Source organism: Pseudomonas sp. LBUM1649, from assembly GCF_059716155.1.
The window spans coordinates 4,505,635-4,560,391 of sequence record NZ_CP166807.1 but is presented as its reverse complement, the minus strand read 5'-3'; the positions used below and the strand labels follow the sequence as shown (position 1 = coordinate 4,560,391).

Below are 54,757 nucleotides of genomic sequence, written 5' to 3'. Positions count from 1 at the left end.
CGCCAAGGTAGGGAGGCACGGGCCAGCATGCGTCGCAGGCTTTTCAACAGCAGTAACAGCAGGGCGCCCAGTACCAGTGCCGCGACTACGCCGCCACCGAGCAGGGCGAAGGTCAATAACAGGTCCAGGCTCAGGCGCCACATGATCAGCCCAAGGGCACCCAATGCGGCGCCGTAGACCATCCAGGTGCTGGAAGGAATCGGCAGCAGGTCCCGCCGCAGCACCCGCAAGGGTGGAACCCGACCCAACGCCGCCAGCGGCGGCAGGGCAAAACCGGCCAAGGCCACCAGTCCGGTGCCGATACCGGCGATGGCCGGGAACAGGCCGCCCGGTGGCACGTCGGTCGGCAGCAAGTCAGACAGCAGGGCAAACAGTCCCAGTTGCGCCAGCCAGCCGATGGCGGCGCCAATGAGGCTGGCGAGCAGGCCGAGCACGGTCAGCTGCAGACTGAACAGCACCATGGTTTCCCGACGGGACAGGCCGAGGCAACGCAACAGCGCGCTGGCATCGAAGCGGCGGGTGGCGAAGCGGGTCGCCGACAACGCCACGGCCACCCCGGCCAGCAGCACCGCCACCAGGCTGGCCATGTTCAGATAGCGCTCGGCCTTGCCCAGCGCGCCGCCGATCTGCCGGTTGCCATCGCGGGCATCCTGGATGCGCTGGTTGGCGGCCAAGCCGGGTTTGATCAGTTGACGATAGGTTTCCAGGGCCGAGGCATCGCCGCGCCAGAGCTCACGGTAGCTGACCCGACTGCCGGGTTGCACCACGCCAGTCGCTTCCAGGTCACTGAGGTTGATCAACACCCGCGGCGTCAGGCTGTAGAAGTTGCCGGCGCGGTCGGGTTCGTAGGTCAGCACCCGTGCCAGCTTCAGGGTTTTCATGCCGACATCGATGCTGTCGCCGATCTTCAAGTCCAGCGCCGTCAGCAACCGAGCTTCGACCCAGGCCTCACCGGGTTTCGGCCCGCCGCCGGGTTCTTCCGGAGCGAAAGGCGCAGGGGCGCTTTTCAGTTCGCCGCGCAGGGGGTAGACGCTATCGGCCGCCTTGATGCTGGACAACTGGATGCCGTTGTCCGTGGCGATGACACTGGAAAACTCCACCACCTGGGCGTGCTCGAGGCCCAGCTCGGTGCCGCTTCTTACTTGCTCCGGGCGCGCTGGCGAGCTGCCTTCGAGCAGCAGGTCGGCACCGAGAAACTCGGTGGCGCGCAACATCATCGCGCCATTCAGGCGCGCACCGAAGTAGCCGATGGCGGTACTGGCGGCCACAGCGACCACGAGGGCAAAAAACAGCACGCGCAGTTCACCGGCGCGGGCATCGCGCAACAGTTGACGGACGGCGAGACTGAACAGGCGCAACAGCGGCAGGCGTGCCATCAAGGCTCCAGGGGGGCGACCAGCAGGCCGGCTTCAAGACGGATCAGGCGCCGGCAGCGGTGTGCCAGGCGTTCATCGTGAGTCACCAGCACCAGGGTCGTGCCGCGTTCCTGGTTGAGTTCGAATAGCAGGTCGCTGATGCGCTCGCCGGTATGGCTGTCGAGGTTGCCGGTGGGCTCGTCGGCGAACAGCACATCGGGTTCGGCGGCAAACGCGCGGGCAATCGCCACGCGCTGCTGTTCACCGCCGGAGAGCTGGCGTGGCGAGTGGGTCAGGCGTTGCCCAAGGCCGACCCGCTGCAACAGCTCGGTGGCACGGCCGCGGGCGTCCTGGCGGCCATCGAGCTCCAGTGGCAGCATGACGTTTTCCAGGGCGTTGAGACTGTCGAGCAGTTGGAATGACTGGAAGACGAAGCCCACATGTTCAGCGCGGATGCGTGCACGCTGGTCTTCGTCGAGATTGCTCAGGCCCTGGCCGGCGAGGGTGACTTCACCGCTGCTCGGCAAGTCGAGGCCGGCGAGCAGGCCCAGCAGGGTGGATTTCCCGGAACCGGAGGCGCCGACGATGGCCAGACTGTCGCCCTTGTTCAGTTCCAGGCTGAGTTCGTGCAGGATGGTCAGTTCACCTTCCGCGCTGGGAACCACTTTGCTAAGGTTCTTCGCGGTGAGAATGCTTGCGCCCATGGAGAATCCGATGCGTGTGTGGTTTTTGAGTGCTGGCCTGGCCTTGATATGCATGGCCCAGAACGCAGCGGCGGGTACAGTCCTGATCGTTGGCGATAGTATCAGCGCCGGTTTCGGACTGGATACCCGGTTGGGGTGGGTGTCGTTGCTCGAGCAGCGGCTCAAGCGTGAAGGTTTCGACGATAAGGTGGTCAATGCGTCTATCAGCGGCGACACCAGTGCCGGAGGCCAGGCACGCCTGCCGGCGCTGCTTGCAGAGCATAAGCCGGAGTTGGTGATCCTAGAGTTGGGGGGCAATGACGGCCTGCGCGGCTTGCTGCCAACACAATTGCAACAAAATCTTGCGTCGATGATTCAGCAGTCGCAGGAGGCGGGCGCCAAAGTGCTGCTGCTGGGCATGCAATTGCCGCCCAATTATGGCGTGCGCTACACCAAGGCTTTCGCCGAGGTCTACACCGACCTGGCCAATGAGAAAAACATCCCGCTGGTACCGTTTTTCCTCGACGGCGTGGGCGGTCATCCGGACTTGATGCAGGCCGATGGCATTCACCCGGCAGCCGGGGCTCAGGACAAGTTGCTGGAAAATGTCTGGCCTACGCTAAAACCGCTGTTATGACACTTTTCTAGGAGCAGGCTTTCGGCTAAGGTGGCGCCCCCGATTTGGAGCCCCCGATGCCGCGTTCTGCCTGGTCACTTTATGCCTATCAACTGATCGAGCCTGACGAACAGCTGGATCTGTTCGCCTGCCAGGAAGTGCGCGTACACCTGGTGACCCGACAACTGGAGCTGGGCGGCTCGGCGGACCGGACCCTGTGCGGCAGTCTGCTGCCGGCTCAGCCACGCTGGTCGAACGTCGATCGCCGGGTGTTCCAGGACCAGCGCCTGTGCTCGTTGTGCCGGGCCATTCTTGAATCGCAAAAGCGTGGCACCTCGCCGATTTGGCCGGAGTTGCGGTTCGAGCTTTGATCATTGCTGCGGAAACGGCGGCTTAGCGAAGGCGGTTAACTGCGAACATATCCATTCCTGCGGTAACGGCCGCTTAAGGTTCCGCCCTTACGGCGGGTGACTTTGAAAAGCGCAAAGTAACCAAACGCTCTTGCCCCACCACTCGGTGCCTCGCTGTGGCTCGGCATGCCCTCACTCCGGCATTGCTCCGTGGGTCGCCGCGATGGGCCATCCCTGGCCCAGCGCGGCTAAACCGGCGTCCTGCCGGTTTACCCACTACGCAATGCCTGCGTTCGGCCATCGTGGTTTAACGGGGCGCCCAAATCCAAAGCCAAAGCGAGGCGGCCTGACAGCCGACCTGACTTTTGGAGATGCCCGTGATTCCCTGTGGGAGCGAGCCTGCTCGCGATGGACGTCAACGATAACGCGCCCTGTCTGGATGAACACGTTGTCCGGACGTTCATCGCGAGCAGGCTCGCTCCCACAATGGGATCGCGGACAGACCTGCAATCAGGCCGGCTATAAGGCCGCCTCGCTTTTGCTGGTGCTTGGCTTTTGATTTTCTTGCCCCATCGAGAGGCCGAGTGGAGGTTCTGCGCAGTGGGTAAACCGGCATGGATGCCGGTTTAGCCGCGCTGGGCCAAGGATGGCCCATCGCGGCGGGCCCACGGAGCAGGACCGGAGCGAGGGCATGCCGAGCCACAGCGAGGCACCGAACGCCAGGGGCAAGAGCCCTTGGTTACTTGGGGCTCTTCCAAGTGACTCGCTGTAAGAGCGAAACCCTAAGTGGCCGTTACCGCAGCAATGGATATGTACTCCGTCAACAAGCAATAGGTCGGCTGTCAGGCCGCCTTGACTGGCAAGCCAGCGCCCACATGAAATGCCTTGCATCGCCTGCAACGCCCGCAACCTCCCCGAAATAACGGTCAGCGGTGTACAATCGCGTTCTTATACCCTCTGTCGATCATGCAAAGGATTTTCCGGATGTTGCCGCGCTTTCCCGCCGTCACCCGCTGCCTGACACTTGCCGCTCTCTGTGTAGCGGGTCCCGTCGCAGCATTGGAGCTACCCCTGCCACCGCCTGGTGAAGACATCGTCGGTCAGGTACAAGTAATCCAGGCCAAGTACGAAGATACCTTCGCCGACTTGGGCACGACCTACGACCTGGGCTATTCGGAAATGGTGGCCGCCAACCCTGGCGTCGATCCATGGCTGCCAGGCGCCGGCACTGAAATCGTGCTGCCGACCCGCTTCATCCTGCCGCCCGGCCCGCGTGAAGGCATCGTCATCAACCTGGCCGAGTACCGCCTCTACTACTTCCCGAAAGGCCGGAATGTGGTGTACACCTTCCCGCTGGGTATCGGCCGTGAAGGCTGGGGCTCGCCGATTGCCCACACCAGCATCACCGCCAAGACGCCTAACCCGACCTGGACGCCTCCTGCGTCGATCAAGGCCGAGCATGCCGCCGATGGTGATCCGCTGCCCAACGTGGTGCCGGCCGGCCCAGACAACCCTCTGGGGCCGTTCAAGTTCACGCTGGGGACTCCGGGCTACCTGATCCACGGCTCGAACAAGAAGTTCGGCATCGGCATGCGCACCAGCCACGGCTGCTTCCGCATGTTCAACAATAACGTGCTGGAAATGGCGGGCATGGTGCCGGTCGGGACGTCGGTGCGGATCATCAACGAGTCCTACAAGTTCGGCGTGAGTGGCGGCAAGGTTTACCTGGAAGCGCACACGCCACTGGACGACAAGGGCAACCCATCGGTGGTCGACAAGCACACTGCTGTGATCAACGCGATGCTCAAGCGTGAAGACATCACCAACAACCTGCGCATGAACTGGGATGTGGTGCGTGATATTGTCGCGGCCGAAGATGGCCTGCCGGTGGAAATCGGCGTGCCGAACACTACCGCGCCGATGGTGACGAGTGCGCCGATCGACCCGTTGCAGTAATGCCTGAAAAAAACCCGCCGACGCAGGCCGCGTCGGCGGGTTTTTTATTGGCTGCAGGAAACAGCAGGCAATAAAAAAGCCGACCCAAAAAATGGGTCGGCTTGATAATAATCCCGAAGGATTATTACTTGCGGCTAGCTTTGTCCAGCATGCGCAGAGCACGCTCGTTAGCTTCGTCAGCAGTCTGTTGTGCTTTTTGAGCAGCAGCCAGAGCTTCATCAGCTTTACGGTAAGCTTCGTCTGCACGAGCTTGGGAGCGAGCTGCTGCGTCTTCAGTAGCGGTCAGACGTGCTTCAGTTTCTTTCGATGCGCTGCTGCAACCGGTAGCCAGAACTGCGGCCAGAGCCAGAGCAGAGAATTTCAGAACGTTGTTCATCGTGTTCCCCTTCAAGGACTTTCTATTAAGTGGCTGTCTCCTCCGAGTGAGGAAATAGCCGGCGTACATACTACCCATTACTTGTCGTAAGTAAACTGACGTGAAGCAAGAAGCAAAAAAAATTGTAGGCGTTGATTCTTTTTCGAGCAACTTTTAACTGCGTTGTATAAAAAATATCCAGCTGCAAGGCCCGAGATGAGCGAGCCGCCAACGAAAAGTTCCCCAAGCTCAAAGCTCTTTTTCCAGTCTTGGCTAAAGTCCGTCTAGATGCATTCGTCTACACTTTTGTTCGGAATTTGCGCGGCGTCTCTCATATCTTTCTCCATGTTCAGGTGACTTTAACGAGGGGTGCTCGTCTTATGTCTCAACATCCGGCAATGTTCAGGCTACCGACCGCTGCAAGACCTTCGGTCGAGCTGTTCCTGCGTCATCCACAGCAGCACCTGCCAACCAGCACGATGACGAGCGAACCTTGAGCATTTCTGCCAATGGCGCCTACTATTTGTACGTGCTCGATTGCGCGAGATCGGTGTGGCTCTTCTCGGTGTCGATTCAGGCACGGGGTGGCGTAGTTGTTCCTTCGCCGGAAAAACATCGGTAAGGTAGGGGTCAGAATTCCAGACCCGCGAGGAGTAGTGATGAGCGAGGCGTTGTCCATCCACCATGACCAGGCTGGTCATCAATTCGAGACCAATGTGGACGGTCATCGTGCCTACCTGACCTATATGGATCTGGGGAAACAGACCCTGGATATCTATCGCACGTTTGTGCCCAATGCATTGCGCGGTCGCGGCATCGCCGCGGCCCTGACCGAACAGGCGCTGCAGTACGCCGAGGAAATGGGCTACACCGTCATTCCCTCGTGCTCCTACGTCGAGCGCTATATGGAGCGTCACCAGCGCCATGCTGCCAAGCTGAGCCAGTGACCCTCAACAAAACCTAAGCATAAAAAAACGCCGGGCTCAGCCCGGCGTTTTTTTTTGTCTGCGACAAACGCTGATCAGGTGCGCTCGCGTTTTGGCAGTACATCCTTGAGCTTGGCATGCATGCTGCGCAAGGTATTTTCGGTGGCAGTCCAGTCGATGCAGGCATCGGTGATCGACACGCCATATTGCAAGTCGGCGAGGTCTTTCGGGATGGCCTGGCAGCCCCAGTTCAGGTGGCTTTCGACCATCAGGCCGATGATCGACTGGTTGCCTTCGAGGATCTGGTTGGCGACGTTCTCCATCACCAGCGGTTGCAGGGCCGGGTCCTTGTTGGAGTTGGCGTGGCTGCAATCGACCATGATGTTGGGCTTGATCTTGGCCTTGTTCAGCGCTTGCTCGCAGAGGGCGACGCTGACCGAATCGTAGTTCGGCTTGCCGTTGCCGCCGCGCAATACGACGTGACCATAGGCATTGCCCTTGGTGGTGACGATCGACACGCCACCTTCCTGGTTGATGCCCAGGAAGCGGTGCGGGCTGGAAACCGATTGCAGGGCGTTGATCGCTACGGTCAGGCCGCCATCGGTACCGTTCTTGAAGCCGACGGCCGAGGACAGGCCGGAGGCCATTTCACGGTGAGTCTGGGATTCGGTGGTGCGCGCGCCGATGGCCGACCAACTGATCAGGTCCTGCAGGTATTGCGGGGAGATCGGGTCGAGCGCCTCGGTAGCGGTTGGCAGGCCCATCTCGGCCAGGTCCAGCAACAGCTGGCGACCGATATGCAGGCCGTCCTGGATCTTGAACGAGTCGTCCAGGTACGGGTCGTTGATCAAGCCTTTCCAGCCAACGGTGGTGCGTGGCTTCTCGAAATACACGCGCATGACCAGATACAGGGTATCGGACACTTCCGCCGCGAGAACCTTCAGGCGCTCGGCGTACTCGTGGGCCGCCTTGATGTCGTGGATCGAGCAGGGCCCGATGACTACGAACAGGCGATGGTCGGTGCCATCCAGAATGTTGCGAATGACTTCGCGGCCCTTGGTGACGGTGCGCAGGGCGGCATCGCTCAGGGGGATATCACGCTTGAGCTGGTCGGGAGTGATCAGCGTCTCGTTGGAGGCGACGTTTAGGTCGTTGATCGGTAAATCAGCCATCGTTTACTCGTCAGGTCACGGGTGCCGGCCGCCAGCGAACCCGCGCGGCGGAGCACAGCAAATTAAGCGCGTCGGGGAGCCGAACCTTAGCGCGTTACACCGTGGCTCGACAATGGGCTGGCCCGGTTTAATCCAGCACTGCCTGTGCAAATGCCTGGTGGACCCTGTCGTGGGAGAACTCGTCGGCATGTTGCTGGACCCATTCAAGGGCCAGGGCCTGGATATCCTGCAGGTCGTTGTGAGCGTCATTCTGGCGGCAATAGCGCTCGATCTGGCACACCTGCTCACCCATCCGGGCACTGAAAAGCATCTGTTCGTCGACGAAGGCAATGCCCACCAGGTAGCCTCGCTTTCGTCGCAGGCACCAGGCCACGTAGCCCAGGAAGCGCATGTCCGGGTTCAGGCTCGGCATGCGTACCTCAAGCGCCGTACCGTGGCGCCAGGCGCGGTGATAATTGCAAGCCATGCCCCCGAGGCTGATAGTGTGCAGCTGTTGCCTTGAAATGCACTCAGGTTTGAGCAACGTCAACTCGACAGGTATATCGTCAGGATGAGGAAGAAAACGTCCCATGAGCTCGGACTCCATGTGTCGGCCATCTGACATTGTTTCCCCCAGTATAGTGGTCGAATTGGAACTGACCGATTTCGACGCCGACCAACGGCTGCTGGCACTGAGCGGCGTATCGCTGGTGATTTTCACCAGTGTCGGTTGCGCCAGTTGCCGTTTTGCCCGCGAGCAGTTGCCTGCGCTCGATCTGGATGTCGATCGACTGTGCTGGATCGATGCCAGCAACAATGGCGGGGTGGTCGAGCGCTATCAGGTCTTTCACTTGCCGGCGCTGTTTGTCGTACGCGACGGCGAATTCTTCGGGGCACTAAAATCGCGCCTGACCGGCGCCGAGCTCAACGCCGCCTTGGGGCGGGCGCTGAGTCGAACAGCAGAGGAGTTGCCATGACGGGTGCAGTTGCCAAACCGACAATCGGAATTATCGGGACCGGTGCAATCGGCGGGTTCTACGGGATGATGCTGGCGCAGGCCGGCTTCGATGTGCATTTTCTGTTGCGCAGCGAGTTTAGCGCGGTGGCCGAGCGCGGGCTGCAACTCCACAGCGCGGTACATGGTGCGCTGACGCTGAATCCGGTGCAGGCCTATTCGGCGGCCGAAGACATGCCACCCTGCGACTGGTTGCTGGTAGGCGCAAAAACCACCAGTAACAGCGATCTCGCACCCGCCATTGTGCAAGCCGCCGCACCGAGTGCCAGGGTGCTGCTGTTGCAAAATGGCCTGGATGTCGAAGACAGCCTGCGTGAACTGCTGCCCGACGCGCTGCATGTGCTGGGCGGGCTCTGCTATATCTGCGTCCATCGCCAGGGCCCCGGTATAGTTACTCATCAGGCGCTGGGGGCGGTGCATGTCGGCTATCACAGTGGGCCGGCGTCCGATGGTCCTGCGCGTGCCGCGATTGTCGAGGAGGGTGTCGGGTTGTTCCGTGCGGCCGGCATCGACGCCCAGGCCATGGCGAACCTGCACCAGGCGCGCTGGCAGAAACTGGTCTGGAATATCCCGTTCAACGGTCTGTCCGTGCTGCTCGGGGCGAGTACCACGCCGCTGATGGCCGATGCCGACAGTCGTGAGCTGATCAGTTCGCTGATGGTCGAAGTGATCCAGGGCGCAAACGCCTGCGGTCACGACGTGCCCGCCGGCTATGCCGAGCAGCTGATGATGGTGACGCAGAGAATGCCCGACTACTGGCCGAGCATGTACCACGATTTTCTGTACAAGCGGCCTCTGGAACTGGAGGCCATTTACGCCCGGCCACTGGCCGCGGCGAAGGCTGCCGGCTGTGAATTGCCACGCATCGAGGCGATGTATCGCAGTTTGAGTTTTATCGATCGACGTAATACCTGAGTCGATCAATCGGAGGGGGAAGGGGATGCCAAAGTCCATAGACGACAAGCTGGTGCTGGCGATTTCTTCGCGAGCGTTGTTCGACCTGAGTGAAAGCCACAAGGTCTATCTGTCGAGTGGTGTCGAGGCCTACCGGCAATATCAGATTGAACACGAAGACGAAATCCTCGAGCCCGGTGACGCCTTCCCGCTGGTGCACAAACTCCTGAGCCTCAATGCCCACCTCGGCCGCGCCCGGGTCGAGGTGATCCTGGTCTCGCGCAACAGCGCCGACACCGGCCTGCGGGTGTTCAACTCCATCCACCACTATGGACTGGCGATTTCCCGTGCGGCGTTTGTCGGCGGGCGCAGTCCGTATCCGTACCTCAAGGCCTTTGGCTGCGATCTGTTTCTTTCGACCCACGCCGAAGACGTGCGCAGCGCGCTGGACGCCGGGTTCGCCGCGGCGACCATTCTGTCCGGTGGCGCCAGCCGTGCCGCCAGCGATGAACTGCGCATTGCCTTTGACGGTGATGCCGTGCTGTTTTCCGACGAGTCCGAACGCGTCTATCAGGCCGGTGGCCTGGAAGCGTTTCAGGCCAGTGAGCGCGAAGCGGCCCGCGAGCCCTTGCGCGGTGGGCCGTTCAAGGGCTTCCTCGCCGCCCTCAATCTGCTGCAGCGCGAATTCCCGGATGACGCTTGTCCGATTCGCACGGCACTGGTCACGGCGCGCTCGGCACCGGCCCACGAGCGGGTGATCCGCACGTTGCGCGAGTGGGATATTCGCCTGGATGAATCGCTGTTCCTCGGTGGCCTGACCAAGTCGGCCTTTCTTGAAGCCTTTGCCGCTGACGTGTTTTTCGACGATCAGGCCGGCCATTGCGAGTTGGCCCGCGAAGTGGTCGCCACCGGCCATGTGCCACATGGCATAAGCAACGAGCAAAAGGTTTAAGCCCGCCGTTCAACGTGTTACGCCGGACGTCGTACTCGCCAAGGCACTGCTAAGCTGAATCAATCTCCGCCATGTTGGCACGCGAGGAGGTCATATGATTCGTTCGATGCTATATGCCACTGACCTCGGGCTGTACGCACCTGTGGTGATGCAGCATGCCTTGGAATTAGCGCGAACATTCAATGCCGACCTGTATGTGGTGCACGCCGTCGAGCCTATGGGGCTGTTTGCCGAATCGGTGCTGCAGAGTTATCTCGACGAGCAGGCGTTGAACGAATTTCACAGCCAGGGTCTTAACACGGTGATTGCCAGCATCGAGCAGCGGGTGCTCGACAATTTTCGCGAAGAGCTGGGTGACGAGGGGGAGCAGGACCTTGAGCGGATCAAGGCGGTACGGGTGCTGCAGGGTGATCCATCGCAGGTGATTCTCGACCAGGCGCAGAAACTCTCGGTGGATTTACTGATCGTAGGTAGTCACAGCCATGGTGCGGGTGCGGAAACGCCTCTGGGCCGGACCGCAGCACGGGTGTTGCAACTGGCCAAGGTACCGGTCTACCTGGTGCCGCTGGTGCAGCGTCGTCGCCAAGGGGATCGCTAGAACACGAATAGTGGCGTTTTGATAAAAAGTTCTAGATTTATTCTTCAAACCATTAATATAGTTATATACCGTCGCTGATGCCCGTGGCGTCTACCTGCTTTGAGGGATTCATATGAAGCTCCAACAATTGCGCTACATCTGGGAAGTGGCGCACCACGACCTCAACGTTTCCGCTACAGCCCAAAGTCTCTACACCTCTCAGCCGGGCATCAGCAAGCAGATCCGTTTGCTGGAAGACGAATTGGGCGTCGAAGTATTCGCCCGCAGCGGCAAGCACCTGACCCGCGTGACCCCGGCCGGTGAGCGCATCATCACCACCGCGGGCGAGATCCTGCGCAAGGTCGAAAGCATCAAGCAGATCGCCCAGGAATTCTCCAACGAGAAGAAAGGCACTCTGTCGATCGCCACCACCCACACCCAGGCGCGCTACGCGTTGCCGCCGGTGATCAGCAATTTCATCAAACAGTATCCGGATGTTGCCCTGCACATGCACCAGGGATCGCCCATGCAGATCGCCGAAATGGCCGCTGATGGCACTGTGGATTTCGCCATTGCCACCGAAGCCCTCGAGCTGTTCGGCGACCTGGTGATGATGCCTTGCTATCGCTGGAATCGCTGTGTGGTGGTGCCCCAGGGACACCCGCTGACCAAGCTCTCGAAGTTGACCCTCGAAGCCCTGGCCGAATACCCGATCGTGACCTATGTGTTCGGTTTCACCGGCCGTTCCAAGCTCGACGAAGCCTTCAGCCACCGCGGCCTCACCCCCAAAGTGGTGTTCACCGCCGCTGATGCCGACGTGATCAAGACCTACGTGCGCCTGGGCCTGGGTGTGGGCATCGTGGCGAAAATGGCGGTCGATACCAAGCTCGACAACGACCTGGTGGTGCTCGATGCCAGCGAATTGTTCGAGTCCAGCGTGACCAAGATCGGTTTCCGTCGCGGCACCTTCCTGCGGGGTTTCATGTGCGACTTCATCGAGAAGTTCGCCCCGCACCTGACCCGCGAAGTCATGGCCAAGGCCATCCAGTGCCACAACAAGCAGGAGCTGGAAGAGCTGTTCGACGGCGTCGAGCTGCCCGTTCACTGATAGAGCGTCCTGCCGCGCAGACAGGACAGCCGGTCAAACCACCTCGGTGACAGCAAACTGTTGCCGAGCGCCCGCCACCAGAATCTCCACCTCGTCACCTGCGAACTTGCCCAGCAGGCTTTTGCCCAGCGGTGAGCGCGGGGTGATGACGGTAATCAGTTGCCCCACCAGGTCCACCTTCAGGCCCGCCGCATCCGGCGCCAGAAACAGCCATTGCTCGCGACCCTTTTCGTCCTCCAGGCCGAGCAGGGCACCTATCTCGATACCCCGTTGCTCGTCATACGGACGCAGCGCCAGGTTCTGGCAAAGCGCCAGTGACTGGCGAATCTCTTCGACCCGCCTGGCCTGCCCGGCGGCCAGGTAAGACGCCTCCAGGCCCAGTGTGTCGTACTTGTTTTCGGCGATGTTTTCTTCGTGGGTCGCGGTTTCGTACGCGGTTTGCGCGGCGCGCTCGGCAATGTCGAGGTCGACCCGCAGCTTGTCTAGAATCAGTTTATGGACGGTATGCTTATTCATGATCAATCGCAGAATTGCAGGACATTGGCGCGGCTTTTTTCACTGGGTGCCGTCTGGTCCTGTTGCAACCAGAACTGGCATCGGGGGTTCGACAGGTTGCGGTTGCTGCCGCGCGCCTGATCGAGTCGTTGCGCCTGCTCGTTCTTGCGCAGGTTTTCTTCATACTGCTCGAACAATGGGCTCTGTGCGGGAATGTCCGGTATTGGTCGTGTCACCACCGGCGGTTTGGCCAGTTGCTCCACCGCTGCTGCGACCGGTGCCAGTTGTTCGCTGAAAAACAGCCGGGACACCAGCCAGCCGGTCAACGCAATGGCGATGAAACCCAGCCACATGCCGAGGGCGATGCTGCCGGTCAGTTGCAAGGCGTTGAGGCGAATCGAAATGGATCGGCGCGGAGTAGGGCGGTAGGGCATGGTTGCCTCCTGGCGAGGGGTCGCGGGCGAGTGACGATTGTCGCACGAAGATTAATCGTCGTCGGCTCTTCTGCGCGGGCTGATTTATGCGGACAATCGGTGCCTTTGCCAACGGGAGCCTGGAATGCCTGATATGAAAACCCGCTGGGATATTTTTTGCACCGTGGTCGACAACTTTGGCGACATCGGCGTGACCTGGCGGCTGTCCCGGCAACTGGTGGCCGAGCATGGGGTGACGGTGCGTTTGTGGGTCGACGATCTGCGTGCCTTCGAGCGCCTGTGTCCGCAGATCGACATTCACGCTGGCCGGCAATGGCAGCAGGGTGTCGAGGTGTGCCAATGGTCGGCCGACTGGCAACCGGTCGAGGCGGCCGATGTGGTGATCGCCGCATTCGCCTGTCAGTTGCCAGGCGCCTACATGGATGCCATGGCCCTGCGGGATAAAACGCCGTTGTGGATGAACCTCGACTACTTGAGCGCCGAGGACTGGGTGATTGGCTGCCACGGCTTGCCGTCGGTAAAATACAAGCACGTGCAGAAGCACTTTTTCTTCCCGGGTTTCAATAAAGGGACGGGCGGCCTGCTGCGTGAAAGCGGATTGCTCGAACGGCGTCGGCAGTTTCAGCAGAGCCCCGAGGCGCAGCGAGCCTTCCTGCAAGGCCTGGGGGTTGATCGCGCGCCCGGTGCGCTACTGATTTCGTTGTTTGCCTACGAAAATGTCGGGTTGGCCAGCTGGCTGGACACATTGGCCAGTGATTCGACGCCCACTCATCTGCTGGTGCCGCAAGGGCGGATCCTGGGCGACGTCGAGCGTTGGCTGGGGGTGCAGGATCTGCAGGCGGGGGCACTGCATGTGCGCGATGCCTTGACCGTGCAGGTACTGCCGTTCGTCAGACAGGACCAGTATGACCAGTTGCTGTGGTGCTGTGATTTCAACGCCGTACGCGGCGAAGATTCCTTTGTCCGCGCGCAATGGGCGGGCCGGCCAATGCTGTGGCACATCTATCAGCAGGAGGAAGATGTCCATCTGGACAAGCTCGAAGCCTTCCTCGCGCTCTACGTCAAAGACCTAACGCCAGCGGCTGGCGAGGCGATCAGCGGTCTCTGGCGGGCCTGGAATGCCGGTGAGACAATGACCGACCACTGGCAATCAACCCGCAAACACTGGCCGCAGCTGCAAAAACACGCCGAGACGTGGTGTCTGGAACAGGCCTTGCAGACCGATCTTGCCGCGGCGCTGGTACAGTTTTATGTAAATTGGATATGATACGCGGCCTAGATTTTTGTAAATCCCATCCAAATTCGGATATTCGTAATGAAAACTGGTAAAGAACTCAAACCCGGTACCGTGATCCGTATCGACAACGATCCTTGGCTGGTTCAGAAAGCTGAATTCACCAAGTCGGGCCGTAACAGCGCGATCATGAAGACCAAGCTGAAAAACCTGCTGACCGGTTACAAGACCGAAACCGTTTACAGCGCCGACGACAAGCTGGACGACGTGATCCTTGACCGCAAAGAAGCGACCCTGTCCTTCATCAGCGGCGACAGCTACACCTTCATGGACACCACCGACTTCACCATGTACGAACTGAACGCCGAAGACATCGAAAGCGTTCTGCCGTTCATCGAAGAAGGCATGACCGACGTTTGCGAAGCCGTGTTCTTCGAAGACCGTCTGGTTTCCGTCGAGCTGCCGACCACCATCGTGCGTCAGGTTGACTACACCGAAGGTTCCGCTCGCGGCGACACTTCCGGCAAGGTGATGAAGCCTGCCAAACTGAAGAACGGTACCGAGCTGTCGGTTGCTGACTTCATCGAAATCGGCGACATGATCGAGATCGATACCCGCGAAGGCGGTTCCTACAAAGGCCGTGCCAAATAAGCACTGCTTGAGGAATGAAAAAGCCCGACCATTGAGTCGGGCTTTTTTGTGGTGCGCCAGGCATGGCGCGTTGCGCGCAAGCGCAACCAGTTTGGCTGTGGTGGTCACGCTGGTGACTTGGAGGTGAAAGTCCTCTACACACCCGGCAAGGGGAAGTGTTAGCCGAAGGCAAGGGTGTCGCAGGCGACTGCGAATCTGAAGGAAGCCCGGGGCAAAATGCTGGCCTGACGAACAGGAAGCGGATTAGGCGGTGCAGCGGGGTAAGGTAGCCATAATTGCCAAAGCCCAATACTTGCACGGAACGCTGTGACGTAGATCCGACAGGCATAAGCAGGAAGGTCGCGCGAATTACCCTGGGAGATCTGCACGTTTGCCACTGTGCTACCGAGCGTCGAGAGGCGACGGGATGAACGTGCAGAAGTCAGCCGAGGCCGTAGTAAGTGGCAAATAACCCTGCCACCAAGGGCCGAACAGGTTATGCCGCCAGTAGGCGTCAGAGTCTCGTCGAATGTCGAAAAGCAGAAATTTCTCCGAGGGAGAACTGTGACCCCTAGTTCCGGACAGAATCCGCGGGCGACGGCTGGCAGTGCGCAGGCATCGGCGACGTCTGTGATGTGGACGAACGCGGAGCCGGACACGCTGATGGCGCGGGTGCTTGCATCGGCCAACCTCAAGCGTGCGTATCACCGCGTGGTCAGCAACGAGGGGGCGCCGGGTGCCGATGGCATGACGGTCGACGAATTGGCGGGCTACGTGGAACAGTATTGGCCAACCCTCAAGGCCAGGTTGCTGGCCGGTGAGTATCACCCGCAAGGTGTACGCGCCGTCGAAATCCCCAAACCCAAAGGCGGGACAAGACAGCTGGGTATCCCCAGCGTCGTGGATCGCCTGATCCAACAGGCACTGCTGCAACAGCTCACGCCGATCTTTGACCCGCTGTTCTCGGACTATAGCTACGGCTTCCGTCCGGGCAGAAGCGCCCACCAAGCCATCGAAACAGCCCGTGCCCATGTGGCGGCGGGCCACCGCTGGTGTGTGGAACTCGATCTGGAGAAGTTCTTCGATCGGGTCAACCACGATGTATTGATGGCCCATGTGCAGCGTCAGGTTGAAGACAAGCGGGTGCTCAGGCTGATCCGTCGTTATCTAGAGGCCGGCGTGATGTCGGGCGGGATCGCCAGCCGACGGCAGGAAGGGACGCCGCAAGGCGGCCCGCTCTCGCCGTTGCTGTCGAACATCCTGCTCAACGAACTCGACCAAGAGCTGACACGGCGGGGCCATCGCTTCGTGCGCTATGCCGACGATGCGAACATTTATGTGCGCAGTCCTCGTGCTGGCGCGCGAGTGATGGCTGGTGTTGAGCGTTTCCTGAATCAGCGTCTGAAACTGACGCTGAATCGGGAAAAGAGCCGAGTAGCCGGGTCGTGGATGTGTGATTACTTGGGCTACGGGATGAGCTGGCATCAACAACCGAGGTTAAGAGTAGCGACGATGAGTCTGGGTCGCTTACGCGACCGACTCAGAAACCTGCTGCGCGGCGCACGGGGCCACAAGATGGCGAACGTCATCGAGCGGATTAACCCCGTACTGCGCGGTTGGGCGGGCTACTTCAAGCTCAGTCAGAGCAAGCGCCCCCTTGAGGAGCTGGACGGGTGGGTGCGGCATAAACTTCGCTGCGTCATCTGGCGCCAATGGAAGCAGCCCTCTACGAGGGCGCGCAACTTGATGCGCTTGGGGCTTAGCGAAGCGCGCGCCTGCAAATCAGCCTTCAATGGTCGCGGACCATGGTGGAACTCGGGGGCGTCACATATGAATCAGGCGTTACCGAAGAAGCTGTGGGATCAGCTAGGGCTGGTCTCGATACTGGATACGATAAACCGGCTTAGCCGCATAACTTGAGCCGCCGTATACGGAACCGTACGTACGGTGGCGTGAGAGGACGGCGGTTGTGAAACCGCCTCCTACTCGATCGTGTCGGATACACACAGGTCCTCTGTAGGAGCGAGCATGCTCGCGATGGTCGTTAACGATAACGCGGGCTATCTGAATACCCGCGTTGTCTGGGCGTCCATCGCGAGCATGCTCGCTCCTACAGGGAGGTGGTGTTATTTCAGGTGTTGCTTGAGCTCTTCAGACGCCTGCAACATCGCCGAACGCACCGCTGGCACCTGGCTCACCACATTGAGCAAACCATAGTCGTGGATCATACCGTTGTAGCGTACCGAGGTCACCGCCACACCAGCTTCGTCGAGTTTGCGGGCGTAGGCCTCACCTTCATCGCGCAGCACGTCGGCACCCGCCGTCTGCACCAGGGCAGGTGGCAGCCCCTTCAGCTGCGTGGTGGTGGCCCGCAGCGGCGAGGCGTAGATCTCGTTACGCTGCTTGGGGTCGGTGGTGTAGTTGTCCCAGAACCACTTCATCATGTTTTTGCTGAGGAAGTGCCCATTGGCGAACTGGTTATAGGACGCTGTCTCGAAGTTGGCGTCGGTCACCGGCCACAACAACACCTGGAACCTGATCGCCGGAGTGCCCTTGTCCTTGGCCATGAGTGCAACGACGGCCGCCATGTTGCCGCCGACGCTGTTGCCGGCTACCGCCAGGCGTTTGCCATCGACATTGATCTCTTTACCGTGCTCGGCCACCCACTGGGTCGCGGCGTAAGCCTGGTTGATCGCCACCGGGTAGTGCGCTTCCGGTGACGGCGTGTAGTTGACGAATACCGCCGCTGCGCCGGAACCGGCAACCAGGTCGCGAACCAGCCGCTCGTGGGTCGGGAAATCCCCCAGCACCCAGCCACCGCCGTGGAAGAACATGAACACCGGCACCTCGCCCTTGACCCCGGCCGGCCTGACGATGGTCAGGTTGAGCGGTTGGCCATCGACCTGGATGGTCTTCTGGCTGACATCGGCTTTTGGCAGCGTCAGCTTCACCCCGGACTGCGCGCCCACCAGCACGGCGCGGGCATCGGCAGGCGTCATCTGCTCCATCGGCTTGCCGGTGCCGGCATTCAGCACGTCGAGGAATGCCTGGGTGTTGTGTTCAACGTCGCCGGCAAATGCGCTGTGAATGGACAGGGCGAGAAGACTACCGGTCAAGACTTTGCTGAAAGCGTTCATGTTCATTTCCTGTTCGGGCCTGATAGGTCGGCAGTTAGACGGTCACGTGCAAGCGCACATCGACGTTGCCACGGGTGGCGTTGGAGTACGGGCAGACCTGGTGGGCAGCCTCGACCAGTGTTTGTGCATCGGCTTGTTCAAAGCCTGGCAGGCAGATGTGCAGGTCGATGTCCAGACCGAAGCCGCCAGGGATCTGGCCGATGCCGACGTGGGCGGTGATCGAAGCGTCGTCGGGGATTTTGCGCTTGGTCTGGCTGGCGACGAATTTCAATGCGCCGATGAAGCAAGCGGAGTAGCCGGCGGCGAACAGTTGCTCCGGGTTGGTTGCCGCGCCGCCAGCACCGCCGAGTTCTTTCGGGGTGGCGAGTTTGACGTCGAGAATGTTGTCGCTGGAAATCGCCCGACCGTCACGACCACCGGTGGAAGTTGCGATTGCGGTGTAGAGAGTTTGCATGGTGAAAGCCTCGTTTGGGCTTGTTGTTTTGCGCTAAATGTTTGCGCGCTAAGTAAGTGCGGGGTGAATGTATCGCGCAAATAATTAGCGCGCAAGATAAATTTGTAAAAAAATCGAGCACAGGCGCAAAACTACTGTGGGAGTGAGCCTTTGTGGTGAGGGGATTTAGCGAAACGTCGCACCGCCCCGTTCGGCTGCGAAGCAGTCGCAAAGCCAGTGCAAGCGGTGTATCGAAACTCCGCTGTTGCAGGTTTTGGGGCCGCTGCGCGACCCAACGGGGATAAATCCCCTCGCCACAAAGGCTCACTCCCACAGGGGATTTTCGGTGGTTTGAAAATTAGAGGCTGTCTTGCAGATGCCGACGCAGTTCTTGCAGTTCCGCTTGAAGCTTTTGCAGTCGCTCCAGCGTCATCCCGCTGGCGCCGAGGATGCATTGAGGAATGTCACGGGCTTTGTCGCGCAAGGCGCGGCCCTGTTCGGTGAGTTCGACGATCACCACGCGCTCGTCCTCACGGCTGCGGGTGCGGCTGAGCACGCCTTCGGCCTCCAGGCGCTTGAGTAGCGGCGTGAGCGAGCCAGGATCGGTCAACAGGCGCGCGCTGATTTCACCTACGGTCAAACCGTCCTTTTCCCACAGAACCATCATCGCCAGGTATTGCGGATAGGTCAGACCCAGCGCCTGCAACAAGGGTTTGTAGACCTTGGTCAACATCAGCGAAGTGGAATGCAGGGCAAAGCAGGCCTGATTGTCCAGCAGTAGGTCGTCGCAGTTGTCCGGGGTGTCGCGCTTGGTGGTCATTTGGAAGCCTTGATCAGTGATCTTGATGAATCTAGCGGGCAAATCTTTAATGCGCCATACAATTCTGGACTAGTGCCGGCCCAGATGGGTTTGCAACACCAGGTCCCATGGTGGAATGGGGCTGAAACGGGTTTTCAGGTATTCCAGCAGCAGGCGACTGCGTGAATTGGGTTGCTGCTGCAGGCGCAAGGCATAGATCCCGGTGCTTTCCGGATTCGGCAGGCCGTTTTCGCAGAACAAGGGCAGCAGTTCGCCGCGCAACAAGTGCTCGCTGGCCAGCCAGGTCGGCAAGTGGGCGATGCCCAGACCGGCCAGTGCGGCGCAGACCAGGGCTTCGGCATTGTTAGCGCTCATGCGCACGCGCGTCGGCCGATGCAGTTGCATCTGGCCGTCCCTTTCGAAACGCCAGGCGAACGGAGGGGCCAGGCCGGCCCAGTCCAGGCCGTCATGTTCGACCAGCTGCGCTGGATCATTCGGTACGCCGCGGCGTTGCAAGTAGTCGGGGCTGGCGCAGGCGATGCGCACCATGCTCGCCAGCGGCGTGGCGACCAACCGGGTATCGGCCAATTGCCCGGCGCGCAACACCAGATCGACCTTGCCCAGGTTCAAGCCCTGCATGTCGACAAAGCTGTCGATCAACTGCAATTGCACGTCGAGGCCGGGATAGAGCAGCAGAAAATCGGCAATCATCGGTGCCAGATGGCGCCGCCCGAACGCGGCCGGTGCATCGATACGAATCAGGCCTTCCGGAGCACTGCTCAGGGACACCGCTTCGGCCCGGGCCAGGCGCAATTCGGCGACGATCCTGCGTGCGCGTTCGGCAAACGCCAGCCCCGCCGGCGTCGCGCGCACCGCATGGGTGCTGCGAATGAACAACTGGCTGCCGACGGCGCCTTCCAGGCTGTCTATGCGCCGCGCCACTGCCGAGGGCGTCAGTGGATGACGGCGTGATGCTGCGGAAAAACTGCCGGTTTCCAGCACGTCGAGAAACAGGCCCAGTTGCTCGGTCAGTTGGTTGGGATTCATGTGTGGCTCGATGCTTGTGCGAGATTGGCATAGCCATTGTGCGTTGCTGTGCGTTTCCACACCAGAACCAGTTGCGTAGGATGGATCGCCTGACGTTTGGGAGATATACGCTGTGATTGAGTTTGTGTCGTACCTGGCTTTCGGCGCGGCCCTCGGAACCCTCGGCGGCCTGTTTGGTATCGGCGGGGGATTGATCGCCATTCCGTTGCTGGGCGTGTTGTGCGGTCTCGATCAGCAGATTGCCCAAGGTACGGCGTTGGTGATGGTGGTGCCGAACGTGATGCTGGCGCTGTGGCGCTACCACCAGCGTAACAAGATCGAGTTGCGTCACGCGCTGCCGCTGGCCTCGATGGGATTTTGCTTCGCCTGGCTCGGATCGATTTGGGCAGTGGGTGTCGATGCGCAAACCATGCGTATCGGTTTTGTTGCGTTCCTGATCGCGCTTTGCGCCTACAACCTGGTGCGCATGTTCCTCGCCAGCGCAGCGGCTTCGGCGCAGATGAACCATTCATGGCCATGGCTGGGAGTGCTCGGTGCCGCATCCGGCACCATGGGCGGCCTGTTTGGCGTCGGCGGAGCAGTGGTGGCAACGCCGGTGTTGACCAGCGTGTTCGGCACCACCCAGGTGGTTGCCCAGGGCCTGTCCCTGGCACTGGCACTGCCGAGCACCGGCGTCACGCTGGTCACCTATGGGGTGCATCACCAGGTGAACTGGATGATCGGAGTGCCACTGGCCATCGGCGGGTTGATGAGTATCAGTTGGGGCGTGAAGATCGCCCACAGCCTGCCGGAACGCCTGCTGCGCGCCCTGTTTTGCGGCTTTCTGCTGTGCTGTGCGGTCATGCTTGCGTTTAAAGCTTGAAGCCTTCGACGATATGCTCAGCCAGGCACTCGGTGATCGGTGACGGATTATGCAGGTTGCGCACCAGCATGATGCTGGCCTCGGGCAGCACCGGCAGGTCCTCGGCTTCACCGAGGATGCGCATGTCCGCGGTGATCAGGCTTTCCAGTTGCGCGGTGATAGCCAGACCGGCGCTGACCACCGCCATGATCGCCGACAGGCTGTCGCTGTTATACGCCACGCGATAATCGCGCCCTTGGGCATCAAGGGCGTTGCAGGCCCACATCCGGCAGAAGCAATCACTGTTGAACATCGCCAGGGGCAACGGCGTCTGCTCGTGGGCGCTGTAGCATTGCGCCTCTGCCCAGACAAAACGTTCCTTGCGCAACAACTGGCCGATTTCGCTACCCGGCTCACGGGTGACAATGGACAGGTCCAGGTCTTGGCGCATCAGCAGTTGTTTTGATGATTCACAATGCACTTCGATCTGGATCAGCGGGTAGGACTGGGCAAACTGGCGCAGGATCCCCGGCAGAAAACGCATCACGTAGTCGTCCGGGGTGCCGATGCGCACCGTGCCGATCATGTGCGGCTCGCGCAGGGTGTTGAACACCTCGCTATGCAACTTGAGGATTCGCCGCGCATAACCCAGCAGAACCTGGCCTTCGGCCGTGAGCCGCACCTGGCGTCCATCACGCTGGAACAACTGGCGCTGCAGCACATCTTCTTCCAGTCGCTTCATCTGCATGCTGACGGCAGATTGGGTGCGATGGACCAATTCACCGGCGCGGGTGAAACCACCCTGGTCGGCGATGGCGACGAAGGTGCGCAGCACTTCGGTATCGATACTCGGGTAGGCCGACATGCATCAATCTCAGAGATGGTTACCATCAGAAACATTCGTTGGATTGATCTTAGCCCTGGGCAGAGACTTGGGCCATCCAAACGGAGGGCAACAAGATGAAAGGTCAACATGAGTTTCACGGCGCTGAAAAACATTCGATTCACCTGGTATCCGATCTGTTGCACAAGGTCAGCCGCTGGTACGAGCTGCACCGTGAGCGCGAATTGCTAGCAAGCATGAGTGATGAAGCGTTGAAGGACATCGGCTTGAGTCGTGCCGACGTCGCGCAGGAAGCTGAACTGCACTTCTGGCAAGACCCGATGGGCAATGGAAAGTAGGCTCGACGACCCATGGAAATGTCCTGTCACTACCTCATCATCCCGGCCAAAGCCCGAGCTGATGGGGTAGACGCGAGCCCGAAACAGATGGTCATAGAGCTTTGCTGGAGCCTGTTTCTGCACTGGCTGAAGATCCTCTCCCCAACATTGAGGAGTGGTGTCATGGAACGACGAGGCATTGAAGGGATAGGCATTGAAGAGAGAGACACGAGGCATGCACTGCTCAGGCTACGACAGCCAGTCTGGGCGGCGATCACGCAATTGCAGCGCTGGCGCCAACTGAGAAGGGATCGAACCGAACTGGCGCGATTGAGCGATGACTGCTTGCGCGATATTGGCTTGAGTCGAGCCGATGTCCGTCGGGAGTCAGCGCGCCCGTTCTGGGATGATCCACTCAAGCGATGAGGCGTTGGCATTGGCGTTTTTCCCACCTGCCGCTAAGGTGGGAAGAGCCTTGCAGATGAGCCGTCAGATGCCTGCGTCCCTGTCCTTTTCCTTGAAACAAGCCAGACGTATGGCGCTGACCGCCCAAGGTTTTGCCGGGCGCCAGTCGCCAGTGTCGGTCAAGCCAGCCGGGATCAACCGATTGATCGAACGCTTGGGAATTTTGCAGATCGACTCGGTCAATGCGCTGGTGCGTTCGCACTACCTGCCGCTGTTTTCCCGGCTTGGCCATTATTCCGCGGACTTGCTCGACCAGGCTGCCTGGAGCCAGGGGCGACACCGTACCTTGTTCGAATACTGGGGGCATGAAGCGTCCTTGCTGCCGTTGTCGATATACCCGTTGATGCGCTGGCGCATGCGGCGGGCAAGCCGTGGTGAAGACATTTATCAGCAACTGGCGCGTTTCGGTCGTGAACAGCAGGACACGGTTCAGCGGGTGCTGGCCTGCGTTCAAGAGCGGGGCGCGTTGGGCGCCGGCAGCCTCTCGACTCGCCAGGAACGGGCAGGGCCCTGGTGGGACTGGAGCGCGGAAAAGCATGCGCTGGAATGGCTGTTCGCCGCCGGTGAAGTGACAGTGGCCGGCAGGCGTGGCTTCGAACGGCTTTATGACTTGCCGGAGCGGGTCATTCCTTCGACGATTCTGGCGCAACCGCTGCTCAGCGAGGCTGAGGCCCAGCGCGGGCTGATACGGCATGCCGCATCAGCCTTGGGCGTCGGTACCGAGAAAGACCTGCGTGACTATTTTCGCTTGAGCCCCGCGGACAGTCGTCCGCGTCTGGCGGAGTTGATCGAGGCCGGCGAATTGCTCTGCTGCGAAGTCGAGGGCTGGCGGCAACCTGCTTATTGCCTGTCTGAGCCGAAGGTGCGGCGCAAGGTTGAGGCCAGCGCGTTGCTTTCTCCGTTTGATTCGCTGATCTGGGAACGCAGCCGTACCGAGCGCCTGTTCGATTTTCGCTACCGGCTGGAGATCTACACGCCCCCGGACAAGCGGGTCTATGGCTATTACGTCCTGCCGTTTTTGCACAATGAACGGATTGCCGCGCGGGTCGACCTGCGTGCCGAACGGGCTGCAGGGCGGTTGGCGGTGAATGCGGTGCATGAAGAAGAGCAAGGGCTGGATGATGAAGGAATGCTGGCGTTGGCGGTCAATTTGCGGCGGATGGCGGATTGGCTGGGGCTGGCGCGGATCCAGTTGAATTGCCCGCGGGCGAGTGCGGCAAGGTTGAGGGTGGCATTGGCCAATATTGATGGTGCCTGAGACGACCCCATCGCGAGCAAGCTCGCTCCCACAGTTGACCGAGTTGCCCTGTAGGACACGGTCCAATGTGGGAGCGAGCTTGCTCGCGATGGGGTCGGGAGAGTGTCAGATTTTTTGTGTGCGGGCCGGTAACAGCCTGCCGTAAGGCAGGCCTTCATTTCACCAAGTTGGCCTGATGAATCGATCTCCGTACAAAACCGCGAACTGATTCATTGCGTTCTTCCAGTCATGGGCCGGACTGCCCCAATTGGCGGTGATATTTTGCAGTGCCAGCCAGATCAGCTTTGTCGCCGCATCATCGGTTGGAAAATGTCCTCTTGTCTTGATGATCTTGCGCAACTGAGCATTGATGCTCTCGATGGCGTTGGTGGTGTAGATCACTTTTCGTATGGCTGGCGGGAAGATGAAAAACGGGATGACTCGGTCCCAGGCACGCCTCCAGGCAGCAGCCACCGTTGGATATTGTTTACCCCAAGGTCCAGATTCGAAGGCATCTAAAGCCTGCTCGGCAACTTCAGCGTTGAGTGCTTGATAAATCGGCTTCAGGGCTTTGGCCAGTTCGCGACGTTTATCCCAGGCCGCGTAATCAAGGCTGTTACGGATCAAGTGGACGATGCAGGTCTGCAGCGTCGTCTGAGGGAACACCGCACTCAAGGCTTCTGGCATGCCTTTGAGTCCGTCAGTGACAGCGATCAAAACGTCTTCGACGCCTCGAGTCTTGAGGTCATTGAAAACCTTCATCCAGAACTTGGCACCCTCGGTCGTTTCAATCCAGATGCCCAGAATATCTCGTGTACCGTCCGGCAATACGCCCAGGGCTAAGTAAATGGCCTTGTTGCGAACCACCCCCTCGTCACGGATTTTGACCCGCAGAGCATCGAAGAAAATGACTGGGTACATGGGTTCAAGTGGTCGCTGCTGCCAAGCACTGACCTCTTCCAGAACTGCATCGGTGACTGAGCTGATGAAGTCATGGGAGACATCTGTGCCGTATTGCTCCGATAGAAATGCACGAATCTCGCGCACGCTCATGCCGCGTGCATACATGGCAATAATCTTGTCATCGAAGCCGGTAAAGCGGCGCTCGTGCTTGGGGATCAGAATCGGAGCAAAGCTGCCATCGCGGTCTCTGGGGATGTCCAGGCGAAGCGGGCCGTCATCGGTCAGCACGGTCTTGCCGCTCTTACCATTACGCTGGTTGCTCGACTCCTCAGGGCGCTGCGCGCCCTGAGGGTAGCCAAGGTGGTGGCCGAGTTCGGCTCCCAAGGCTCGTTCAATCAGCGCCTTTTTGAACGCCATCGAAGCGTCCTGAATGGCTTCGGCACTCATCGGACCGTTCACGAACTGGTCGATCAGCTCTTTTGGAATGGATGGAAGGTCACGCTGGGCCTCGCGGGCCGGTTTCTTTTTGGTCGGCATACATGCACCTCTTCAACATGTTATGCCCGAACACAAAATTTATGACAGTCCCATGTCGGCGCTATTTAACGCCGAACCTGTTTCAATGTCTCGGCAATCAAAAATGCCAGCTCCAGCGACTGATCGGCATTCATTCGCGGGTCGCAATGGGTGTGGTAGCGATCCGACAAGCCGTCCTCGGTGATCGGCCGCGCACCGCCGATGCACTCGGTGACGTTTTGCCCGGTCATCTCGATGTGGATGCCGCCGGCGTAACTGCCTTCGGCTTCGTGGACCTGGAAGAACTGCTTCACTTCGCCAAGAATCTGCGCGAAGTCGCGGGTCTTGTAGCCGCTACTGGCCTTGATGGTGTTGCCGTGCATCGGATCGGAACTCCAGAGCACTTGCCGGCCTTCTCGCTGGACGGCGCGGATCAGCTGTGGCAAATGATCGCCGACCTTGTTCGCGCCCATCCGTGCGATCAGGTTCAGGCGACCCGGATCGTTGTCGGGGTTGAGCACGTCGATCAGGCGGATCAGGTCTTCGGGGTTCATGCTCGGGCCGACCTTGACCCCGATCGGATTGTTCACCCCGCGCAGGAATTCGACATGCGCGCCGTCGAGCTGACGGGTGCGGTCGCCGATCCACAGCATGTGGGCCGAACAGTCGTAATAGTCGTTGGTCAGGCTGTCGCGACGGACAAAGGCTTCCTCATAATTGAGCAGCAGCGCTTCGTGGGCGGTGAAGAAACTGGTTTCGCGCAGTTGCGGCGAGCTGTCCATGCCACAGGCGCGCATGAACGCCAGGGTTTCATCGATGCGGTCGGCCAGGTGGCTGTACTTTTCCGCCAGGGCCGAATTGGCGATGAAATCAAGGTTCCACTTGTGTACCTGGTGCAAGTCGGCAAACCCGCCCTGGGCGAAGGCGCGCAGCAGGTTCAGGGTGGCGGTGGACTGGTGGTACGACTGCAGCAGGCGTTCCGGGTCCGGCACGCGGCTTTTTTCATCGAAACCGATGCCGTTGACGATATCGCCACGGTAGGCCGGCAGTGTCACGCCGTCGATGGTCTCGTCGTTGGCCGAGCGAGGTTTGGCGAACTGTCCGGCCATGCGCCCGACCTTGACCACCGGGCAGCCGGCCGCGAACGTCATGACAATGGCCATTTGCAGCAGCACCTTGAAGGTGTCGCGGATTTTCGCGGCGGAAAACTCGGCGAAACTTTCGGCGCAGTCGCCGCCCTGCAGCAAAAACGCTCGCCCCTGGGTCACTTCGGCAAACTGACGGCGCAATTCCCGGGCTTCCCCGGCAAACACCAGCGGCGGGTAGCTGGCCAGGGTCTGCTCGACGTGCTGCAGATGCGCCACGTCGGGGTATTGGGGTTGTTGCTGGATCGGCAAGGCGCGCCAGCTGTCAGGACTCCAGGGTTGGCTCATCATGATCTCTAGTGTTTTACGCTCGGACGTCCATGTTATCAGCAATTAGTGCGTGACCTGTTCCCGTCGCTTCGCGGACAATCGCGCCTTTGCCGCTTCCGCTGCGGTTTATCGCGTTGCTGTTTGCCCAAGAAGGCCCGGCAACGATCAGGAGACGAAATGACTGAGGAGCGCGTCGAGCATCTGCTCGCCGAGGTGCAGGACGAATTTGGCGTGATTCGCGTGCTGGAAGTGGCCGATTACCGCTTTCTCGAATTCGGTGATGCCATCGAGCAAAGTTGCGTGTTCACGGCCGATCCGAGCTGGCTTGAGTACGACTATACCCGGGCGATGCTGATTGGAGCGCTGTGCCATGAACAGCCGGAAAGCGCGCTGTTCCTGGGGCTCGGTGCCGGTACGCTGACCCAGGCCTGCCTGAAGTTCCTGCCGCTGGAAGATGTCGAAGCCATCGAGCTGCGCCCGGATGTGCCGCGCCTGGCCATCGAATACCTGGGGCTGGATGATGACCCACGCCTGTACATCCGGGTAGGCGATGCACTGGAGCTGCTCGACAGCGCCGAGCCGGCGGACCTGATTTTCGTCGACCTGTATACCGACGTTGGTCCGGGTGTCGGGCATCTGGCCTGGTCGTTTCTGGAAAATTGCCAGAAACGCCTGAATCCGGGAGGCTGGCTGGTGATCAACCAATGGGCCACCGACGATGGCAAGCCACTGGGCGCCGCGTTGCTGCGCGGGCTTTATCATCGGCATTACTGGGAACTGCCGGTGAAGGAGGGCAACGTGATCCTGATCGTGCCTTCCGAACTGGATCAGGTGCTGAACATGGAAAGCCTGGCCGATCGGGCCGAAGCGCTGGCGCCGCGGTTGGGGTATTCGTTGCAGTCGTTGATCAAGGTGATTCGCCCGGCGACATAAGCCGGTGGCTGTGAGGGCCTCATCGCGGGCAAGCCAGGCTCCTACAGGTTTTGTGTCGTTCACTTTTTCTGTGTACAACACAAAACCTGTAGGAGCATGGCTTGCCCGCGATAGCTATATCAATGTCGACGCAAATATCAACATCCTTTGAATACGCCGGGCCGCCGCTCAACCAGCGACCGCACACCTTCCTGGGCATCCTCGCTGACCAGCAATTTCTTCACCAGCGCCGGCAACCCCTGCGCCGCCGCCGTTTCCCCTTCATAACGGGCCTGCCGGGCAGACATCAGCGTTGCCTGAACCCCAAGCGGCGCCTGCCGGGCGATTCGCTCGGCCAGTTCAATCGCCCGCGGCAGCAAATCCTCGCTGGCCATGACTTCCTGCACCAGACCCAGGTGCAAGGCATCATGGGCATCGAACTCGTCGCCGGTCAGCATCCAGCGCATCGCGTTGCCCCAGCCAGCAACCTGGTGCAGGCGCAAGGTGGCGCCGCCGAAGGGGAAGATGCCGCGCTGCACTTCCATTTGCGCGAAGCGGGTGTTGCTGGCGCACAGGTTGATATCGGCGGCCAGCATCAACTCGATACCGATGGTCAGGCAGTAGCCCTGGGCGGCGACGATCACCGGTTTGCTGACCCTGGGCCCGGCGAAGACACCCCACGGGTCGCAGCCGCCGGGCGGGGCTTGCCAGCCTTCGGTCAGTGCCGCGCTGGCATTGACCAGGTCCAGGCCGGCGGTAAAATGTTCGCCATGGCCGAAGACCACGGCCACACGTGCTTCGCTGTCGGCTTCGAATTCACCGTAGGCCAGGCTCAATTCGTTGAGCAGGTCGAGATCAAAGGCGTTGCGTTTGGCGACCCGGTCCAGTCCGATCAACAGGACATGACCACGCTTTTCACGGCTCACGCGGCTGGTATTGAGCTCTTTCATGCTGCATTTCCTCAAGCGGGAGAGGGGGCGCAGACCAGAGGTCTGTGGCGGGTGGGTGAACCGTTTTAGCGTCATCGCCCGCAGGGCAGGGCCCTTGAAAAGTAGACGTTCGCGCGATTATCCGCAAAGCCTGTGACAAACGCAGTGTGCGGGAGTTTTGCGATAAAAAAAGCTCCCTTTTTCGGCAAATTCCGGTATAGTGCGCGCCGGCCTTTAGCCGGGCCGCGTTTAGGTGGCGCAATTCCCCGAAGTCAGATTCGGTTGCACGTTCGCCCAACGAACACTTCCTAAACGATTCTTTCATTCATTCGTTTTCGCAAATCCCCGCCGACAAAGCTGCCAGGGCGACTCTTGAGTCTCAACACGGCACGCGCAGCTTTGGAGCATGGGTCTTTGCGGATGCACTTAGAGGCAGACCCATGACCCAGGAATCCGGCGGATTCGCCGCTTTTAATCTTAATCCGAATATTCTTGCAGCCGTCATCGCGACTGGCTACGAAGAGCCATCGGCTATTCAGCAGCAATCGATCCCGATCATCATGGCCGGACACGACATGATTGGTCAGGCGCAAACCGGTACGGGTAAAACCGCAGCGTTCGCCCTGCCGATCCTGCATCGCATCGATCCTGCAAAGCGCGAACCGCAAGCCCTGATCCTGGCGCCAACTCGTGAGTTGGCGCTGCAAGTAGCAACCGCTTTTGAAACTTACGCCAAGCAAATGCCCGGCGTTACCGTTGTGGCCGTTTACGGCGGCGCGCCTATGGGCCCGCAACTGAAAGCAATCCGTAATGGCGCACAGATCGTTGTCGCTACTCCGGGCCGTCTGTGCGACCACCTGCGTCGTGACGAAAAAGTACTGGCGACCGTGAACCACCTGGTTCTCGACGAAGCCGACGAAATGCTCAAACTGGGCTTCATGGACGACCTCGAAGTCATCTTCAAGGCCCTGCCTGCAACCCGTCAGACCGTATTGTTCTCGGCTACCCTGCCGCAGTCGATCCGTGCCATTGCCGAACGCCATCTGCGCGATCCGCAACACGTGAAGATCCAGACCAAGACTCAGACCGTTACCGCGATCGAACAGGCTCACCTGTTGGTTCACGCTGACCAGAAGACCTCGGCTGTATTGAGCCTGCTGGAAGTGGAAGACTTCGACGCCCTGATCATGTTCGTGCGCACCAAGCAAGCGACCCTGGACCTGGCAAGTGCCCTGGAAGCCAAAGGCTACAAAGCCGCTGCGCTGAACGGTGACATTGCCCAGAACCAGCGTGAGCGCGTGATCGACTCCCTCAAGGATGGCCGTCTGGACATCGTTGTGGCGACCGACGTTGCTGCTCGTGGCCTGGACGTTCCGCGCATCACTCACGTGTTCAACGTTGACATGCCGTACGATCCGGAATCCTACGTTCACCGTATCGGCCGTACCGGCCGTGCCGGTCGCGAAGGTCGTGCGCTGCTGCTGGTGACTCCACGTGAGCGCCGCATGCTGCAAGTGATCGAGCGTGTAACCGGTCAAAAGGTTGCTGAAGTTCGCCTGCCGGACGCTCAAGCCGTTCTGGATGCGCGCATCAAGAAGCTGACCAACAGCCTGTCGCCGCTGGTAGCTGATGCCGAATCGACCCACGGTGATCTGCTCGATCGCCTGACCGCCGACATCGGTTGCAGCCCGCGTGCCCTGGCCGCAGCCCTGCTGCGCAAGGCAACCAACGGTCAAGCGCTGACCCTGGCCGCTATCGAGAAAGAACGCCCACTGGTGCCGAATAACGCACCGCGTGGCGATCGTCCAGAGCGTTCCGGTGATCGTCCTGAGCGTGGTGATCGCGAGCGTCGCGCACCAATGCCACTGGCTGAAGGCCGTGCTCGTTGCCGTACCGCGCTGGGTGCGCGTGATGGCATCGCTGCCAAGAACCTGCTGGGCGCCATCCTCAACGAAGGTGGTCTGGCGCGTGAAGCCATCGGTCGCATCCAGGTGCGTGACAGCTTCAGCCTCGTCGAGCTGCCGGAAGATGGTCTGGAGCGTCTGCTGACCAAACTGAAGGACACTCGCGTTGCCGGTAAGCAGTTGAAGCTGCGTCGCTACCGCGAAGATTGATCCGCCCTCGGGCTGATTGATCGAACATAAAAAATCCCCGACTGGTTCGGGGATTTTTTATGCCTGTGATTTGTTGTAGGAGCGAGCATGCTCCGGACGGCGATCCGACGATGGTCGTCAACGAAAACGCTGGCTGCCTGACACCCCGCGGTGCTTGCTCCTCCATCGTCGGAACGCCGCCCGGACCATGCTCGCTCCTACACCCCGCCCGCCGTTACCACCTGAATGCTCATGCGCGGTGTCGCCAGTTCCAGCCCGGCTTCATCCAGATGCCGTTTGAGCGACAGGTTGAACGCCCGTGACACTTCCCATTGCTTGATCGGAGCGGTCTTGAACCGGGCCCGCAGAATCGCATTGCCGGACTCGAAACTTTCCACGCCCTGAAATTCCAGGGGCGACCAGATATTGCGCCGTTGCAGCGGATCGGTGCGGCAGGCACCGCGACCCGGAAGATCGCGTAGCCAAATTCCTGGGAGTAATTCTTGATGCTCTTGATTTCGCTGAACGGAATGGTGTGGACGATGCCGCCGACGTCCACGTAGTCGTCGTGCACCATGGCCAGGCTTTTACCTAGTGACGACGGCAGGGCGTAACTCATGTAGACAGTGATGACCAGGGCAATCAGCCACGGCCCCAGCTTGCGCAGGGCGAAAAGCAGCATGTCCAAGGCCCTGGGGTGTTGCGGCAGGGTTTTTGCCGAGGCTGCCAAGCAGGCTCGGCAGCCCGATGGCCTTGGCAGGTGCTGATGGCATCAGCGTCACCAGGCAGATAAGGAAAAGGCACGGCAGGGCGAATAGACGAGCGAACACTAGACGGTCAACCTCGAAATGGGCAGATCGACCGAGTGTACGAGCCCGTCAAAACCAATGCGAGCCGGGCTAGGGATTTATTCGTTGAGTTTGGCGAGGATCTTGAAGATCACCGTGGCCAGGATCAACAACATGCCGAGCCACATGGCGAGCACACCCGCGTTCTTGTCGCGAAAATTGAAACCGACTGCCAGCATGATCATCCCGATAAGAATAGGGATCAGCATGGCGTGGAACGAAGACATCGTGATCATTGCGACTGCCTTGTCAAAAGGGATAGTTAAAGTCTAGGTGGCTTTTTGCAGGGTGCTGTCTGTAGGAGCGAGCATGCTCGCGATGAACCTGAGAGCTCCACGGGGTGTCAGGCTCCCCTCGTCATCGTTGACGACCATCGCGAGCAAGCTCGCTCCTACAAATACAGATAAATGCGGGCCTACGGCAGCTCGCGACAGGCGTAGAACGCGCTGAGCACCTTGACCAGATGCGCCAGGTCATGGCTGCCGCACAGTTCGCGGATCGAATGCATGGCGAAGGTCGGCAGGCCGATGTCCACGGTACGTACACCCAGGTGGCTGGCGGTGATTGGGCCGATGGTTGACCCGCAACCCATGTCGCTGCGCACCACGAAGCTCTGGACCGGCACTTCTTCGGCCATGCACAGGTGACGGAAGAACCCGGCGGTTTCGCTGTTGGTGGCGTAGCGCTGGTTGCTGTTGACCTTGATCACGGGGCCGGCGTTGAGTTTTGGGCCGTGATTGGCATCGTGCTTGTCGGCGTAGTTGGGGTGCACGCCATGGGCGTTGTCGGCCGAAACCAGCAGGGATTTCTGAATGGTGCGCACGAATTCATCACCTTCTGGCAGCAGGCGACGCAGCGTCTGCTCCAGCATCGGACCGTCGGCGCCACAGGCCGAACACGAACCGACTTCCTCGTGGTCATTGCAGACCAGGACGCAGGTTTCGTCGGTGTCGGTGGTCAGTAGCGCTTGCAGGCCGGCATAGCATGACAGCAGGTTGTCCAGGCGCGCGCCGGCGATGAAATCCCCATGCAGGCCGATGACGGCCGCGCCTTGGGTGTCGTAGAAGCTCAGTTCGTAATCCAGCACCACATCGGCGTTCAGGCCGTGTTCGCGGGCAAGCTGGTCGGTGAGCACGGCGCGGAAATCCACGCGCTCGTCACCGGCGAATTGCGCAAGTACCGGTGGCAGCTCGGTCTGGGCGTTGATTGCCCAGCCCATGTTGGCTTCACGATTGAGGTGAATGGCCAGGTTGGGGATGATCGCGATCGGCGCCTTGAAGTCGATCAGCTGGCTCTCGACCTTGCCATCACGACGGAAGGTGACGCGGCCGGCCAGGGACAGGTCGCGGTCGAACCAGGGGGCCAACAGGGCGCCGCCATAGACTTCGACGCCCAACTGCCAGAAACCCTGGCGTTGCAATTCCGGCTGAGGCTTGACCCGCAGGCACGGGCTGTCGGTGTGGGCCCCGACCAGGCGAATGCCGCCGTGCAGCGGCGAGTGCCGGCCCATCTTGATCGCGACGATCGACGAGTCGTTGCGGGTGACGTAGTAGCGACCATTGGCCTCGGTGTTCCATGGCTCGCGTTCATCCAGGCGTTGGAAGCCCGCCGCTTCCAGTCGCTGAACAAGGCTGGCGGTGGCATGGAACGGGGTAGGGGAGGCCTTGAGGAAATCGATCAGGCCTTGGTTCAACTCTTCGCGCATAAGTAGCTCCAGACAGCAATGGCGCCAGTTTAACGTATTGGCCCGACGCATTGGACAAGAGCTTTCAGCGCCGGGCCGGTATCGTGCGCCAGGGGGTCAATGTGTCATCCGCTCGCGCAGGTAAGCAATGATGGTTTGTTCGTCGGAGGACCTTGCCGGCCGGGGCAGATGTTTTGGCCAGTGCCCCTTTTCCGTGCCGAAGAACCTCTTCTGTTTGTCTTCATCCCAACGCAGGATTTCTCGGGAAGCGGACTCCCACCATTCATGGCGGCACACTTCGTAATACGGATGTTCAGGCGCCGCGCTTCCATACAGCAGGTCACGACCGACCTTTTTCATGCTCTTGTGCTTATTGCGCAGTTTCCACTTGATGCGCAGGCGCTGCCAGGGTGAAGGCACGGGTTTGCAGCGTGGGACTTCTGTGCACAGGGCCGGCAGCTCGGGACGGAACTGCTCGCCATGACGGGTGAAAAAATGCTTCTGCATGGCATGGAAGAAGCGTTTTTCAGCGAAGTAGTGATAAATGAATTTCTTCGCTTCCTGAACGGGTTGGTTGCGCATCGCGAACGACAGGGCGATTTGCTCGATGGTATGGATGTCGAACGAGCCTTGGGTCCATTCATCGATCAGGCGGATCGATTCTTCGAGTAACGGCGTATCACCGTCTGTGACACCGCACAGCCCGCTGTTATACAGCTTGAAACTGTTGTTGGACGAGATGCCATGGGCTTGCAGGCAGCGGCCAAGCTTGACGTAGTCCGGACGTTCGCAGACGTAGCTCCAGTCGTACTCGAAACGGTCCATGACATAGCGCCCGGGCTCGATCCGTTCGAAAACGCGATGCGGCGATTCCAGAAACAGCGTATCGGTGTCGACGAACAGCGTCTTGTGCGCAAGCGTCAGCCCTTGGGCAATGGCGCAGGCCTTGCGTCGGTGGTGATAGCCGTTTTCGCCCTGCCATTGGGCCATGGTCTGCTCGCTCAGGGCGACGGTGTCGACCGGCCAGCCAGCATAATCCTCTGGGCGATCGGTCATGACCCTGATGCACAGCGACTCACCCCGTTTGAGCTGTGCCAGGGCGGTGAGCATGCTGAATTTGGCTTCGCGCCGGTAAACATCCTGGTTGCCATAGATGAGGTAGAGCAACTGGTGCGGTGTTTTCTCTAGGGGGGACAGCGCTTCGCGCATAAGTAGCTCCAGGCAACAGAAACGCAAGTTTACCGTATTGGCCTGGGGCAATGCAGGTGCGCTGTTGTGATCGTTCCCACGCTCTGCGTGGGAATGCATCCTGTGACGCTCCGCGTCACCATTGCGCATGGCTCACGTCATGCGTCGTCAGCGGAACGCGGAGCGTCCCTGGCGGCATTCCCACGCGGAGCGTGGGAACGATCCCATCAGGTACAGCCGCAAAAGTCAGGTCGGCTGTCAGGCCGCCTCGCTTTGGCTTTAGATTTGGGCGCCCCGTTAAACCACGATGGCCGAACGCAGGCATTGCGCAGTGGGTAAACCGGCAGGGCGCCGGGTTGCCGTGCTAAGGCAACAAACTCTTCTTTCAGGCTCATGGTATCTCTCGTGTCCCAGGGCATGATGGTTTTCCGGCGAAGTTGGCTCGCCGAAAAGTGTCCACCATGTCCCCGCACACCCGTCAACCATGTGTCCGGTCCGTACAGGCGTTTGAAAAAGGGACTCGCCGTAAGGGCCATCCCTTTCAAGGTCTTTTGACTTTTGCGGCCTTGAGCACCCGATCCGTCGACACATGGGCATGCACTGCCTTACCTTCAAGCCACTCCTTGGGCTTGGGCACCTTTGGGCCACGTATGCTTTTGGCGACCTGTTTGGGTTTGATATTCCTGGCCAGCGCCAACAGGCGCTGTGCCGGAGTTTCTGAGGTCGATTGAAGTGATAAGTAATCTGAAGGCAACGCGATCTGCATGCCCTCATAACCGCTACGCACTTGCACGGTCAGGTGGAAGATCGAAGCCTCCCATCCCTCTGGCTGCGTTTGGCGATGAGCCTGCTCAACGCTGCGCTTAAGCACTGACAACACGTTGTAGGCCAACACCGCCGAAGCAAACCCGAGCAGGGCCGCCTTGGGGTTGCTCAAGGTTGCGATTTCACTGTCCAGCACCGATTCCAGGCGTTGGAACATCCCTTCGATACTCCAGCGACGACGGTACAAGTCGGCTATTTGCTCAGCGCTGATGGTCTCAGGCAAGTTGCTCCAGAACAACAACGTGGTGTCGCCTGATTCGGTAGCTTTTTGCAGGTTCAGCTCGACACGCCGCCACTGACGTCCACCTTTCACTTCGATGATTTGCTCACGCACGCTTCCCGTCGCGACCGCGACAGGTTCCTGCCAGTCGCCTTCCTGAAGCAGGCGCGGATGCTTACTCGGCTCACGAACAATGAATGCAGCCCCGGCGTCTTCACAGGCCTCCATGACCGGGAGCGTGCAGTAGAGTCGATCCGCCATCCACAACTGGCCCGCACTGGCGTTTTCCAGCAACGGCAGCACACCGACGCGCTCACTGGCATAAGCATCTTCACAGGGTTGGAGATCGACGACCTGGTCCAGATCAGGGTCGTAAACCACGACCGAAAAACCAGGCCGGGCGGCACCTCGTTCACGGCGCAAAGCACCCAGACGTTTTTCACTGGAAGGCAGGTGGTTGCCGTCAACGACCCGCAGTTGCCAGCCGGGCAAAATGGCAGAACAGCCCAACTCCTCAATCGTCGGAGTCAGGCGCTGCGCACTGCCGCTCACCAAGGCGCGCAGCAGCGCGGGCTCTGTGCGGCTGACCTTGTCGTAAAGCGCCGCCAAGCTGACGGGCAGATCATCCATCTGCCGTGCAGCGGCATGCAGCGAAGGCCGCAACCCCAGTGAAACAAGGGACATCAGCTCAACGATGGTCGAAAACAAAAGCTCACGCGGGTACTGGCGTTGACGGTGTTCTTCGAACACCTGATCGACCCACTCAGCTGCAATGGCCTGCTCCAACACCAATTTGGCCATGACACTGGCCGGTGCTTTTTTCTCGAACCGCGCTAAAACCTCTGCCCACATCGTCTCGTCTTCCTGACCGGAGTTTTTGGAGGATTTTAACAAAGACCTTGAAAGGGATGGCCGTAAGGGCGAAACCCTAAGTGGCCGTTACCGCAGCAATGGATATCCCCCCAATTCAGTTCTTATATACAACCCCATGCTTATGTGAACAGCATTACCTTCAGAGGGGGGGCGTTTTCAATGAGCTTCGATAGTCATTCACTCAAAAAGGCGCAGGGCACTCGAAGCGCAGTCGCTGACCGCTTTGTGGGTGAGTGAAGCTGAGCATGCTTGCATGCAGGCAGAGTCGCGGCCAGGCGGCCAGGGCTTGCTCATGGGCGTAGAGTCCGTCGCCCAGCAGTGGATGACCGATCGACAGCATGTGCACGCGCAATTGGTGCGAGCGTCCGGTGATCGGCGTGAGTTCGACCCGACACCAGTCGCCACAGCGTTCCAGCACGCGCCAGAAGGTCAGGGCGTGTTTGCCGAATTCATGGTCCACCACGTGGCGTGGCTTGGTCGGAGGGTCGTAGCGCAGCGGCAAGTCGATGCTGCCACTGTCGAGCCCCGGCTGGCCCCAGCACAATGCGGTGTAGGCTTTTTCGGTTTCGCGGTCGTGAAATTGCCTGGACAGTTCGCGGTGAGTGTCGGCATCGCGGGCCAGCAGGATGATGCCGGAGGTTTCCCAATCCAGTCGATGGACGATTCGCGCTTCCGGGTAGCCGTTTTCCTGCAGGCGGGTAATCAGGCAGTCCTTGTTGTCGTCGGCCCGGCCGGGCACGGAGAGCAACAGGGTGGGTTTGTTCACCACCAGGACAGCGGCGTCCTCATGGATGATGTGGATATTGGACAGCGGCATCAAACAGCCTCGTTACAAACGCCAACGGCGGTTCAGGCCTGCAGGCCTGAACCGCCGTGGTTCCAGCCGGATCGACTCAGCGATCTGGCAGGGTGATATTGAGTTCCAGAATCGAGCAGCTGCCCTGGCTTTCCAGTGCGACGTGCACGTCATCGGACCCGATATTGACGTACTTGCGAATCACCTCGACCAGTTCCTTCTGCAAGGCCGGCAGGTAATCCGGGGTACTGCGTTGGCCGCGTTCGTGCGCCACGATGATCTGTAGACGCTCTTTCGCTACCGACGCGGTGCTTTGCTTTTTGTTGGCACGAAAGAAGTCAAAAAGGTTCATTGCTTAGTTGCCTCCAAACAGGCGCTCGAAGAATCCCTTCTTCTGTACATCGAGGAAACGATGTTCCACGGTTTTGCCCAACAGGCGGTCCACGGTGTCGCTGTAGGCCTGGCCGGCATCGCTCTGGTCGTCGAGAATCACCGGAACGCCCTGGTTGGATGCCTTGAGCACCGCCTGGGATTCAGGGATCACGCCGAGCAGGGCCACCGAGAGGATCTCCTTGACGTCTTCGACGCCGAGCATTTCGCCCTTGCTCACACGCTCTGGATGGTAACGGGTAATCAGCAGGTGTTCCTTGATCGGGTCTTCCCCGCGCTCGGCGCGACGGGACTTGCTGGCCAGCAGGCCGAGCATGCGGTCGGAGTCACGCACCGAGGATACTTCCGGGTTGGTCACAACGATCGCTTCGTCAGCGAAGTACATGGCCAGGTGGGCGCCTTTTTCGATACCCGCCGGGGAGTCGCAGACCACGAACTCGAAGTCTTCCTTGAGTTGCATCAGGACTTTTTCCACGCCTTCGACCGTCAGCGCGTCTTTGTCACGGGTCTGGCTGGCCGCCAGTACGTAGAGGTTTTCCAGGCGCTTGTCTTTGATCAGGGCCTGTTGCAGGTTGGCTTCGCCGTTGACCACGTTGACGAAGTCGTACACCACGCGGCGCTCGCAACCCATGATCAGATCGAGGTTACGCAAACCGACGTCGAAGTCGACGATGACTGTTTTGTGACCGCGCAGAGCGAGGCCGGTACCGATAGCGGCGCTGGTGGTGGTCTTACCCACACCACCCTTGCCGGATGTAACCACGAGAATCTTGGCCAAGGTGTTTCACCCCTAAGGAAAAAGGACTTTTAGCCCCTGAAAAACATCTCTTGAAAAACTACAGCAGTTGGACAGCCTTGGCTGGAATTTGGCCGCAGACGGCGTTTACCCCCGGTAAACACTGCTTGTAGCCTTTTTCCTACTTCGTTTGAGCCGTTTTCGCTACGTTTTAGAGATGTTTGGAAAATGCGGCAGTATCCGTTAAAGCCGAATGATGTTCAACACGTCGCCTGACAGGCTGACCTGGACGCCCGAGCCCCACAACGGGTCGCGGCGCAGATCTTCGGAAACCTTGTAATGACCGGCGATGGAGATTAGTTCAGCGCTCATTTGCTGGCAGAAAATCCGCGCCTTCTTGTCGCCTTTGACGCCCGCCAGCACACGTCCGCGCATCGGGCCGTATACATGGATGTTTCCATCGGCGAGAAGTTCCGCCCCCGGGCTGACCGAGGAGATCACCACCAGATCGCTGCCCTGGGCATAAATCTGCTGGCCACCGCGTACTGGCGAGGTGATGATTTTCGTCGGTTTGATGCTCGGTTCCGCTGGTTTTTCCGGCTTCTCCGGCTTTTTCGCAACGACGCCTTCGTTCAGGTCCAGCGCCCGCTCACGGGCTCCGGACGGTGGCAGTACCGGCAGGTCGACCGCGATGGCGGCTGCGATGTCTTCGATGCGGCTGGCGCGGATAGCCAGGGTACGCAGGCCATGCTGGCGGCAGATGCGCATCAGGCCGGGCAGATCGACGGCGCCGCCGTTGGCCGGGAGTTTGTCCAGGGCCAGGACCAGCGGCGCGTTACTGAAGAAGTTCGGCGCCTGGGCGACCTTGGCGGCCAGTTGCCGATCGAGACCTTCAAGGTCATTACGGGCCAGTTCCAGCACCGTTATGGCCAGCATGCTGCCCTTCAACTGGAACACGGGATCTTGGTCTAGCGGTTCGGTTTGGCTCATGGTCGGCATACAACGACTTGTCACTAAAAGTGCCCAGACTTATAACGAGAACGCACGCGAGCCGCAAGCCGGGTCGAACGATGTAGAATGCGCGGCCATCGTCTTTTCGGAACCTTTAATGGATCGCCCGCGTTTTCGAACAACTTTTCTGATGCCACGTTTCTGGCCGCTCTGGTGCGGCCTGGGGCTGTTATGGCTGATTGTCCAGCTGCCGTACCCTGTATTGCTGTGGATCGGTCGGGTCCTGGGTGCCTTGATGTATCGGGCCGCGGCCGACCGGCGGCGCATTGCCAAGCGCAATCTCGAGCTGTGCTTCCCGGAAAAATCCGCTGCCGAGCGCAAGCGTCTGCTCAAGGAAAACTTCGCTTCCACCGGTATCGCCTTCTTCGAAATGGCGATGAGCTGGTGGTGGTCGCGCGAGCGGCTGGCGAAACTGGCCCATATTGAGGGCCTGGAGCACCTGAAAAACGCCCAGCATGAGGGCAAGGGCGTCATCCTGATGGCCGTCCACTTCACCACGCTGGAAATCGGTGCGGCGCTGCTCGGCCAGCAGCACACCATCGACGGCATGTACCGCGAACACAAGAATCCGTTGTTCGACTATGTGCAGCGTCGCGGTCGCGAGCGGCACAACCTGGATTCGCTCGCAGTGGAGCGCGAGGACGTGCGCGGCATGCTCAAGTTGCTGCGGGCCGGCCGTGCGATCTGGTACGCGCCGGACCAGGATTATGGCGCCAAGCAAAGCATCTTCGTGCCGTTGTTCGGCATACAGGCCGCCACCGTCACCGCCACCAGCAAATTCGCGCGGCTGGGCAAGGCGCTGGTGGTTCCGTTCACCCAGGAACGCCTGGCCGACGGCAGTGGCTATCGCCTGGTGATCCACGCACCGCTCGAAGGGTTCCCCGGTGAAACCGAGGAAGCCGACTGCTTGCGCATCAACCAGTGGATCGAAGGTGTCTTGCGTGATTGTCCAGAGCAGTACCTCTGGGCTCATCGCCGCTTCAAGAGCCGTCCACCCGGTGAACCGAAGCTGTACGCAAAACGCGGCTGAACGGCCGATCCCTGTAGGAGCGAGCACGCTCGCGAAAAACCCGAGGGCGCCGCGGGGTATCCGGCACCCCGCGTTATCGTTGACGACCATCGCGAGCGTGCTCGCTCCTACAGGGGAAGAGGTTGGAGCAATGAAATCCCATCAAGCAGCATGGAGCGTAGAGTATGAGTCCTGCTGAACCGGTCACAGGGTTGATTCTTTCCGGCGGCGGGGCTCGGGCGGCCTATCAGGTGGGCGTGCTGGCGGCGATTGCCGAGTTGCTGCCACTGGGCGCGGACAATCCTTTTCCGGTGATTGTCGGAACCTCCGCCGGGGCTATCAATGCGGTCAGCCTGGCCAGCGGGGCGATGGATTTTCGCGCGGCCATCGAGCGTCTGACCGCGTTCTGGCAGGGCTTTCGCAGTCATCTGGTATTGCGCAGCGACTGGCCGGGCGTGATCAGCCAGGCCACTCGGTTTGTCAGTCACAGCCTGCTGGGCCTTGGCGCGCAGGTCCCGGTGGCGTTGCTCAACAGCTCGCCGTTGCGCGAGTTGCTCGACGACAAATTACAGATGCACGGCATCGCCGAAGCCATCGCACAAAGGCAGTTACACGCAGTAGCCGTCACAGCGTTCGGCTATGAGTCCGGCCAGGCCGTCACGTTCTATCAGGGCGGCGGCACCATCGACGCCTGGTTGCGCCATCGGCGGATCGGCATTCCCACACAATTGTCCGTTGACCATTTGCTCGCCAGTTCGGCCATTCCGCTGCTGTTCGCTCCGGTGAAAATCGGCGAAGAGTATTTCGGCGATGGCGCGGTGCGCCAATCGGCACCCATCAGCCCGTCGTTGCACCTTGGCGCCAGTCGAGTGCTGGTGGTGGGTGTCAGCGGCAACCCGCGCGGCGTCGATCCCGAGCAATCGCTGCAACGCGCCTATTCCGGGCAACAACCCACCCTGGCGCAGATCGGTGGGCACATGCTCAACAGTACGTTCATTGACAGCCTGGAAAGTGACATCGAGTTGCTGCAGCGTTTGAATCAGTTCAGCCACCTCATGCCCGATGGCACACCGACCCGCGTGCTCGGCGTGGCGCCGGTGGAGGTGTTGGTGATTTCACCGAGTCAACCGATCGACGAGATTGCCGCACGCCATCGCCAGGAATTGCCGGCGGCGCTGCGTCTGTTTTTGCGTGGGCCGGGGGCGACCAAGACCAGCGGGGCAGGGGTGTTGAGTTATCTGCTGTTCGAGGCGGGGTATTGCAGTGAGTTGATTGATTTGGGGCGGCGGGATGCGTTGGCCAAGCGCGAGGAGCTTTGCCGGTTTCTCGGGTTGGCGCGGCCGGTGGTTTCGGCTTGAGATCGGCGGTGCGGCAATCGCGAGCAAGCTTTGCTCCTACAGGATTTGTGTCGTTCACATAAGCGGCGAACGACACAAATCCTGTAGGAGCAAGGCTTGCCCGCGATGGCGGTCTTACAGACGCCGCAGGATCAGAAGTGAACCTTGACCAGGAAGCTGGTCACGCTCTGATCCGTCTTGAAGCCCTGGCTGTCTTCGATACCGTACTTGTTTTTCCAGTAGTCATACTCAACACCGACGTACAACTGCTTGGCGCCCAGGTTCAGCGCCTTGCCCAGGTCGTATTTGACCTGCGGATTGAAGTGCAGGTTGGCGTGATATTCGCCTTTGTCGTTCACGTCGTTGTCGACAACCCAGTCCATGAAGCCGTCGATCAGTACGTCCGAGTCACCCACCGGGATGGTGTAGGACCAGGCTGGAGTGATCTGCCAGACATCGTCGCCCGGACGGTCGCCTTCGGTGTGACGGTTGTAGAAGTTCAACTGGAAGTAGTCGAAGCCTGGGATGGCCAGGTCGAAACCCGGACCGATCAGGTACGACTCGGTGTCGTCCTCGCCGAACTCATAGGTCATGGCCAGCAGCACGTCCTTGATCGGGCCGAACTCCAGCTTCTGGTCGAAAATCTTGTTGAACGACAAGCGCGGGCTGAATTCGCCGTAGTGAGTGTTCTCACCCGCGAAGGCGTCTTCCTTGCCGTTGTAGAAGATTTTGTCGATGAAGAAGAAGTTGTCGCCGTATTTCCAGCCGTCGGCGTGTTCGAAGGTCACCGTCTGCTGAATGCGCGGGTTGACCTGGAAGTCCTTGCCATACAGGTAGGTCAGGCTGTTGTTCTGCCATTGCAGCAAGTCGCCGGCCATGGCCTGACCCCCCGCCAGCAACGATCCCGCCAGCATCAGGCTAGTGCACGTACGTTTCATTCGGTTGCTCCCAAAAAGTAGTGGTTTCACGTTATTTTTTTAAGGTCGACGCTCTGGTGTGGCGCCTTTTTCTGTAGCTTCAAAAAATCATCCATTCGGTCAGCTTTGTGCTGTTAGCAAGAGCTGCGCCAAGGCTTTCGAAAAACAAAAAAACTCCCGCTCGGCGGCTCTTGAGCAGTCGATTGAGAGTGGTTTGGGGATGCCTTGGTACCGTCCAGAGCCGGGATAAGTTGGCTTTCTGGTCAGGAATTAAATCCGGGCTTTTTTTTAAAGCGGATTCAGGCGGCCGCGGAGAATACTGACTCCTCGGCCAGGTCTCAAGTGCTCCGCAACAGCGCACCGACGACAGGTTTGGGGCACGGTTGCGGGTCATCTTAGAAATGCACCTTCACCAGCAGGCTGGTGGTGCTTTCGTGGGTATCGAGGTTGGCGTTGTTTTCGATGCCGTACTTGTCTTTCCAATAGCTGTACTCGACGCCGACGTACACCTGTTTCTCCCGCCAGCCAAGGGTTTTACCCAGGTCATATTTGATCTGCGGGTTGAAGTGCAGGTTGGCGTGATAGGTGCCGCGCGAGTTCTGGTCGTTGTCGACGACCCAGTCGAGGTAGCCGTCGATCAACAGGCTCGAATTACCCAGTGGCACGGTGTAGGACCAGGCCGGCGAGATCTGCCAGACATCATCGCCGGGACGCGAGCCTTCGGTCTGGCGATAATAAAAGTTCAAGGTGAAAAAGTTGAAGCCCGGTACCGCGAGGTCGAAACCGGGGCCGATCAGGTAGGCCTCGCTGTCGTCTTCGCCATTCTCGTAGGTCATGGCCAGCAACACGTCCTTGATCGGTCCGAACTCGAAACGGCGGTCGAGGATTTTGCCGAACGAGAGGCGCGGGCTGAACTCGCCGTAGTAGGCGTGTACGCCTTTGTTCCGGTCTTGCTCGCCGTTGTAGTAGGTGCTGTCGACGAACAGGAAGTTGTCGCCGTATTTCCAGCGATCGGCGTGCTCGAATGTCACCGTCTGCTGGATCGACGGGTTGACCGCGAAATCCTTGCCGTACAGATAGCTCAGGCTGTTGGTTTGCCAGAGCAGTAAATCGCTGGCCATGGCTTGGCTCGCGGCCAGGAGACCCGCACCCAACAGCATGTTTGTCTGTGTTCGAATCATCTGTTGCTCCCTCTTGTTTTTATTTTCAAGGCGCAGGAAACCCCTGCCCCCTGTAGGAGCGAGCATGCTCGCGATGGACTAGAGTGCGCCGCGTTTATCCAACAAATACGCGTTATCGTTAGCGACCATCGCGAGCATGCTCGCTCCTACAGGGGGAGTGTGCGTTTCTGTCTTAGTGGACGTGGCAGTCGTTGATGGCCGCGCGTTCGGCGCCGCCGAGGATGTTGAACAGCAGGTTCAATGTCAGGGCGCTGAGCGTGGCCATGGCGATACCGCTGTGGGTGATCGGGCTCATCCACAGGGGCAGGTGGGCGAAAAACTCCGGGCGTACCACCGGGATCAGGCCCATGCCGATGCTCACCGCCACCAGCAACTGATTGCGCCGGTCACCGATGTCGGCTTCCTGCAGAATCTTGATCCCGGTGGCGGCGACCATGCCGAACATCGCGATCGCCGCGCCCCCCAGCACCGCCGGTGGAATCGAGGCCACGAGGAACGCGGCTTTGGGCAGCAGGCTCAGCACGATCAGCAAACCACCGGCAACGATGGTGACTGAGCGGCAACGCACGCCGGTCATCTGCACAAGGCCGATGTTCTGCGCGAAGGAGGAGTGGGTGAAGGTGTTGAAGAAACCGGCGAAGAACGAGGCGCCGGCATCGCACAGCAAGCCGCGACGCAGCATCCGTGGGCAGACTTCCTGGCCGGTGATCTTGCCCAGCGCGAGGAACATCCCGGTGGACTCGACGAAGATGATCACCACCACCAGGCACATCGAAAGGATCGGCGCGAGCTCGAATTTCGGCATGCCGAAATGCAGCGGGGTGACGAATTGCAGCCATGGCGCCTGGGCCATGCCGCTAAGGTCGACCATGCCGAGCACGCCGCAGAGCACGTAGCCCAGGCACATGCCGATCAGCACGGAAATATTGACCCAGAAGCCGCGCATGAAACGGTGCACCAACAGGATGGTGCCCAGCACCAATGCGGCGATGGTCAGGTAGATCGGCGAACCGAATTGCGCGGCTTCGGCACCGCCGCCGGCCCAGTTCACGGCCACGGGGAACAGCGACAAACCGATCGAGGTGATGACCGTGCCGGTCACCAGAGGCGGGAAGAAGCGCACGACCTTGGACATGAACGGCGCGATGAGCATGCCGAAGAACCCGGCGGCGATGGTCGCGCCGAAAATCCCCTGCAGGCCGATACCCGGCATGCCGGCCATGGCGACCATGCTGCCAACGGCGGCGAAACTGGCGCCCATCATCACCGGCATACGGATGCCCATGGGGCCGATGCCCAGCGATTGCACGATGGTGGCGATGCCGGCGACCAGCAGGTCGGCGTTGATCAGGAAGGCGATTTCTTCACGATTCAGGCCAGCGGCCTGTCCGATGATCAGCGGCACCGCGATAGCGCCCCCGTACATCAGCAGAACATGTTGCAGACCGACCAGGATCAGTTGCAAAAGGGGCAAACGCTGAATGGCGGGTGCGTCGGGGATGCGTGCTTGGGAGAGCTCGGACATGCAACACCTCGGATCTTTTTTGTTCTTGTGATTATTTGCATCAGGTTGACCGCGGCGCGGCCATTCGCGAGCAGGCTCGCTCCCACAGGTTTCGCATTGTCTGTGTGGGAGCGAGCCTGCTCGCGAAGCTTTTCAACGATTAATTGGTCGGAGCACCTTGCACAATCCAGGCGCCGATCAAGTCACGTTCCTGCTGGGTCATCTGGGTGATGTTGCCCAGTGGCATGATCTGGGTGGCGACCGCTTGAGCCTGGATGCGCGCCGCGTTCTGGCGGATCTGCTCGGGGGTGTCGAGCATCACACCGGCGGGAGCGGCGCTGAACAGCGGGCTGGTCGGTTTGGCCGAATGACAGACTGTGCAACGTTCCTGAATCACGCTGTGCACCTTGTCGAAGCCGGGACCGGCGTTGGACGCTTGCGCCGGTGCGGCTGCAGGCGTCTCGGCAGGTTTTGCTTCAGCCGGTTTCAAACCACCACCCACTGCTGTTTCCGGCAGCGGCTGGTATTCGATTTTCGCTGGAGCGTTGGCCACTTCGGGAGCGCTGGACATCGGTTTCGGACCAGAAACGTAGGCCAGGCAGATCATGCCCACTGCTGCCACTGGCAGGGTCCAGGCAAACTTGTGGCTGTCGTGACGGGTGTTGAAGTAATGACGCACCAACACCGCCAGCACCGCGATCCCGGCCAGGATCAGCCAGTTGTATTGGCTGCCATAGGTGCTCGGGAAGTGGTTGCTGATCATGATGAACAGCACCGGCAAGGTGAAGTAGTTGTTGTGACGCGAACGCAGCAGGCCTTTGGCCGGCAGCGCCGGATCGGGCGTGCGGTTCTCGGCGATTGCCGCCACCAGTGCGCGTTGCGCCGGCATGATGATACGGAACACGTTGCCGACCATGATGGTGCCGATGATCGCGCCGACGTGCAGGTACGCACCACGACCGCTGAACACCTTGCTGAAGCCGTAGGCGGCGCCGATGATCAGTACGAACAGGATGAAACCCAGCAGGGCAGGGCGTTTTCCCAGGGCCGAGTCGCAGAGGAAGGAGTAGACGAACCAGCCGACGAACAGCGAGCCGATGCCCAACAGAACGCCTTCAGGACCGGTCAGGCTGCTGCCAGGAGCCAGCAGGTAGAGCGTCGGGTTGGAGTAGAACACCACGCACAGCAGTGCGATACCCGACATCCAGGTGAAGTAGGCTTCCCATTTGAACCAGTGCAGGTTGTCCGGCATGGTCGGTGGGGCCAGTTTGTATTTTTCCAGGTGGTAGATACCGCCGCCGTGGATCGCCCACAAATCGCCGGCCAGACCGCTTTTCGGGTTGACCCGATTGAGGTTGTTTTCCAGCCAGACGAAGTAGAACGATGCGCCGATCCAGGCCACGCCAGTAATCATGTGAACCCAGCGCACGCTCAGGTTCAGCCATTCCAACAGATGTGCTTCCACAGTCTTTACCTCTCGCCTGTCACTCTGTTGTCGAGTGATCAGACCTTCTCTTATTGGTGGGGGGCAAGGATCAAACGCTCATCCTCTTTGAAAAAATGCTCATCGCAGTTATTGCCTGTGCCACTGCGATCAACCACCAGGAAGTCATCCCGCTTTTCGATCGTCAGCACCGGATGGTGCCAAACGCCGCGATGGTAATTGATGCCCTGCCTGCCGTTGGTGACGAAGGCGCGGACCAAGCCTGATACAGGTTCATCGCCAAGTGGCGCGACCACGATCAGAAAGGGGTTGCCGAGCAGCGGAATGAAAGCCTGGCTGCCCAGCGGATGACGCTCCAGCATGCTGACGGTCAGGGGCATGTCCTGCGCGTCGGCGCGGAAAATGCTGATGATCGCGTTGTCTTCAGGCGTAGCGGTTTCCACCGTCGCCAGTTTGTGGAAGCGCATGGTCGAACCGTTGTTGATCATGAAGTGATCGCTGCCGTCGGTTTCGATCACGTCACCGAATGGGGCGAAGGCTTCTTTGGTCAGCGGTTCAATCGTCAGTGTGCGCATGCTGTTCTTCTTATCTCAAATTCGTTGGTGTGTTGCTTTTGTAGGAGCACGGCTTGCCGGCGATGGCGGACTCACTGACGCCATCGCCAGCAAGCTGTGCTCCTACAGGTTTTCCTTCACCGCTTACTTAGCGACCTTGCCGAGAACGCGCAGACGGCTCACACCACCATCCGGGAACACGTTCAGGCGGATGTGGGTGATCGGGCCCAAGGCCTTGATCTGCTCGGCGAAGGTGTGTTCGGCGTGCATTTCCAGCTTCTGGCTTGGCAGCAGCTCGCGCCAGAACAGCGACTGGGTTTCGATCTGGCTGTCGGTGCCGCCCTTCACGAACGCGCCCTGGATCGAGCAAGTGTCCGGGTAGTTGCCCTTGAAGTGCAGGGTGTCAACGATGATTTTCTCGATCTCGCCCGGGTGGCCCAGGGCGACGATCACCCAGTCATTGCCTGGCGTGCGACGACGTGCGGTTTCCCAGCCGTCACCCATGTTGATGCCACGGCCCGGGTTGAGGATGTTGCTCATGCGGCCGAAGTGTTCGTCGGAGCAGGCGAGGGCGCGGCCACCGTTGAGGGCTGCGGCCAGGTCGACTTGCTCGTTGTCACCCACAGCGGACCAGTCGCGGAACGGGATGCCGTACACACGCAGACGGGCAACACCGCCGTCCGGGTAGATGTTGAAGCGCAGGTGGCTGAACGCCTGGTCGTTGCTGATTTCGTGGTAGTGGTGGCTGTTGCCTTGCAGCTCGACGGCAGACAGCACTTCAACCCACTGGGTGTTTTCGTTCGGCTCGCCTTCGGCCAGGAAGCAGGCTTCCAGGGAAGCCGACGGCGGGAAGTTACCGGTGAAGAATGAAGTGTCGATGTCGACGCCTTTGATCGAGCCAGGCACGCCCAGGCGGGTCACTGCGCTGTCGTAGCCTTCGAAGCGCTTGCGGCGCGACTCCCAGCCGTCCATCCACTTGCCGTTGTCATCGAACACGCCCTCCTTCCACACGGCCGGGGTCGGTTGGAACAGACGGTTGGCGTCTGCGAACCAGTCATCGGTGACCGAGATGATTTTGGTGCCCAGGCGGGCGTCGGCCAGGTTGACGAACTTCTCGAAAGGTACGGCGTAAGCTTTCATTCTTCTTGTCTGCCTTTAAATAAGTGGCTTGGGATGCTTGCAGTGCCCTGGGTGCTTCCGCGTTTTTAACACTCGGGCAAAACTCGCTATAGGGTCAGTAATCGGAACAGGGCGATCTTGTTGATCTCCGCCAGCGCGCACTTGAACTCGGTGTCTTGCGGGTTGTGAATGCGCGTTTCGAACGCCGCGAGGATCTGATGCCGGTTGCTGCCTTTTACCGCCATGATGAAGGGAAACTTGAACTTGGCCTTATAGGCGTCGTTCAGCTCGGTGAAGCGAGAAAACTCTTCGGCCGTGCATTGGTGAATACCGGCGCCAGCTTGTTCATTGGTGCTGGCTTCGGTCAGCTGGCCCTGGACGGCGGCTTTGCCGGCCAGGTCCGGGTGAGCGTTGATCAGTGCCAGCTGGCTTTCGTGATCGGCGCTCAACAGGATGTCGCTCATGCGCTGGTGCAGGGTTTCTATCTCGTCGATCGAAGCGTCATGGCCGAGGTCGAAAGCCTTCTCGGCCACCCATGGCGAATGTTCGTAGATGTCGGCGAAGGCTTTGACGAAGGCGTCGCGGCTCAAGGTCGATGGTTTCAATGTTTGAAAGGCGCTCATTTCGCGGCCCCTTGGTACGGGTGGGTTTCTTGCCAGTGGCGCGCGATGTCGACGCGGCGGCTGAACCACACCTGTTCATGACTTTTAGCGTATTCGATAAAGCGCTTGAGCGAAGCCAGACGCGCCGGACGGCCGATCAGGCGGCAGTGCAGGCCGATCGACAGCATTTTCGGGGCTTCGGCGCCTTCGGCGTAGAGCACGTCGAACGCATCCTTGAGGTACTCGAAGAAATCGTCGCCCTTGTTGAAACCCTGGACCTGGGTGAAGCGCATGTCGTTGGTGTCCAGGGTGTACGGGATCACCAGGTGCGGCTTGCCAGTCGGGTTGTTCGGTTCCCAGTAGGGCAGGTCGTCGTCGTAGGTGTCGCAGTCGTAGAGGAAACCGCCTTCTTCCATCACCAGCTTGCGGGTGTTGGGGCCGGTGCGACCGGTGTACCAGCCCAGCGGACGCTCGCCGGTGATTTCGGTGAGGATGCGGATCGCTTCGAGCATGTGCTCGCGTTCCTGATTCTCGTCCATGTACTGGTAGTCAATCCAACGGTAACCGTGGCTGCAGATCTCGTGGCCGGCATCGACCATCGCGCGGATCACATCCGGGTGACGCTGGGCGGCCATGGCCACGGCGAAGATGGTCAGCGGAATGTCGAATTCCTTGAACAGCTTCAGAATCCGCCAGACGCCGGCGCGGCTGCCATACTCGTAGAGCGATTCCATGCTCATGTTGCGCGCGCCTTGTAGCGGCTGGGCGGACACCATTTCCGAAAGAAACGCTTCGGACTCTTTATCGCCGTGCAGGATATTGCGCTCGCCGCCTTCTTCGTAATTGAGTACGAATGACAGGGCGATGCGGGCATTGCCCGGCCAGTGTGGGTGCGGAGGGTTACTGCCGTAACCGACCAGGTCGCGAGGGTAGTCAGCGCTCACTGCAGTCTTCCTTCTTGTATTCGTGGTGACAGTTGGTGTGACGCGACTAAAGGTTGATCACTGGCTGGCGTCACAGCGATGGGTTGATTGTATACAACTTTATATCCACTTTGTAAGCCTGATTTTTTGCATTTTTCGTTAACGGTCATCTTTGCGTGCTATTGATACGCACCTGCAAGAAATCTGCCTGACTGGTCAGTTAATGATTGTGGGGTTCAGAGGATGTAAGGTTCCGCAGGAAATCGGCGGGTTTTCCATCGATGGCGCCTTCAGTTGCAAAAATGTCGTTTTTATTGTGTACAATTTTTTTGAAAAGTGTCTTAATTAATCGCTCGCCGCAGCTTTTCGTGCTCCGAATCGGTGCGGTCTCCTTTCATCTGACTTCGGGAGGCGCGAAGTCTGGCTGCTCCACGCAGGCAGGCGCGCAGAATCAATGGGACGTTTGACTACACACGTTTTGGACGCTGCACATGGTTGCCCGGGCAGCTCGATCAAGGTCGAGTTGTACCGCGTTGAAGGATCGCAGCTGGAATTGGTCGCCAGCGCGATAACCAACAGCGATGGTCGTGTCGATGCACCGCTGTTGCAGGGTGATGACTACCGGACCGGGGTCTATCAGGTTCAGTTCCATGCAGGTGACTACTACCGCGCCCGTGGCGTTCAGTTGCCGGAGCCGGCATTCCTGGATGTGGTGGTGCTGCGTTTTGGCATCTCTGCCGAGCAGGATCACTACCATGTGCCGCTGCTCATTTCGCCCTACAGCTATTCAACGTACCGAGGAAGCTGATCCCCCAAGCAGCTTTCTCATCATGGAAGCGACTGCGCATATAGCTTCTTTGGTCTTTCGCCCGCTCACACTGCGGGCTTTTTTTCGCAAAAAATCTTTGGCGGCAAAGGCCGGATTTGCTGCTACATAAAGCCCATCCCGCCAAAACAGGGTGTGACGAAGACAATTCAGTTACTTATTCAGCAGGCAAAAAGGCAATTCATGTAGTATAACTACAAGCGTGCTACATCCCCGGCGCCTGCCAAATAAAAAAGAGTCCAGCCCTTTGAATCTGCTGCAACACATCGCCCAGTCACGCCACCTGTTACGCAAGTCGGAGCTCAAGGTCGCCGATCACGTTCTGCTTGATCCTGCGGCCGTGATGCACAGTTCCATGGCCGACCTGGCCCACAGCGTGGGTATCAGTGAGCCGACCATCGTGCGCTTTTGCCGCGCCATCGGTTGCTCGGGTTTCCAGGACTTGAAGCTGAAGCTGGCCCAGAGCCTGGCGGCAGGGGCGAGTTTTGGGCAGTTCGCGATCCATGAGGACGATTCGGTCGCCGACTACAGCCTGAAGATTTTCGACACCACCCTGCACACGCTGATGGAGGTTCGTGAGAAGCTCGATCCGCTGGAGTTGCAGCGGGCGGTGACGCTCATGTCCCAGGCCCAGCGCGTCGAGTTCTATGGTTTCGGTGCCTCCGGTGCGGTGGCGGCGGATGCGCAGCACAAGTTCTTTCGCTTGCTGCTCACGGCGGCGGCGTATTCCGACCCACACATGCAGGCGATGTCGGCCGTCACCCTGAAACCAAACGACGTGGCCATTTGCATTTCGCAGTCCGGTCGCTCCAAGGATTTGCTGATTACCGCCAACCTGGTGCGTGAGAGCGGCGCCTCGTTGATCACCTTGTGCCCGAGCCAGACGCCCTTGGCCGAACTGTCGACCGTCAACCTGGCCATCGACGTTCACGAAGACACCGAAATCTACACGCCGCTGACCTCGCGTATCGCCCACCTGGTGGTGATCGATGTGTTGGCCATGGGCGTGGCCATGGCCCGCGGGCCGAGCTTGGTCAACCACCTCAAGAGCGTCAAGCGCAGCCTGCGCAGCTTGCGCCTGTCACCCAAATCGGTGAAAGCGCTGGACGACTGATTGAAGTCGCTGTGGCGAGGGGATTTATCCCCGCTGGGCTGCGAAGCAGTCGTAAGAATCCCATGCAGCGATGTGGTCACGGATTTGGGGCTGCTTCGCAGCCCAGCGGGGATAAATCCCCTCGCCACGGGATAATTTTCATCAGTCTGTAACGCCCAAGCCGCCAAACCGTCATCCCTCGCGCCTATCTTGAAACTCCCGTACTCGACTTGGGAGAACTGAAATGGCCCAGACCTACGAAGAACGCAACAGCGCCGTCAAAACCCGTCGTCAGCAGGAAGACCAGCGCCGCATGGCGTTTCGCCGTGCGATCGAAGATCGCTGTGAGCAGCGTCAGCTTCTGGCCGAGATTGCCGATTTTACTGGCGACCTGGAGCTTAATTACTGGCAGGCGGCAGCGACAACTTCCCGTCGAAGCGCTCAACCAGCGCGCTGATCTGAATTCTTTCACTACGAATGAACGCAAGGAAAGCGTGAGCCACCGGTGACAGGCGCTTGGCCTTGGCCTGTACCAGGCACCAGCTGCGGTAGAGCGGCAGTTCGTCGATCGGCAACTCGATCAAGCCGCCGGTGGCCAATTCAAGGTTCAGGGCGTGGCGGGTCAATAGCGCCACGCCCAGACCCGCCAGCACGCATTCACGCTGGGCTTCGGCCGAAGAGACCTCCTGGGTCTGATTGAAGTGCACACGCTTCTCCTTGAAGTATTCTTCGCAGGCCAATCGCGTTCCCGAACCCACCTCGCGCATCAGCAAGGTGTAAGGCTCCAGATCCTGCAAGCGCAATGGCCCCAGGTGGCACAGCGGGTGGTCCGGCGGTGCTACCGCAACGATCGGATTGTTCAGGAACGGCAGGAACTCCAGCCCCATGTCCTGCGGCACCATGGACATGATCACCAGGTCGTCGCGGTTATCCGACAGTCGCCGAATCACCTGGGCGCGATTGACCACCGTCAGTTGCAGGTTCACTTCCGGATGCTGGCGCTTGAAGGCGGCAAACAGGTGCGGTACGAAATACTTGGCGCTGGATTCAATCGCCAGTTTCAGTTGGCCTTGCAGCGAGCCCTGCATGTCCGACAGCTGCATGTCGAGGTTTTCCAGGCGCCCGAAAATGTCCCGGCTCGCACGTTGCAGGGCTTCTGCCGCTTCCGTCATATAGAGTTTTTTGCCGACATAATCGAACAGGGGCTGCCCCACTAGCTCCTCAAGTTGACGGATCTGTAGGCTGACGGCCGGTTGCGTGAGGGACATTTCGTCGGCTGCGCGGCTGTAGGACCTCAGGTCACAGACTTCATTGAAGATCTGTAATTGACGTAATGTCATACGCATCAAGGACTTACGCATTATTTGAGCACTCTGGCCACAGGCTGGTGCGTCAACTATAAGTCTTTACTTATGCATGACCCAATAATTATTCATTTTTGTTAATCCCTTGTGAGCGCTAGTGTGGCGTTGCGACCAGATTGAAACATTTGGTCACGCGTCGACCTGTCTAGCAGGTCGTGGGTACCACCGGATCAAGGGAAACTCCAAGTGATAAAAAAGATCCTGATCGCCAACCGTGGTGAGATTGCCGTACGAATCGTACGCGCTTGTGCCGAAATGGGCATTCGCTCGGTCGCGATCTATTCCGACGCCGATCGCCATGCCTTGCATGTCAAGCGTGCGGATGAGGCCCACAGTATTGGTGCCGAGCCACTGGCCGGTTACCTGAACCCGCGCAAGCTGGTGAACCTGGCCGTGGAAACCGGTTGCGATGCCTTGCACCCTGGCTACGGTTTCCTTTCGGAAAACGCCGAGCTGGCAGACATCTGCGCCGAACGCGGGATCAAATTCATCGGTCCATCGGCTGAAGTCATTCGCCGCATGGGTGACAAGACCGAAGCCCGCCGCAGCATGATCAAGGCAGGTGTTCCGGTCACACCGGGTACCGAAGGCAACGTCGCGGGCATCGAAGAGGCCCTGGTCGAAGGCGACCGTATCGGTTACCCGGTGATGCTCAAGGCCACTTCCGGTGGTGGCGGTCGCGGTATCCGTCGCTGCAACAGCCGTGAAGAACTTGAACAGGCCTTCCCGCGAGTCATTTCCGAAGCCACCAAGGCGTTCGGTTCCGCGGAAGTGTTCCTGGAAAAGTGCATCGTCAACCCGAAGCACATCGAAGCGCAGATCCTCGGCGACAGCTTTGGCAACGTGGTGCACCTGTTCGAGCGTGATTGCTCGATCCAGCGCCGCAACCAGAAACTGATCGAAATCGCACCGAGCCCGCAACTGACCCCGGAACAGCGCGCCTACATCGGCGACCTGTCGGTGCGTGCAGCCAAGGCCGTGGGTTACGAAAACGCCGGTACCGTGGAGTTCCTGCTCGCCGAGGGCGAGGTGTACTTCATGGAAATGAACACCCGGGTGCAGGTGGAGCACACCATCACCGAAGAAATCACCGGTATCGACATCGTCCGCGAGCAGATCCGCATTGCGTCCGGATTGCCGCTCTCGGTGAAACAGGAAGACATCCAGCACCGCGGTTTCGCGCTGCAATTCCGGATCAACGCCGAAGACCCGAAAAACAACTTCCTGCCCAGCTTCGGCAAGATCACCCGTTACTACGCACCCGGCGGTCCGGGCGTACGGACCGACACGGCGATCTACACCGGCTACACCATTCCACCGTTCTACGATTCCATGTGCCTGAAACTGGTGGTGTGGGCGCTGACCTGGGAGGAAGCGATGGACCGTGGCCTGCGCGCGCTGGACGACATGCGTGTGCAAGGGGTCAAGACCACCGCGGCGTACTACCAGGAAATCCTGCGTAACCCGGAATTCCGTAGCGGCCAGTTCAACACCAGCTTCGTCGAAAGCCACCCTGAACTGACCAACTACTCGATCAAGCGCAAACCCGAAGAGCTGGCCCTGGCCATCGCCGCCGCCATCGCCGCCCACGCAGGCCTGTGAGGATTAGAACAATGAGTAAGACTGATTCTGCTAAAAAAATCCATGTAACCGACACCATCCTGCGCGACGCCCACCAATCGCTGCTCGCGACC

58 protein-coding genes and 2 pseudogenes (2 of these 60 running past the window's edge) are annotated in these 54,757 nt (G+C 59.8%); 25 read left to right on the top strand and 35 right to left on the bottom strand.

Annotated elements, in window-relative coordinates:
* Both ACA058_RS21130 and ACA058_RS21125 read right to left on the bottom strand, forming a co-directional pair.
* Positions 1–1,376: the 5' portion of an ABC transporter permease gene (locus ACA058_RS21130; RefSeq protein ID WP_497635753.1), read on the bottom strand. 1,129 nt of this gene lie to the left of the window's left edge; only the first 1,376 of its 2,505 coding nucleotides appear in the window; it begins with the start codon at positions 1,374–1,376; its stop codon lies off the left edge, out of view.
* A complete protein-coding gene (locus ACA058_RS21125; RefSeq protein ID WP_274075396.1) occupies positions 1,376–2,059 on the bottom strand; it encodes an ABC transporter ATP-binding protein in 684 nt (227 codons plus the stop codon). Before ACA058_RS21125 ends, ACA058_RS21130 begins: the two co-directional genes overlap by 1 nt.
* A 10-nt stretch (positions 2,060–2,069) precedes the next feature.
* On the opposite strand from ACA058_RS21125, the gene ACA058_RS21120 reads away from it, so the two are divergent.
* From ACA058_RS21120 to ACA058_RS21110, 3 genes are all read left to right on the top strand, one after another.
* On the top strand, positions 2,070–2,675 hold the full coding sequence (locus ACA058_RS21120) for an arylesterase (RefSeq protein ID WP_497635752.1): 606 nt from the start codon (positions 2,070–2,072) through the stop codon (positions 2,673–2,675).
* Between the two features lie 56 nt (positions 2,676–2,731).
* On the top strand, positions 2,732–3,025 hold the full coding sequence (locus ACA058_RS21115; protein WP_008055299.1) for a hypothetical protein: 294 nt from the start codon (positions 2,732–2,734) through the stop codon (positions 3,023–3,025).
* Positions 3,026–3,988: 963 nt separating this feature from the next.
* Complete coding sequence (locus ACA058_RS21110) at positions 3,989–4,960, top strand: L,D-transpeptidase family protein (protein WP_497635751.1); 972 nt, start codon at positions 3,989–3,991, stop codon at positions 4,958–4,960.
* A 124-nt stretch (positions 4,961–5,084) separates the two neighbouring features.
* Here the strand turns inward: ACA058_RS21110 and oprI are convergent, their stop codons facing one another.
* The gene (gene oprI / locus ACA058_RS21105) at positions 5,085–5,336 is read right to left on the bottom strand and encodes an outer membrane lipoprotei OprI (protein ID WP_003199355.1); all 252 of its coding nucleotides are present in this window, start codon (positions 5,334–5,336) and stop codon (positions 5,085–5,087) included.
* A 638-nt stretch (positions 5,337–5,974) separates the two neighbouring features.
* Here oprI and ACA058_RS21100 point away from each other — a divergent pair.
* Entirely contained in the window at positions 5,975–6,262 is a 288-nt protein-coding gene (locus ACA058_RS21100; RefSeq protein WP_020800382.1) for a GNAT family N-acetyltransferase, read from the top strand.
* A gap of 74 nt (positions 6,263–6,336) precedes the next feature.
* Here ACA058_RS21100 and ACA058_RS21095 read toward each other — a convergent pair whose 3' ends face one another.
* Positions 6,337–7,413, bottom strand: coding sequence for a 3-deoxy-7-phosphoheptulonate synthase (locus tag ACA058_RS21095; protein ID WP_419709140.1), 1,077 nt, complete (start codon positions 7,411–7,413; stop codon positions 6,337–6,339).
* Between the two features lie 127 nt (positions 7,414–7,540).
* Positions 7,541–7,984 (bottom strand): PilZ domain-containing protein, encoded by a 444-nt coding sequence (locus tag ACA058_RS21090; protein WP_497635750.1) that lies wholly within the window; start codon positions 7,982–7,984, stop codon positions 7,541–7,543.
* Here ACA058_RS21090 and ACA058_RS21085 point away from each other — a divergent pair.
* The 5 genes from ACA058_RS21085 (at position 7,983) to cysB (ending at position 11,938) form a co-directional block, all read left to right on the top strand.
* Complete coding sequence (locus tag ACA058_RS21085; protein WP_497635749.1) at positions 7,983–8,369, top strand: thioredoxin family protein; 387 nt, start codon at positions 7,983–7,985, stop codon at positions 8,367–8,369. The two genes, ACA058_RS21090 and ACA058_RS21085, sit on opposite strands and share 2 nt — an antisense overlap.
* Positions 8,366–9,322, top strand: coding sequence for a putative 2-dehydropantoate 2-reductase (locus ACA058_RS21080; protein ID WP_497635748.1), 957 nt, complete (start codon positions 8,366–8,368; stop codon positions 9,320–9,322). Before ACA058_RS21085 ends, ACA058_RS21080 begins: the two co-directional genes overlap by 4 nt.
* A gap of 25 nt (positions 9,323–9,347) precedes the next feature.
* Positions 9,348–10,253, top strand: a complete 906-nt coding sequence (locus ACA058_RS21075; protein WP_497635747.1) for a 5'-nucleotidase — start codon at positions 9,348–9,350, stop codon at positions 10,251–10,253.
* A gap of 94 nt (positions 10,254–10,347) precedes the next feature.
* Positions 10,348–10,851 carry a universal stress protein gene (locus tag ACA058_RS21070; RefSeq protein ID WP_110749159.1) on the top strand — a complete coding sequence of 168 codons (504 nt, stop codon included), beginning with the start codon at positions 10,348–10,350 and terminating at the stop codon, positions 10,849–10,851.
* Between the two features lie 112 nt (positions 10,852–10,963).
* Positions 10,964–11,938 (top strand): HTH-type transcriptional regulator CysB, encoded by a 975-nt coding sequence (gene cysB / locus ACA058_RS21065; protein ID WP_008057010.1) that lies wholly within the window; start codon positions 10,964–10,966, stop codon positions 11,936–11,938.
* Positions 11,939–11,971: 33 nt separating this feature from the next.
* Here cysB and ACA058_RS21060 read toward each other — a convergent pair whose 3' ends face one another.
* Both ACA058_RS21060 and ACA058_RS21055 read right to left on the bottom strand, forming a co-directional pair.
* The gene (locus ACA058_RS21060; RefSeq protein WP_497635746.1) at positions 11,972–12,454 is read right to left on the bottom strand and encodes a GreA/GreB family elongation factor; all 483 of its coding nucleotides are present in this window, start codon (positions 12,452–12,454) and stop codon (positions 11,972–11,974) included.
* Positions 12,455–12,456: 2 nt separating this feature from the next.
* On the bottom strand, positions 12,457–12,867 hold the full coding sequence (locus tag ACA058_RS21055) for a hypothetical protein (RefSeq protein WP_497635745.1): 411 nt from the start codon (positions 12,865–12,867) through the stop codon (positions 12,457–12,459).
* A 124-nt stretch (positions 12,868–12,991) separates the two neighbouring features.
* Here ACA058_RS21055 and earP point away from each other — a divergent pair, with 124 nt between their 5' ends.
* From earP to ltrA, 3 genes are all read left to right on the top strand, one after another.
* On the top strand, positions 12,992–14,134 hold the full coding sequence (earP, locus tag ACA058_RS21050; RefSeq protein WP_497635744.1) for an elongation factor P maturation arginine rhamnosyltransferase EarP: 1,143 nt from the start codon (positions 12,992–12,994) through the stop codon (positions 14,132–14,134).
* Between the two features lie 48 nt (positions 14,135–14,182).
* Entirely contained in the window at positions 14,183–14,752 is a 570-nt protein-coding gene (locus ACA058_RS21045; RefSeq protein WP_497635743.1) for an elongation factor P, read from the top strand.
* Positions 14,753–15,229: 477 nt separating this feature from the next.
* Entirely contained in the window at positions 15,230–16,651 is a 1,422-nt protein-coding gene (gene ltrA, locus ACA058_RS21040; protein WP_497635123.1) for a group II intron reverse transcriptase/maturase, read from the top strand.
* A gap of 206 nt (positions 16,652–16,857) precedes the next feature.
* Here ltrA and ACA058_RS21035 read toward each other — a convergent pair whose 3' ends face one another.
* From ACA058_RS21035 to ACA058_RS21020, 4 genes are all read right to left on the bottom strand, one after another.
* Positions 16,858–17,868: an alpha/beta hydrolase gene (locus ACA058_RS21035; RefSeq protein WP_497635742.1), complete on the bottom strand. Its 1,011-nt coding sequence runs from the start codon at positions 17,866–17,868 to the stop codon at positions 16,858–16,860.
* Between the two features lie 34 nt (positions 17,869–17,902).
* Positions 17,903–18,322 (bottom strand): organic hydroperoxide resistance protein, encoded by a 420-nt coding sequence (locus tag ACA058_RS21030; RefSeq protein WP_497635741.1) that lies wholly within the window; start codon positions 18,320–18,322, stop codon positions 17,903–17,905.
* Positions 18,323–18,659: 337 nt separating this feature from the next.
* Positions 18,660–19,121, bottom strand: coding sequence for a MarR family winged helix-turn-helix transcriptional regulator (locus ACA058_RS21025; RefSeq protein WP_497635740.1), 462 nt, complete (start codon positions 19,119–19,121; stop codon positions 18,660–18,662).
* Positions 19,122–19,190: 69 nt separating this feature from the next.
* Entirely contained in the window at positions 19,191–20,147 is a 957-nt protein-coding gene (locus ACA058_RS21020; protein ID WP_497635739.1) for a LysR family transcriptional regulator, read from the bottom strand.
* A gap of 112 nt (positions 20,148–20,259) precedes the next feature.
* Between ACA058_RS21020 and ACA058_RS21015 the strand changes: the two genes are divergently transcribed.
* Positions 20,260–21,009 (top strand): sulfite exporter TauE/SafE family protein, encoded by a 750-nt coding sequence (locus ACA058_RS21015; protein WP_497635738.1) that lies wholly within the window; start codon positions 20,260–20,262, stop codon positions 21,007–21,009.
* On the opposite strand, the gene ACA058_RS21010 is transcribed toward ACA058_RS21015, so the two are convergent.
* Positions 20,999–21,853 (bottom strand): LysR substrate-binding domain-containing protein, encoded by an 855-nt coding sequence (locus tag ACA058_RS21010; RefSeq protein ID WP_497635737.1) that lies wholly within the window; start codon positions 21,851–21,853, stop codon positions 20,999–21,001. The genes ACA058_RS21015 and ACA058_RS21010 overlap by 11 nt on opposite strands.
* A gap of 95 nt (positions 21,854–21,948) precedes the next feature.
* Between ACA058_RS21010 and ACA058_RS21005 the strand changes: the two genes are divergently transcribed.
* The 3 genes from ACA058_RS21005 (at position 21,949) to ACA058_RS20995 (ending at position 23,872) form a co-directional block, all read left to right on the top strand.
* The gene (locus ACA058_RS21005; protein WP_497635736.1) at positions 21,949–22,170 is read left to right on the top strand and encodes a DUF1127 domain-containing protein; all 222 of its coding nucleotides are present in this window, start codon (positions 21,949–21,951) and stop codon (positions 22,168–22,170) included.
* A gap of 162 nt (positions 22,171–22,332) precedes the next feature.
* Positions 22,333–22,575: a DUF1127 domain-containing protein gene (locus ACA058_RS21000; protein ID WP_497639979.1), complete on the top strand. Its 243-nt coding sequence runs from the start codon at positions 22,333–22,335 to the stop codon at positions 22,573–22,575.
* Positions 22,576–22,642: 67 nt separating this feature from the next.
* A complete protein-coding gene (locus ACA058_RS20995; RefSeq protein ID WP_497639978.1) occupies positions 22,643–23,872 on the top strand; it encodes a winged helix-turn-helix domain-containing protein in 1,230 nt (409 codons plus the stop codon).
* A gap of 159 nt (positions 23,873–24,031) precedes the next feature.
* Here ACA058_RS20995 and ACA058_RS20990 read toward each other — a convergent pair whose 3' ends face one another.
* Together ACA058_RS20990 and ACA058_RS20985 are read right to left on the bottom strand one after the other, a co-directional pair.
* Positions 24,032–25,291 carry an IS256 family transposase gene (locus ACA058_RS20990; RefSeq protein WP_497635083.1) on the bottom strand — a complete coding sequence of 420 codons (1,260 nt, stop codon included), beginning with the start codon at positions 25,289–25,291 and terminating at the stop codon, positions 24,032–24,034.
* 65 nt (positions 25,292–25,356) lie between these two features.
* The gene (locus ACA058_RS20985) at positions 25,357–26,703 is read right to left on the bottom strand and encodes a class II 3-deoxy-7-phosphoheptulonate synthase (RefSeq protein WP_497635735.1); all 1,347 of its coding nucleotides are present in this window, start codon (positions 26,701–26,703) and stop codon (positions 25,357–25,359) included.
* 159 nt (positions 26,704–26,862) lie between these two features.
* On the opposite strand from ACA058_RS20985, the gene ACA058_RS20980 reads away from it, so the two are divergent.
* Entirely contained in the window at positions 26,863–27,618 is a 756-nt protein-coding gene (locus ACA058_RS20980; protein WP_497635734.1) for a spermidine synthase, read from the top strand.
* Positions 27,619–27,755: 137 nt separating this feature from the next.
* On the opposite strand, the gene ACA058_RS20975 is transcribed toward ACA058_RS20980, so the two are convergent.
* Positions 27,756–28,547, bottom strand: coding sequence for a crotonase/enoyl-CoA hydratase family protein (locus ACA058_RS20975; RefSeq protein ID WP_497635733.1), 792 nt, complete (start codon positions 28,545–28,547; stop codon positions 27,756–27,758).
* A gap of 419 nt (positions 28,548–28,966) precedes the next feature.
* Here ACA058_RS20975 and ACA058_RS20970 point away from each other — a divergent pair, with 419 nt between their 5' ends.
* Complete coding sequence (locus ACA058_RS20970; protein WP_497635732.1) at positions 28,967–30,640, top strand: DEAD/DEAH box helicase; 1,674 nt, start codon at positions 28,967–28,969, stop codon at positions 30,638–30,640.
* A gap of 197 nt (positions 30,641–30,837) precedes the next feature.
* Here the strand turns inward: ACA058_RS20970 and ACA058_RS20965 are convergent.
* The 10 genes and pseudogenes from ACA058_RS20965 to minC all read right to left on the bottom strand — a co-directional run.
* Positions 30,838–31,175 (bottom strand): annotated as a pseudogene (locus ACA058_RS20965) (mechanosensitive ion channel family protein); the annotation flags it as partial.
* A gap of 15 nt (positions 31,176–31,190) precedes the next feature.
* Positions 31,191–31,501: pseudogene (locus ACA058_RS20960) on the bottom strand (mechanosensitive ion channel family protein); the annotation flags it as partial.
* 25 nt (positions 31,502–31,526) lie between these two features.
* On the bottom strand, positions 31,527–31,703 hold the full coding sequence (locus tag ACA058_RS20955; protein ID WP_008056983.1) for a hypothetical protein: 177 nt from the start codon (positions 31,701–31,703) through the stop codon (positions 31,527–31,529).
* Positions 31,704–31,882: 179 nt separating this feature from the next.
* Positions 31,883–33,172 (bottom strand): M18 family aminopeptidase, encoded by a 1,290-nt coding sequence (locus ACA058_RS20950; protein WP_497635731.1) that lies wholly within the window; start codon positions 33,170–33,172, stop codon positions 31,883–31,885.
* Between the two features lie 96 nt (positions 33,173–33,268).
* Positions 33,269–34,360 carry a hypothetical protein gene (locus ACA058_RS20945; protein WP_497635730.1) on the bottom strand — a complete coding sequence of 364 codons (1,092 nt, stop codon included), beginning with the start codon at positions 34,358–34,360 and terminating at the stop codon, positions 33,269–33,271.
* A 520-nt stretch (positions 34,361–34,880) separates the two neighbouring features.
* Complete coding sequence (locus ACA058_RS20940; RefSeq protein ID WP_497639904.1) at positions 34,881–36,185, bottom strand: IS4 family transposase; 1,305 nt, start codon at positions 36,183–36,185, stop codon at positions 34,881–34,883.
* Positions 36,186–36,438: 253 nt separating this feature from the next.
* The gene (locus ACA058_RS20935) at positions 36,439–37,074 is read right to left on the bottom strand and encodes an RluA family pseudouridine synthase (protein WP_497635729.1); all 636 of its coding nucleotides are present in this window, start codon (positions 37,072–37,074) and stop codon (positions 36,439–36,441) included.
* A gap of 76 nt (positions 37,075–37,150) precedes the next feature.
* Positions 37,151–37,405, bottom strand: coding sequence for a cell division topological specificity factor MinE (gene minE, locus ACA058_RS20930; protein ID WP_007974947.1), 255 nt, complete (start codon positions 37,403–37,405; stop codon positions 37,151–37,153).
* Between the two features lie 3 nt (positions 37,406–37,408).
* Entirely contained in the window at positions 37,409–38,221 is an 813-nt protein-coding gene (minD, locus tag ACA058_RS20925; protein WP_008056976.1) for a septum site-determining protein MinD, read from the bottom strand.
* Between the two features lie 201 nt (positions 38,222–38,422).
* On the bottom strand, positions 38,423–39,169 hold the full coding sequence (gene minC / locus ACA058_RS20920; RefSeq protein ID WP_497635728.1) for a septum site-determining protein MinC: 747 nt from the start codon (positions 39,167–39,169) through the stop codon (positions 38,423–38,425).
* Between the two features lie 118 nt (positions 39,170–39,287).
* Between minC and ACA058_RS20915 the strand changes: the two genes are divergently transcribed.
* Both ACA058_RS20915 and ACA058_RS20910 read left to right on the top strand, forming a co-directional pair.
* On the top strand, positions 39,288–40,220 hold the full coding sequence (locus ACA058_RS20915) for a lipid A biosynthesis lauroyl acyltransferase (protein WP_497635727.1): 933 nt from the start codon (positions 39,288–39,290) through the stop codon (positions 40,218–40,220).
* A gap of 164 nt (positions 40,221–40,384) precedes the next feature.
* On the top strand, positions 40,385–41,557 hold the full coding sequence (locus ACA058_RS20910; protein WP_497635726.1) for a patatin-like phospholipase family protein: 1,173 nt from the start codon (positions 40,385–40,387) through the stop codon (positions 41,555–41,557).
* 131 nt (positions 41,558–41,688) lie between these two features.
* On the opposite strand, the gene ACA058_RS20905 is transcribed toward ACA058_RS20910, so the two are convergent.
* The 9 genes from ACA058_RS20905 to puuE all read right to left on the bottom strand — a co-directional run bounded on the left by ACA058_RS20905 (position 41,689) and on the right by puuE (position 49,801).
* Positions 41,689–42,474, bottom strand: a complete 786-nt coding sequence (locus ACA058_RS20905) for an outer membrane protein OmpK (RefSeq protein WP_497635725.1) — start codon at positions 42,472–42,474, stop codon at positions 41,689–41,691.
* A gap of 79 nt (positions 42,475–42,553) precedes the next feature.
* The gene (locus ACA058_RS20900) at positions 42,554–42,847 is read right to left on the bottom strand and encodes a hypothetical protein (RefSeq protein ID WP_497635724.1); all 294 of its coding nucleotides are present in this window, start codon (positions 42,845–42,847) and stop codon (positions 42,554–42,556) included.
* A 1-nt stretch (position 42,848) separates the two neighbouring features.
* The gene (locus ACA058_RS20895; RefSeq protein ID WP_497635723.1) at positions 42,849–43,634 is read right to left on the bottom strand and encodes an outer membrane protein OmpK; all 786 of its coding nucleotides are present in this window, start codon (positions 43,632–43,634) and stop codon (positions 42,849–42,851) included.
* A gap of 172 nt (positions 43,635–43,806) precedes the next feature.
* Positions 43,807–45,159, bottom strand: a complete 1,353-nt coding sequence (locus ACA058_RS20890) for a nucleobase:cation symporter-2 family protein (RefSeq protein ID WP_497635722.1) — start codon at positions 45,157–45,159, stop codon at positions 43,807–43,809.
* 139 nt (positions 45,160–45,298) lie between these two features.
* Positions 45,299–46,603, bottom strand: coding sequence for a urate hydroxylase PuuD (locus ACA058_RS20885; RefSeq protein ID WP_497635721.1), 1,305 nt, complete (start codon positions 46,601–46,603; stop codon positions 45,299–45,301).
* Positions 46,604–46,653: 50 nt separating this feature from the next.
* Positions 46,654–47,157: an ureidoglycolate lyase gene (locus ACA058_RS20880; protein WP_007960046.1), complete on the bottom strand. Its 504-nt coding sequence runs from the start codon at positions 47,155–47,157 to the stop codon at positions 46,654–46,656.
* 123 nt (positions 47,158–47,280) lie between these two features.
* Positions 47,281–48,276 (bottom strand): allantoicase, encoded by a 996-nt coding sequence (gene alc, locus ACA058_RS20875; RefSeq protein ID WP_497635720.1) that lies wholly within the window; start codon positions 48,274–48,276, stop codon positions 47,281–47,283.
* Between the two features lie 86 nt (positions 48,277–48,362).
* Complete coding sequence (uraD, locus tag ACA058_RS20870) at positions 48,363–48,878, bottom strand: 2-oxo-4-hydroxy-4-carboxy-5-ureidoimidazoline decarboxylase (RefSeq protein ID WP_497635719.1); 516 nt, start codon at positions 48,876–48,878, stop codon at positions 48,363–48,365.
* A complete protein-coding gene (gene puuE / locus ACA058_RS20865) occupies positions 48,875–49,801 on the bottom strand; it encodes an allantoinase PuuE (protein ID WP_497635718.1) in 927 nt (308 codons plus the stop codon). Before puuE ends, uraD begins: the two co-directional genes overlap by 4 nt.
* Before the next feature lie 433 nt (positions 49,802–50,234).
* Between puuE and uraH the strand changes: the two genes are divergently transcribed.
* The 3 genes from uraH to ACA058_RS20850 all read left to right on the top strand — a co-directional run bounded on the left by uraH (position 50,235) and on the right by ACA058_RS20850 (position 52,156).
* Positions 50,235–50,588: a hydroxyisourate hydrolase gene (uraH, locus tag ACA058_RS20860; RefSeq protein WP_008031462.1), complete on the top strand. Its 354-nt coding sequence runs from the start codon at positions 50,235–50,237 to the stop codon at positions 50,586–50,588.
* Between the two features lie 265 nt (positions 50,589–50,853).
* Positions 50,854–51,720: a transcriptional regulator HexR gene (gene hexR / locus ACA058_RS20855; protein WP_497635717.1), complete on the top strand. Its 867-nt coding sequence runs from the start codon at positions 50,854–50,856 to the stop codon at positions 51,718–51,720.
* A gap of 223 nt (positions 51,721–51,943) precedes the next feature.
* Complete coding sequence (locus ACA058_RS20850) at positions 51,944–52,156, top strand: PA3496 family putative envelope integrity protein (protein WP_497635716.1); 213 nt, start codon at positions 51,944–51,946, stop codon at positions 52,154–52,156.
* Here ACA058_RS20850 and ACA058_RS20845 read toward each other — a convergent pair.
* Positions 52,098–53,060, bottom strand: a complete 963-nt coding sequence (locus ACA058_RS20845; protein ID WP_497635715.1) for a LysR family transcriptional regulator — start codon at positions 53,058–53,060, stop codon at positions 52,098–52,100. The genes ACA058_RS20850 and ACA058_RS20845 overlap by 59 nt on opposite strands.
* A 189-nt stretch (positions 53,061–53,249) precedes the next feature.
* Here ACA058_RS20845 and ACA058_RS20840 point away from each other — a divergent pair, with 189 nt between their 5' ends.
* Both ACA058_RS20840 and oadA read left to right on the top strand, forming a co-directional pair.
* Positions 53,250–54,665 (top strand): acetyl-CoA carboxylase biotin carboxylase subunit, encoded by a 1,416-nt coding sequence (locus ACA058_RS20840; RefSeq protein WP_497635714.1) that lies wholly within the window; start codon positions 53,250–53,252, stop codon positions 54,663–54,665.
* A gap of 11 nt (positions 54,666–54,676) precedes the next feature.
* A protein-coding gene (oadA, locus tag ACA058_RS20835; RefSeq protein WP_497635713.1) for a sodium-extruding oxaloacetate decarboxylase subunit alpha crosses the window boundary here: on the top strand, positions 54,677–54,757 show its beginning. The gene runs 1,743 nt beyond the window's last position; the window shows 81 of its 1,824 coding nt (coding positions 1–81); the start codon lies at positions 54,677–54,679; its stop codon lies off the right edge, out of view.

Excerpts from the sequence above, each read along its gene's own strand:
- ACA058_RS21070 (WP_110749159.1), top strand. The coding sequence starts at position 10,348 with ATGATTCGTTCGATGCTATATGCCACTGACCTCGGGCTGTACGCACCT.
- ACA058_RS21025 (WP_497635740.1), bottom strand. The coding sequence starts at position 19,121 with ATGACCACCAAGCGCGACACCCCGGACAACTGCGACGACCTACTGCTG.
- ACA058_RS21005 (WP_497635736.1), top strand. The coding sequence starts at position 21,949 with ATGAAAGGTCAACATGAGTTTCACGGCGCTGAAAAACATTCGATTCAC.
- ACA058_RS21080 (WP_497635748.1), top strand. The coding sequence starts at position 8,366 with ATGACGGGTGCAGTTGCCAAACCGACAATCGGAATTATCGGGACCGGT.
- ACA058_RS20980 (WP_497635734.1), top strand. The coding sequence starts at position 26,863 with ATGACTGAGGAGCGCGTCGAGCATCTGCTCGCCGAGGTGCAGGACGAA.
- ACA058_RS20955 (WP_008056983.1), bottom strand. The coding sequence starts at position 31,703 with ATGATCACGATGTCTTCGTTCCACGCCATGCTGATCCCTATTCTTATC.
- ACA058_RS20975 (WP_497635733.1), bottom strand. The coding sequence starts at position 28,547 with ATGAAAGAGCTCAATACCAGCCGCGTGAGCCGTGAAAAGCGTGGTCAT.
- ACA058_RS21125 (WP_274075396.1), bottom strand. The coding sequence starts at position 2,059 with ATGGGCGCAAGCATTCTCACCGCGAAGAACCTTAGCAAAGTGGTTCCC.
- ACA058_RS21030 (WP_497635741.1), bottom strand. The coding sequence starts at position 18,322 with ATGCAAACTCTCTACACCGCAATCGCAACTTCCACCGGTGGTCGTGAC.
- earP (WP_497635744.1), top strand. The coding sequence starts at position 12,992 with ATGCCTGATATGAAAACCCGCTGGGATATTTTTTGCACCGTGGTCGAC.
- ACA058_RS21010 (WP_497635737.1), bottom strand. The coding sequence starts at position 21,853 with ATGTCGGCCTACCCGAGTATCGATACCGAAGTGCTGCGCACCTTCGTC.
- ACA058_RS20935 (WP_497635729.1), bottom strand. The coding sequence starts at position 37,074 with ATGCCGCTGTCCAATATCCACATCATCCATGAGGACGCCGCTGTCCTG.
- ACA058_RS20900 (WP_497635724.1), bottom strand. The coding sequence starts at position 42,847 with ATGACCCGCAACCGTGCCCCAAACCTGTCGTCGGTGCGCTGTTGCGGA.
- cysB (WP_008057010.1), top strand. The coding sequence starts at position 10,964 with ATGAAGCTCCAACAATTGCGCTACATCTGGGAAGTGGCGCACCACGAC.
- ACA058_RS20985 (WP_497635735.1), bottom strand. The coding sequence starts at position 26,703 with ATGAGCCAACCCTGGAGTCCTGACAGCTGGCGCGCCTTGCCGATCCAG.
- ACA058_RS20895 (WP_497635723.1), bottom strand. The coding sequence starts at position 43,634 with ATGATTCGAACACAGACAAACATGCTGTTGGGTGCGGGTCTCCTGGCC.
- ACA058_RS20845 (WP_497635715.1), bottom strand. The coding sequence starts at position 53,060 with ATGCGTAAGTCCTTGATGCGTATGACATTACGTCAATTACAGATCTTC.
- ACA058_RS20970 (WP_497635732.1), top strand. The coding sequence starts at position 28,967 with ATGACCCAGGAATCCGGCGGATTCGCCGCTTTTAATCTTAATCCGAAT.
- ACA058_RS20910 (WP_497635726.1), top strand. The coding sequence starts at position 40,385 with ATGAGTCCTGCTGAACCGGTCACAGGGTTGATTCTTTCCGGCGGCGGG.
- minE (WP_007974947.1), bottom strand. The coding sequence starts at position 37,405 with ATGAACCTTTTTGACTTCTTTCGTGCCAACAAAAAGCAAAGCACCGCG.
- uraD (WP_497635719.1), bottom strand. The coding sequence starts at position 48,878 with ATGAGCGCCTTTCAAACATTGAAACCATCGACCTTGAGCCGCGACGCC.
- ACA058_RS20940 (WP_497639904.1), bottom strand. The coding sequence starts at position 36,185 with ATGGCCAAATTGGTGTTGGAGCAGGCCATTGCAGCTGAGTGGGTCGAT.
- ACA058_RS21035 (WP_497635742.1), bottom strand. The coding sequence starts at position 17,868 with ATGAACGCTTTCAGCAAAGTCTTGACCGGTAGTCTTCTCGCCCTGTCC.
- ACA058_RS20915 (WP_497635727.1), top strand. The coding sequence starts at position 39,288 with ATGGATCGCCCGCGTTTTCGAACAACTTTTCTGATGCCACGTTTCTGG.
- ACA058_RS21120 (WP_497635752.1), top strand. The coding sequence starts at position 2,070 with ATGCGTGTGTGGTTTTTGAGTGCTGGCCTGGCCTTGATATGCATGGCC.
- ACA058_RS21060 (WP_497635746.1), bottom strand. The coding sequence starts at position 12,454 with ATGAATAAGCATACCGTCCATAAACTGATTCTAGACAAGCTGCGGGTC.
- ACA058_RS21090 (WP_497635750.1), bottom strand. The coding sequence starts at position 7,984 with ATGGGACGTTTTCTTCCTCATCCTGACGATATACCTGTCGAGTTGACG.
- ACA058_RS21100 (WP_020800382.1), top strand. The coding sequence starts at position 5,975 with ATGAGCGAGGCGTTGTCCATCCACCATGACCAGGCTGGTCATCAATTC.
- ACA058_RS21055 (WP_497635745.1), bottom strand. The coding sequence starts at position 12,867 with ATGCCCTACCGCCCTACTCCGCGCCGATCCATTTCGATTCGCCTCAAC.
- ACA058_RS21075 (WP_497635747.1), top strand. The coding sequence starts at position 9,348 with ATGCCAAAGTCCATAGACGACAAGCTGGTGCTGGCGATTTCTTCGCGA.
- oprI (WP_003199355.1), bottom strand. The coding sequence starts at position 5,336 with ATGAACAACGTTCTGAAATTCTCTGCTCTGGCTCTGGCCGCAGTTCTG.
- ACA058_RS20945 (WP_497635730.1), bottom strand. The coding sequence starts at position 34,360 with ATGCGCGAAGCGCTGTCCCCCCTAGAGAAAACACCGCACCAGTTGCTC.
- ACA058_RS21095 (WP_419709140.1), bottom strand. The coding sequence starts at position 7,413 with ATGGCTGATTTACCGATCAACGACCTAAACGTCGCCTCCAACGAGACG.
- ACA058_RS21000 (WP_497639979.1), top strand. The coding sequence starts at position 22,333 with ATGGAACGACGAGGCATTGAAGGGATAGGCATTGAAGAGAGAGACACG.
- ACA058_RS20890 (WP_497635722.1), bottom strand. The coding sequence starts at position 45,159 with ATGTCCGAGCTCTCCCAAGCACGCATCCCCGACGCACCCGCCATTCAG.
- ACA058_RS20850 (WP_497635716.1), top strand. The coding sequence starts at position 51,944 with ATGGCCCAGACCTACGAAGAACGCAACAGCGCCGTCAAAACCCGTCGT.
- ACA058_RS20990 (WP_497635083.1), bottom strand. The coding sequence starts at position 25,291 with ATGCCGACCAAAAAGAAACCGGCCCGCGAGGCCCAGCGTGACCTTCCA.
- ACA058_RS21020 (WP_497635739.1), bottom strand. The coding sequence starts at position 20,147 with ATGAATCCCAACCAACTGACCGAGCAACTGGGCCTGTTTCTCGACGTG.
- ltrA (WP_497635123.1), top strand. The coding sequence starts at position 15,230 with ATGCCGCCAGTAGGCGTCAGAGTCTCGTCGAATGTCGAAAAGCAGAAA.
- alc (WP_497635720.1), bottom strand. The coding sequence starts at position 48,276 with ATGAAAGCTTACGCCGTACCTTTCGAGAAGTTCGTCAACCTGGCCGAC.
- ACA058_RS20905 (WP_497635725.1), bottom strand. The coding sequence starts at position 42,474 with ATGAAACGTACGTGCACTAGCCTGATGCTGGCGGGATCGTTGCTGGCG.
- uraH (WP_008031462.1), top strand. The coding sequence starts at position 50,235 with ATGGGACGTTTGACTACACACGTTTTGGACGCTGCACATGGTTGCCCG.
- ACA058_RS21085 (WP_497635749.1), top strand. The coding sequence starts at position 7,983 with ATGAGCTCGGACTCCATGTGTCGGCCATCTGACATTGTTTCCCCCAGT.
- ACA058_RS21110 (WP_497635751.1), top strand. The coding sequence starts at position 3,989 with ATGTTGCCGCGCTTTCCCGCCGTCACCCGCTGCCTGACACTTGCCGCT.
- minC (WP_497635728.1), bottom strand. The coding sequence starts at position 39,169 with ATGAGCCAAACCGAACCGCTAGACCAAGATCCCGTGTTCCAGTTGAAG.
- ACA058_RS21045 (WP_497635743.1), top strand. The coding sequence starts at position 14,183 with ATGAAAACTGGTAAAGAACTCAAACCCGGTACCGTGATCCGTATCGAC.
- ACA058_RS20950 (WP_497635731.1), bottom strand. The coding sequence starts at position 33,172 with ATGCGCGAAGAGTTGAACCAAGGCCTGATCGATTTCCTCAAGGCCTCC.
- ACA058_RS20995 (WP_497639978.1), top strand. The coding sequence starts at position 22,643 with ATGCCTGCGTCCCTGTCCTTTTCCTTGAAACAAGCCAGACGTATGGCG.
- ACA058_RS20880 (WP_007960046.1), bottom strand. The coding sequence starts at position 47,157 with ATGCGCACACTGACGATTGAACCGCTGACCAAAGAAGCCTTCGCCCCA.
- ACA058_RS21115 (WP_008055299.1), top strand. The coding sequence starts at position 2,732 with ATGCCGCGTTCTGCCTGGTCACTTTATGCCTATCAACTGATCGAGCCT.